Annotated in this window: 65 protein-coding genes, 1 tRNA gene and 1 pseudogene (1 of these 67 cut by a window edge); 56 read left to right on the top strand and 11 right to left on the bottom strand. The window is 57.1% G+C overall.

The genetic code is table 11. The annotated features are described in order from the left end of the window. The 5 genes from hrcA to lepA form a co-directional block, all read left to right on the top strand. A protein-coding gene (gene hrcA, locus NUH19_RS10270; RefSeq protein ID WP_262316464.1) for a heat-inducible transcriptional repressor HrcA crosses the window boundary here: on the top strand, positions 1-152 show its 3' end. It extends 892 nt beyond the left edge of the window; 152 of the gene's 1,044 nt are visible here — the last part of the coding sequence; its start codon lies beyond the left edge, outside the window; its stop codon occupies positions 150-152. 13 nt (positions 153-165) lie between these two features. Next, positions 166-747 carry a nucleotide exchange factor GrpE gene (gene grpE / locus NUH19_RS10265; RefSeq protein WP_262316463.1) on the top strand — a complete coding sequence of 194 codons (582 nt, stop codon included), beginning with the start codon at positions 166-168 and terminating at the stop codon, positions 745-747. A 36-nt stretch (positions 748-783) separates the two neighbouring features. After that, positions 784-2,643 carry a molecular chaperone DnaK gene (gene dnaK, locus NUH19_RS10260; RefSeq protein ID WP_262316462.1) on the top strand — a complete coding sequence of 620 codons (1,860 nt, stop codon included), beginning with the start codon at positions 784-786 and terminating at the stop codon, positions 2,641-2,643. A gap of 122 nt (positions 2,644-2,765) precedes the next feature. Beyond that, a complete protein-coding gene (gene dnaJ, locus NUH19_RS10255) occupies positions 2,766-3,917 on the top strand; it encodes a molecular chaperone DnaJ (RefSeq protein ID WP_262316461.1) in 1,152 nt (383 codons plus the stop codon). A gap of 250 nt (positions 3,918-4,167) precedes the next feature. Then, positions 4,168-6,006, top strand: coding sequence for a translation elongation factor 4 (gene lepA / locus NUH19_RS10250; protein WP_262316460.1), 1,839 nt, complete (start codon positions 4,168-4,170; stop codon positions 6,004-6,006). 444 nt (positions 6,007-6,450) lie between these two features. Here lepA and NUH19_RS10245 read toward each other — a convergent pair whose 3' ends face one another. Continuing rightward, a complete protein-coding gene (locus NUH19_RS10245; RefSeq protein WP_262316459.1) occupies positions 6,451-8,226 on the bottom strand; it encodes a helix-turn-helix domain-containing protein in 1,776 nt (591 codons plus the stop codon). 744 nt (positions 8,227-8,970) lie between these two features. Here NUH19_RS10245 and NUH19_RS10240 point away from each other — a divergent pair. Together NUH19_RS10240 and NUH19_RS10235 are read left to right on the top strand one after the other, a co-directional pair. Then, entirely contained in the window at positions 8,971-9,666 is a 696-nt protein-coding gene (locus tag NUH19_RS10240; protein ID WP_262316458.1) for a hypothetical protein, read from the top strand. A gap of 11 nt (positions 9,667-9,677) precedes the next feature. Next, positions 9,678-12,245, top strand: coding sequence for an AAA family ATPase (locus tag NUH19_RS10235; protein WP_262316457.1), 2,568 nt, complete (start codon positions 9,678-9,680; stop codon positions 12,243-12,245). 112 nt (positions 12,246-12,357) lie between these two features. Here NUH19_RS10235 and NUH19_RS10230 read toward each other — a convergent pair whose 3' ends face one another. Both NUH19_RS10230 and NUH19_RS10225 read right to left on the bottom strand, forming a co-directional pair. After that, on the bottom strand, positions 12,358-12,816 hold the full coding sequence (locus NUH19_RS10230) for an ASCH domain-containing protein (protein ID WP_262316456.1): 459 nt from the start codon (positions 12,814-12,816) through the stop codon (positions 12,358-12,360). 78 nt (positions 12,817-12,894) lie between these two features. Continuing rightward, complete coding sequence (locus NUH19_RS10225; protein ID WP_262316455.1) at positions 12,895-13,221, bottom strand: hypothetical protein; 327 nt, start codon at positions 13,219-13,221, stop codon at positions 12,895-12,897. A gap of 132 nt (positions 13,222-13,353) precedes the next feature. Here NUH19_RS10225 and recJ point away from each other — a divergent pair, with 132 nt between their 5' ends. The 5 genes from recJ (at position 13,354) to NUH19_RS10200 (ending at position 17,912) form a co-directional block, all read left to right on the top strand. Continuing rightward, complete coding sequence (gene recJ, locus NUH19_RS10220; RefSeq protein WP_262316454.1) at positions 13,354-15,624, top strand: single-stranded-DNA-specific exonuclease RecJ; 2,271 nt, start codon at positions 13,354-13,356, stop codon at positions 15,622-15,624. Positions 15,625-15,639: 15 nt separating this feature from the next. Beyond that, positions 15,640-16,167, top strand: a complete 528-nt coding sequence (locus tag NUH19_RS10215; protein ID WP_262316453.1) for an adenine phosphoribosyltransferase — start codon at positions 15,640-15,642, stop codon at positions 16,165-16,167. A 95-nt stretch (positions 16,168-16,262) separates the two neighbouring features. Then, on the top strand, positions 16,263-16,775 hold the full coding sequence (gene ybaK, locus NUH19_RS10210) for a Cys-tRNA(Pro) deacylase (RefSeq protein ID WP_262316452.1): 513 nt from the start codon (positions 16,263-16,265) through the stop codon (positions 16,773-16,775). Positions 16,776-16,788: 13 nt separating this feature from the next. Continuing rightward, the gene (locus NUH19_RS10205) at positions 16,789-17,103 is read left to right on the top strand and encodes a DUF960 domain-containing protein (protein ID WP_262316451.1); all 315 of its coding nucleotides are present in this window, start codon (positions 16,789-16,791) and stop codon (positions 17,101-17,103) included. A gap of 512 nt (positions 17,104-17,615) precedes the next feature. Beyond that, on the top strand, positions 17,616-17,912 hold the full coding sequence (locus tag NUH19_RS10200) for a hypothetical protein (protein ID WP_262316450.1): 297 nt from the start codon (positions 17,616-17,618) through the stop codon (positions 17,910-17,912). Positions 17,913-17,967: 55 nt separating this feature from the next. Here NUH19_RS10200 and NUH19_RS10195 read toward each other — a convergent pair whose 3' ends face one another. Next, positions 17,968-19,125, bottom strand: a complete 1,158-nt coding sequence (locus NUH19_RS10195) for a tyrosine-type recombinase/integrase (protein WP_262316449.1) — start codon at positions 19,123-19,125, stop codon at positions 17,968-17,970. A gap of 153 nt (positions 19,126-19,278) precedes the next feature. Between NUH19_RS10195 and NUH19_RS10190 the strand changes: the two genes are divergently transcribed. Then, positions 19,279-19,458, top strand: coding sequence for a hypothetical protein (locus NUH19_RS10190; protein ID WP_262316448.1), 180 nt, complete (start codon positions 19,279-19,281; stop codon positions 19,456-19,458). Here NUH19_RS10190 and NUH19_RS10185 read toward each other — a convergent pair. The 3 genes from NUH19_RS10185 to NUH19_RS10175 all read right to left on the bottom strand — a co-directional run bounded on the left by NUH19_RS10185 (position 19,441) and on the right by NUH19_RS10175 (position 21,529). Then, positions 19,441-20,280, bottom strand: a complete 840-nt coding sequence (locus tag NUH19_RS10185) for a hypothetical protein (RefSeq protein WP_262316447.1) — start codon at positions 20,278-20,280, stop codon at positions 19,441-19,443. The genes NUH19_RS10190 and NUH19_RS10185 overlap by 18 nt on opposite strands. A 115-nt stretch (positions 20,281-20,395) precedes the next feature. Then, on the bottom strand, positions 20,396-20,767 hold the full coding sequence (locus tag NUH19_RS10180) for a hypothetical protein (protein ID WP_262316446.1): 372 nt from the start codon (positions 20,765-20,767) through the stop codon (positions 20,396-20,398). A gap of 93 nt (positions 20,768-20,860) precedes the next feature. After that, a complete protein-coding gene (locus NUH19_RS10175) occupies positions 20,861-21,529 on the bottom strand; it encodes a LexA family protein (RefSeq protein ID WP_262316445.1) in 669 nt (222 codons plus the stop codon). A 147-nt stretch (positions 21,530-21,676) separates the two neighbouring features. Here NUH19_RS10175 and NUH19_RS10170 point away from each other — a divergent pair, with 147 nt between their 5' ends. After that, entirely contained in the window at positions 21,677-21,910 is a 234-nt protein-coding gene (locus tag NUH19_RS10170) for a helix-turn-helix transcriptional regulator (RefSeq protein ID WP_262316444.1), read from the top strand. Between the two features lie 192 nt (positions 21,911-22,102). On the opposite strand, the gene NUH19_RS10165 is transcribed toward NUH19_RS10170, so the two are convergent. Then, positions 22,103-22,273, bottom strand: coding sequence for a YjzC family protein (locus tag NUH19_RS10165; protein WP_262316443.1), 171 nt, complete (start codon positions 22,271-22,273; stop codon positions 22,103-22,105). Between the two features lie 136 nt (positions 22,274-22,409). Between NUH19_RS10165 and NUH19_RS13205 the strand changes: the two genes are divergently transcribed. From NUH19_RS13205 to NUH19_RS10155, 3 genes are read left to right on the top strand one after another with little or no spacing between them, the layout of a single operon-like run. After that, positions 22,410-22,610: a helix-turn-helix domain-containing protein gene (locus NUH19_RS13205; RefSeq protein WP_420844686.1), complete on the top strand. Its 201-nt coding sequence runs from the start codon at positions 22,410-22,412 to the stop codon at positions 22,608-22,610. A gap of 2 nt (positions 22,611-22,612) precedes the next feature. Next, positions 22,613-23,359: a Rha family transcriptional regulator gene (locus NUH19_RS10160; protein ID WP_262316442.1), complete on the top strand. Its 747-nt coding sequence runs from the start codon at positions 22,613-22,615 to the stop codon at positions 23,357-23,359. Positions 23,360-23,361: 2 nt separating this feature from the next. Beyond that, positions 23,362-23,505 carry a hypothetical protein gene (locus NUH19_RS10155; protein WP_225047445.1) on the top strand — a complete coding sequence of 48 codons (144 nt, stop codon included), beginning with the start codon at positions 23,362-23,364 and terminating at the stop codon, positions 23,503-23,505. A 136-nt stretch (positions 23,506-23,641) separates the two neighbouring features. Here NUH19_RS10155 and NUH19_RS10150 read toward each other — a convergent pair whose 3' ends face one another. Next, positions 23,642-24,007 carry a hypothetical protein gene (locus tag NUH19_RS10150; RefSeq protein WP_262316441.1) on the bottom strand — a complete coding sequence of 122 codons (366 nt, stop codon included), beginning with the start codon at positions 24,005-24,007 and terminating at the stop codon, positions 23,642-23,644. A gap of 65 nt (positions 24,008-24,072) precedes the next feature. Here NUH19_RS10150 and NUH19_RS10145 point away from each other — a divergent pair, with 65 nt between their 5' ends. From NUH19_RS10145 to NUH19_RS10130, 4 genes are read left to right on the top strand one after another with little or no spacing between them, the layout of a single operon-like run. Further along, positions 24,073-24,381, top strand: a complete 309-nt coding sequence (locus tag NUH19_RS10145; RefSeq protein ID WP_262316440.1) for a DUF771 domain-containing protein — start codon at positions 24,073-24,075, stop codon at positions 24,379-24,381. Beyond that, entirely contained in the window at positions 24,378-24,533 is a 156-nt protein-coding gene (locus tag NUH19_RS10140; protein ID WP_262316439.1) for a hypothetical protein, read from the top strand. Before NUH19_RS10145 ends, NUH19_RS10140 begins: the two co-directional genes overlap by 4 nt. Next, positions 24,533-24,835, top strand: coding sequence for a hypothetical protein (locus NUH19_RS10135; protein WP_262316438.1), 303 nt, complete (start codon positions 24,533-24,535; stop codon positions 24,833-24,835). The genes NUH19_RS10140 and NUH19_RS10135 overlap by 1 nt, the downstream gene beginning before the upstream one ends. 15 nt (positions 24,836-24,850) lie before the next feature. Further along, positions 24,851-25,018, top strand: coding sequence for a hypothetical protein (locus tag NUH19_RS10130; protein ID WP_262316437.1), 168 nt, complete (start codon positions 24,851-24,853; stop codon positions 25,016-25,018). Here NUH19_RS10130 and NUH19_RS10125 read toward each other — a convergent pair. After that, positions 24,998-25,567, bottom strand: a complete 570-nt coding sequence (locus NUH19_RS10125) for a hypothetical protein (protein WP_262316436.1) — start codon at positions 25,565-25,567, stop codon at positions 24,998-25,000. The genes NUH19_RS10130 and NUH19_RS10125 overlap by 21 nt on opposite strands. A 53-nt stretch (positions 25,568-25,620) precedes the next feature. Here NUH19_RS10125 and NUH19_RS10120 point away from each other — a divergent pair, with 53 nt between their 5' ends. The 16 genes from NUH19_RS10120 to NUH19_RS10045 all read left to right on the top strand — a co-directional run bounded on the left by NUH19_RS10120 (position 25,621) and on the right by NUH19_RS10045 (position 34,406). Next, the gene (locus tag NUH19_RS10120) at positions 25,621-25,851 is read left to right on the top strand and encodes a hypothetical protein (RefSeq protein WP_262316435.1); all 231 of its coding nucleotides are present in this window, start codon (positions 25,621-25,623) and stop codon (positions 25,849-25,851) included. A gap of 38 nt (positions 25,852-25,889) precedes the next feature. Next, the gene (locus NUH19_RS10115; protein WP_262316434.1) at positions 25,890-26,384 is read left to right on the top strand and encodes a siphovirus Gp157 family protein; all 495 of its coding nucleotides are present in this window, start codon (positions 25,890-25,892) and stop codon (positions 26,382-26,384) included. Beyond that, positions 26,384-27,157 (top strand): DUF1071 domain-containing protein, encoded by a 774-nt coding sequence (locus NUH19_RS10110; protein WP_262316433.1) that lies wholly within the window; start codon positions 26,384-26,386, stop codon positions 27,155-27,157. The genes NUH19_RS10115 and NUH19_RS10110 overlap by 1 nt, the downstream gene beginning before the upstream one ends. A 5-nt stretch (positions 27,158-27,162) precedes the next feature. After that, complete coding sequence (locus NUH19_RS10105; RefSeq protein ID WP_262316432.1) at positions 27,163-27,861, top strand: putative HNHc nuclease; 699 nt, start codon at positions 27,163-27,165, stop codon at positions 27,859-27,861. Then, positions 27,861-28,820 (top strand): Lin1244/Lin1753 domain-containing protein, encoded by a 960-nt coding sequence (locus NUH19_RS10100; protein ID WP_262316431.1) that lies wholly within the window; start codon positions 27,861-27,863, stop codon positions 28,818-28,820. The genes NUH19_RS10105 and NUH19_RS10100 overlap by 1 nt, the downstream gene beginning before the upstream one ends. Next, positions 28,807-29,148 carry a LexA family protein gene (locus tag NUH19_RS10095; protein ID WP_262316430.1) on the top strand — a complete coding sequence of 114 codons (342 nt, stop codon included), beginning with the start codon at positions 28,807-28,809 and terminating at the stop codon, positions 29,146-29,148. The genes NUH19_RS10100 and NUH19_RS10095 overlap by 14 nt, the downstream gene beginning before the upstream one ends. After that, positions 29,066-29,806: a hypothetical protein gene (locus NUH19_RS10090; RefSeq protein ID WP_262316429.1), complete on the top strand. Its 741-nt coding sequence runs from the start codon at positions 29,066-29,068 to the stop codon at positions 29,804-29,806. Before NUH19_RS10095 ends, NUH19_RS10090 begins: the two co-directional genes overlap by 83 nt. 29 nt (positions 29,807-29,835) lie before the next feature. Continuing rightward, on the top strand, positions 29,836-30,189 hold the full coding sequence (locus NUH19_RS10085) for a RusA family crossover junction endodeoxyribonuclease (protein ID WP_262316488.1): 354 nt from the start codon (positions 29,836-29,838) through the stop codon (positions 30,187-30,189). Next, on the top strand, positions 30,186-30,674 hold the full coding sequence (gene ssb / locus NUH19_RS10080) for a single-stranded DNA-binding protein (RefSeq protein ID WP_262316428.1): 489 nt from the start codon (positions 30,186-30,188) through the stop codon (positions 30,672-30,674). The genes NUH19_RS10085 and ssb overlap by 4 nt, the downstream gene beginning before the upstream one ends. A 12-nt stretch (positions 30,675-30,686) precedes the next feature. Next, positions 30,687-31,016 carry a hypothetical protein gene (locus NUH19_RS10075; protein WP_262316427.1) on the top strand — a complete coding sequence of 110 codons (330 nt, stop codon included), beginning with the start codon at positions 30,687-30,689 and terminating at the stop codon, positions 31,014-31,016. Beyond that, positions 31,013-31,603 carry a DUF1642 domain-containing protein gene (locus NUH19_RS10070; RefSeq protein WP_262316426.1) on the top strand — a complete coding sequence of 197 codons (591 nt, stop codon included), beginning with the start codon at positions 31,013-31,015 and terminating at the stop codon, positions 31,601-31,603. Before NUH19_RS10075 ends, NUH19_RS10070 begins: the two co-directional genes overlap by 4 nt. Beyond that, positions 31,596-31,853, top strand: a complete 258-nt coding sequence (locus NUH19_RS10065) for a penta-EF hand family protein (protein WP_262316425.1) — start codon at positions 31,596-31,598, stop codon at positions 31,851-31,853. The genes NUH19_RS10070 and NUH19_RS10065 overlap by 8 nt, the downstream gene beginning before the upstream one ends. Then, entirely contained in the window at positions 31,843-32,082 is a 240-nt protein-coding gene (locus tag NUH19_RS10060) for a hypothetical protein (protein ID WP_262316424.1), read from the top strand. The genes NUH19_RS10065 and NUH19_RS10060 overlap by 11 nt, the downstream gene beginning before the upstream one ends. An 801-nt stretch (positions 32,083-32,883) precedes the next feature. Further along, entirely contained in the window at positions 32,884-33,414 is a 531-nt protein-coding gene (locus NUH19_RS10055; RefSeq protein ID WP_262316423.1) for an ArpU family phage packaging/lysis transcriptional regulator, read from the top strand. A gap of 304 nt (positions 33,415-33,718) precedes the next feature. Next, positions 33,719-33,791 (top strand) — tRNA-Arg (locus NUH19_RS10050). 84 nt (positions 33,792-33,875) lie between these two features. Beyond that, positions 33,876-34,406, top strand: a complete 531-nt coding sequence (locus NUH19_RS10045; RefSeq protein ID WP_262316422.1) for a hypothetical protein — start codon at positions 33,876-33,878, stop codon at positions 34,404-34,406. Between the two features lie 111 nt (positions 34,407-34,517). Here the strand turns inward: NUH19_RS10045 and NUH19_RS10040 are convergent, their stop codons facing one another. Further along, a complete protein-coding gene (locus NUH19_RS10040; RefSeq protein WP_054722786.1) occupies positions 34,518-34,727 on the bottom strand; it encodes a CsbD family protein in 210 nt (69 codons plus the stop codon). A 401-nt stretch (positions 34,728-35,128) separates the two neighbouring features. On the opposite strand from NUH19_RS10040, the gene NUH19_RS10035 reads away from it, so the two are divergent. The 19 genes and pseudogenes from NUH19_RS10035 to NUH19_RS09945 all read left to right on the top strand — a co-directional run. Then, on the top strand, positions 35,129-35,632 hold the full coding sequence (locus NUH19_RS10035) for an HNH endonuclease (RefSeq protein ID WP_262316421.1): 504 nt from the start codon (positions 35,129-35,131) through the stop codon (positions 35,630-35,632). A gap of 120 nt (positions 35,633-35,752) precedes the next feature. Beyond that, positions 35,753-36,235 (top strand): phage terminase small subunit P27 family, encoded by a 483-nt coding sequence (locus tag NUH19_RS10030; RefSeq protein WP_338085560.1) that lies wholly within the window; start codon positions 35,753-35,755, stop codon positions 36,233-36,235. Beyond that, positions 36,228-38,123 carry a terminase large subunit gene (locus tag NUH19_RS10025; protein WP_262316420.1) on the top strand — a complete coding sequence of 632 codons (1,896 nt, stop codon included), beginning with the start codon at positions 36,228-36,230 and terminating at the stop codon, positions 38,121-38,123. The genes NUH19_RS10030 and NUH19_RS10025 overlap by 8 nt, the downstream gene beginning before the upstream one ends. Then, complete coding sequence (locus NUH19_RS10020) at positions 38,110-38,304, top strand: DUF1056 family protein (RefSeq protein WP_262316419.1); 195 nt, start codon at positions 38,110-38,112, stop codon at positions 38,302-38,304. The genes NUH19_RS10025 and NUH19_RS10020 overlap by 14 nt, the downstream gene beginning before the upstream one ends. Further along, positions 38,304-39,470 carry a phage portal protein gene (locus NUH19_RS10015; RefSeq protein WP_262316418.1) on the top strand — a complete coding sequence of 389 codons (1,167 nt, stop codon included), beginning with the start codon at positions 38,304-38,306 and terminating at the stop codon, positions 39,468-39,470. Before NUH19_RS10020 ends, NUH19_RS10015 begins: the two co-directional genes overlap by 1 nt. After that, the gene (locus NUH19_RS10010; RefSeq protein ID WP_262316417.1) at positions 39,467-40,189 is read left to right on the top strand and encodes a head maturation protease, ClpP-related; all 723 of its coding nucleotides are present in this window, start codon (positions 39,467-39,469) and stop codon (positions 40,187-40,189) included. The genes NUH19_RS10015 and NUH19_RS10010 overlap by 4 nt, the downstream gene beginning before the upstream one ends. 2 nt (positions 40,190-40,191) lie before the next feature. Then, positions 40,192-41,382 carry a phage major capsid protein gene (locus NUH19_RS10005; protein ID WP_420844685.1) on the top strand — a complete coding sequence of 397 codons (1,191 nt, stop codon included), beginning with the start codon at positions 40,192-40,194 and terminating at the stop codon, positions 41,380-41,382. Positions 41,383-41,474: 92 nt separating this feature from the next. Then, positions 41,475-42,368, top strand: coding sequence for a hypothetical protein (locus NUH19_RS10000; RefSeq protein ID WP_262316416.1), 894 nt, complete (start codon positions 41,475-41,477; stop codon positions 42,366-42,368). Next, a complete protein-coding gene (locus NUH19_RS09995; RefSeq protein WP_262316415.1) occupies positions 42,355-42,705 on the top strand; it encodes a head-tail connector protein in 351 nt (116 codons plus the stop codon). Before NUH19_RS10000 ends, NUH19_RS09995 begins: the two co-directional genes overlap by 14 nt. Positions 42,706-42,712: 7 nt before the next feature. Beyond that, on the top strand, positions 42,713-43,018 hold the full coding sequence (locus tag NUH19_RS09990) for a hypothetical protein (RefSeq protein ID WP_262316414.1): 306 nt from the start codon (positions 42,713-42,715) through the stop codon (positions 43,016-43,018). Then, positions 43,011-43,475 (top strand): phage tail protein, encoded by a 465-nt coding sequence (locus NUH19_RS09985; protein ID WP_262316413.1) that lies wholly within the window; start codon positions 43,011-43,013, stop codon positions 43,473-43,475. Before NUH19_RS09990 ends, NUH19_RS09985 begins: the two co-directional genes overlap by 8 nt. After that, a complete protein-coding gene (locus tag NUH19_RS09980; protein WP_262316412.1) occupies positions 43,472-43,840 on the top strand; it encodes a DUF806 family protein in 369 nt (122 codons plus the stop codon). Before NUH19_RS09985 ends, NUH19_RS09980 begins: the two co-directional genes overlap by 4 nt. A gap of 3 nt (positions 43,841-43,843) precedes the next feature. Continuing rightward, a complete protein-coding gene (locus NUH19_RS09975) occupies positions 43,844-44,503 on the top strand; it encodes a phage tail protein (protein WP_262316411.1) in 660 nt (219 codons plus the stop codon). A gap of 39 nt (positions 44,504-44,542) precedes the next feature. Beyond that, positions 44,543-44,935: a hypothetical protein gene (locus tag NUH19_RS09970; protein ID WP_262316410.1), complete on the top strand. Its 393-nt coding sequence runs from the start codon at positions 44,543-44,545 to the stop codon at positions 44,933-44,935. Beyond that, positions 44,880-45,134 carry a hypothetical protein gene (locus NUH19_RS09965; protein ID WP_262316409.1) on the top strand — a complete coding sequence of 85 codons (255 nt, stop codon included), beginning with the start codon at positions 44,880-44,882 and terminating at the stop codon, positions 45,132-45,134. Before NUH19_RS09970 ends, NUH19_RS09965 begins: the two co-directional genes overlap by 56 nt. 4 nt (positions 45,135-45,138) lie before the next feature. Next, the gene (locus NUH19_RS09960) at positions 45,139-49,716 is read left to right on the top strand and encodes a tape measure protein (RefSeq protein WP_262316408.1); all 4,578 of its coding nucleotides are present in this window, start codon (positions 45,139-45,141) and stop codon (positions 49,714-49,716) included. Continuing rightward, positions 49,716-51,206 carry a distal tail protein Dit gene (locus tag NUH19_RS09955; RefSeq protein ID WP_262316407.1) on the top strand — a complete coding sequence of 497 codons (1,491 nt, stop codon included), beginning with the start codon at positions 49,716-49,718 and terminating at the stop codon, positions 51,204-51,206. Before NUH19_RS09960 ends, NUH19_RS09955 begins: the two co-directional genes overlap by 1 nt. Further along, positions 51,203-53,758 (top strand): phage tail spike protein, encoded by a 2,556-nt coding sequence (locus NUH19_RS09950; RefSeq protein ID WP_262316406.1) that lies wholly within the window; start codon positions 51,203-51,205, stop codon positions 53,756-53,758. Before NUH19_RS09955 ends, NUH19_RS09950 begins: the two co-directional genes overlap by 4 nt. A gap of 11 nt (positions 53,759-53,769) precedes the next feature. After that, positions 53,770-54,532 (top strand): annotated as a pseudogene (locus NUH19_RS09945) (hypothetical protein); the annotation flags it as partial.

Below are 54,532 nucleotides of genomic sequence, written 5' to 3'. Positions count from 1 at the left end.
CCAAGTACAGCGTCGGCGAGCACGGCACCGGCATGATCGCCTTGATTGGGCCGACGCAGATGCCGTATTCCAAGATGATTGGTCTGCTGTCAGCCTTTCGTGAGGAGCTGGCCAAGCGGTTGACCAACTACTACACGCATTTTGATCAATGACAAGGAGGCTCCCATGACGAAAAAGGAGAAAGAGACGCAGCCTGATGAAAAGCAGGCCCAGCCCGACGCGGCGCCGAAGCAGTCCTTGAAGGACGAAATCGCCGCCGAAATGGCCGCAGATCTAGACGCCCAGGTGAAAGAAGACGCCATCGACGTGCCGGCACTTCAAAAGGAGCGCGACGAGCTCGAAGACAAGTACCTGCGAGCCGCCGCCGAGATCAGCAACATGAACAACCGCTTCAAAAAGGAGCGGGCCCAGCTGCTGAAGTACGACGGCCAAAAGCTCGCCGCCGCAGTTTTGCCGGTGCTCGACAACCTCGAACGCGCCTTGCAGACGCCGGTGGATGCGGATTCCGCACAGTCGCTGAAGAAGGGCGTCGAGATGGTGTACAGCCACCTCGAAACGGCGCTGAAGGACAACGCGGTGACCGAAATCGACGCCACGGCGAAGTTCGACCCAACGCTGCACCAGGCCGTTCAAACCGTGCCGGCTTCTGCCGATCACCCCAAAGACACCGTCGTCCAGGTCCTGCAGAAGGGCTACATGCTCAAGGACCGCGTGCTGCGGCCGGCCATGGTCGTCGTGGCCAATTAACACTGAATCTAAATCGTAAAGAGAAGGGATACTACTATGAGTAAAGTTATCGGGATTGACTTAGGGACCACCAACTCCGCCGTCGCCGTGCTTGAAGGCGGCGAGCCGAAGATCATTACCAACCCAGAAGGCAACCGCACCACGCCTTCCGTCGTCGCGTTCAAGGACGGCGAGATTCAAGTCGGTGAGGTCGCCAAGCGCCAGGCCATCACAAACCCAGACACCATCATCTCCATCAAGCGTCACATGGGCGAGGCCGGCTACAAGGTCAAGGTCGGCGACAAGGAATACACCCCGCAGGAAATTTCCGGGATGATTCTTCAGTACATCAAGAAGTTCGCCGAGGATTACCTGGGCGAAGAAGTGACGGATGCGGTCATCACCGTGCCGGCCTACTTCAACGACTCCCAGCGTCAGGCGACCAAGGACGCCGGCAAGATTGCCGGCCTGAACGTGTCGCGGATCGTCAACGAACCGACCGCCTCGAGTCTGGCTTACGGCCTGGACAAGACCGATAAGGAAGAAAAAGTCCTGGTTTACGACCTCGGCGGTGGGACCTTCGATGTCTCCATCCTGCAGTTGGGCGACGGCGTGTTCGAAGTGCTGTCGACCAACGGCGACACGCAGCTGGGCGGCGATGACTTCGATAACAAGATCATCGACTGGCTGGTCAGCGAGTTCAAGGCGGAAAACGGCATCGACCTGGCCAAGGACAAGATGGCGATGCAGCGCCTGAAGGACGCCGCCGAAAAGGCCAAAAAGGACCTGTCCGGCGTTTCCTCCACGCAGATTTCTTTGCCATTCATCTCCGCCGGCGCCAACGGCCCGCTGCACCTGGAGCGGACGCTGACGCGTGCCCAGTTCGACCAGATGACTGAAGACCTGGTTCAAAAGACCAAGGTGCCGGTTGACAACGCCCTGCGCGATGCCGGCCTGACCGCCGCCGACCTGGACAAGGTGATTTTGAACGGTGGCTCCACCCGCATTCCGGCCGTTCAAGACGCCGTCAAGTCCTGGACCGGCAAGGAACCGGACCACAGCATCAACCCAGACGAGGCCGTTGCGCTCGGCGCTGCCATCCAAGGCGGGGTCATCTCCGGTGACGTCAAGGACGTGGTGCTGCTCGATGTGACCCCACTGTCTTTGGGGATTGAAACCATGGGTGGGGTCTTCACCAAGCTGATCGACCGCAACACGACGATTCCAACCTCCAAGAGCCAGGTCTTCTCGACGGCCGCCGACAACCAGCCGGCCGTTGACATCCACGTGCTGCAGGGTGAACGCCCGATGGCCGCGGATAACAAGACCCTGGGCCGCTTCCAGCTCACCGACATCCCGGCTGCCCCACGTGGCGTTCCTCAGATCGAAGTCAAGTTCGACATCGACAAGAACGGCATCGTGCAGGTTTCCGCCAAGGACCTCGGCACCGGCAAGTCCCAAAACATTACGATCAAGAGCTCGTCAGGCCTGTCCGATGACGAAATCGATCGCATGATGAAGGAAGCCAAGGAGAACGAGGAAGCCGACTCTAAGCGCAAGGAAGAAGTCGACCTCAAAAATGACGTCGACCAGCTGCTCTTCCAGACGGATAAGACCCTGAAGGAACTCAAGGGTAAGGTCTCCGACGACGAGATTAAGAAGGCTGAAGACGCCAAGGAAGCCCTGAAGAAGGCTCAGCAAGAAAACAACATCGAAGACATGAAGGCCAAGCGCGACGACCTGAACAAGATTGTCCAAGACATGACCGTCAAGATGTACGAAGAAGCCCAAAAGGCGCAGCAGGCGGCCGGTGCCCAAGGCAACCCGACTGGCGATGCGACGCAGGCAAAAGACGACAAGAAGGGTGACTCAGACGACACCATCGACGGCGAGTACAAGGACGTCGACAAGAAGTAAGCCCAGTAGGTCCCGTTGAAAAGCCGAAGCCCAGGCGGCTTTGGCTTTTTGATTGAGATTGTGCTATCCTGAAAGGACTTTCCGCGCGTCGGCTTCGCCACGCGCCGCTCAAAGGAGACAATATGGCAGAGAAAGATTATTACGACATTCTGGGCGTCAGCCGCGATGCGGACGACGCGACCATCAAGCGGGCCTTTCGCCAGTTGTCGAAGAAGTACCACCCGGACATCAACCACGAGCCCGGTGCGGAACAGAAATTCAAGGAGATTAACGAGGCCTACCAGGTCCTGTCCGATCCCCAAAAGCGAGCGGCCTTCGATCAGTACGGCTCGGCCGACGGTCCCCAGGGCTTCGGCGGTGGCCAAGGGTTCGGTGGCCAAGGCTTCGGCGGTCAGGGCTTCTCCAGCCAGGGCTTCGGCGGCTTCGACGACATCTTCAGCCAGTTCTTCGGTGGGGCCGGCGGCGGCCAGGCGCCTAACGCGCCGCGCCAAGGCGCCGACCTGCAGTACCGCATGGACCTGACGTTCACCGAGGCGATTTTCGGCAAAACCACCAAGATTTCCTATGATCGCGATGCGGTCTGTCACACCTGTGGCGGCTCCGGCGCCAAGCCCGGCACCAGTCCCGTGACCTGCAGCAAGTGCCACGGCTCCGGCTACATCCAGGTGCAGCGCAACACGCCGCTTGGGGCCATGATGAGCCGTGAAGTCTGCGACGTCTGCCACGGCACCGGCAAGGAAATCAAGGACAAGTGCGTGGACTGCCACGGCACCGGCCACCAAAAGGAGCGGCACACCATCGATGTGACCGTCCCAGCCGGCGTCGAGGACGGCCAGCAGATGCGCCTGCGCGAGGCCGGTGAGGCCGGTCAAAACGGGGGGCCTTACGGTGATTTGTTCATCGTGTTCCGCGTGGCCGAAAGTTCGAAGTACCAGCGCGACGGCGCGACCATCTACCTGAAGCTGTCGATCAGCTTCGCCCAGGCGGCGCTTGGGGATGCCATTAAGGTCGACACGGTTCACGGTCCGGTTGAGCTCAAGATTCCGGCCGGCACCCAGACGGACAGCAAGTTCCGCCTGCGGGGCAAGGGGGCACCGCGCCTGCAAGGCGCCGGCACCGGCGACCAGATCGTCACGGTGACGGTCAAGACGCCAAAATCCCTGAACCAGAAGCAAAAAGACGCGCTGATGGCCTTCGCCGCTGCCAGCGGCGAGGATGTCACCCCGCACGAAGGGTCGCTTTTCGACAAGGTGCGAGACGCGTTCAAAAAGTAAAGTTGACCGCTTGGCGGCCCGTCCCGGTGGGGGCGGGCCGCCTTCGCGTCGGCGAGGGTGGCCTCTGGGGTCAGGTTGTGTGACCAATCAGCGCTTGCCCCCAGCCGGCTGGGAATGGCCGCGTCTCCAGGAGCCATCGCGGCAGGCGGCGAGCGGGCGATCGCGCTGGGTCAATGCGGCAACGGCAGTGGCGCATTCGGGCGCAGTTCGGGTATACTAGAGGCAGTGACTTTCAGAAAGAGGCAACCCATTGGATAAAGCAGAGTTATTGAACCGCCAGCAGCACATCCGCAACTTCTCGATTGTGGCCCACATCGATCACGGCAAGTCGACCTTGGCCGACCGCATCTTGGAGCTGACCGACACGATTGCCAAGCGCGACATGCAGGCGCAGGTGCTGGACGACATGCCGCTTGAGCGCGAGCGTGGCATCACCATCAAGCTCAACGCGGTGGAGCTTCACTACCAGGCCCAAAACGGCGAGACCTACATTTTTCACCTGATCGACACCCCGGGCCACGTCGACTTCTCCTACGAGGTCAGCCGCAGCCTCGCCGCCTGTGAAGGGGCACTGCTGCTGGTCGATGCGGCGCAGGGGGTCGAGGCCCAGACGCTGGCCAACGTCTACCTGGCGCTGGACGATGACCTGGAGATCGTGCCGATCATCAACAAGGTGGATCTGCCAAGCGCCCATCCCGACGTGGTGAAGGAAGAAATCGAGGAGATGATCGGCCTGGACGCCTCCGAGGCGATTTTGACCAGCGCCAAAACTGGCCTGGGTATCCCGGAGGTGCTGGAGCGAATCGTCTCGGACATCCCGGCGCCAAGCGGCGACTTGGATGCGCCGCTTGAGGCCCTGATTTTCGATTCCGTCTACGATTCCTACCGCGGCGTCGTACTGGCCGTGCGAATCAAGCAAGGGATGGTGCGGCCCGGCGACACCATTCAGCTGATGAGCAACGGCAAGACCTTCGACGTGACCGAGGTCGGCGTGATGTCGCCCAAGGCCGTGCCGCGGGACTTTCTGATGGTCGGCGACGTCGGCTACATCACCGCCAGCATCAAGACCATCCAAGACACCCGCGTCGGCGACACCGTGACCCTGGCCGCCCGGCCGGCGACCAAGGCGCTCGATGGGTTTCGTAAAATCACGCCGATGGTCTACTCCGGCCTGTTCCCGGTCGACAACGCCCGTTTCAACGACTTGCGCGAGGCGCTGGAGAAGCTGCAGCTCAACGATGCGGCGCTGGAATTCACCCCGGAAACCTCCCAGGCCCTCGGCTTTGGCTTCCGCTGCGGCTTCTTGGGGCTGTTGCACATGGACGTGGTGCAGGAGCGGCTCGAGCGTGAGTTCAACCTGGACCTGATCATGACCGCGCCTTCCGTGGATTACCAGGTCAAGCTGACCGATGGCAGCACCATTACCATCGACAACCCGGCCGAGCTGCCGGAGCCCAGCGAGATTCGCAGCATTGCCGAACCTTACGTCAAGGCCAGCATCATGGTGCCCAACGATTACGTGGGACCGGTGATGGAAATCGCCCAGCGCAAGCGCGGCGAGTTCGTCACCATGGATTACCTCGACAAGTACCGCGTCAACGTGATTTACAACCTGCCGCTGTCCGAGATTATCTACGACTTTTTCGATGACCTCAAAAGCTCGACCAAGGGTTACGCGAGCTTGGACTACGAGATCACCGGCTACCGCGAGTCCGACCTGGTCAAAATGGACATCCTGCTCAACGGCGACGCGGTCGATGCGCTGAGCACGATTGTTCACAAGGACTTCGCCTTCGACCGCGGCCGCGCCATCGTGGCCAAGCTGAAGGAAACCATTCCGCGCCAGCAGTTCGAGATTCCAATCCAGGCCGCCATCGGCAACAAGATCATCGCTCGCAGCACCGTCAAGGCTTACCGCAAGAACGTCTTGGCCAAGTGCTACGGCGGCGATATCACCCGCAAGCGCAAGCTGCTGGAGAAGCAAAAAGCCGGCAAGAAGCGCATGAAGGCGGTCGGCTCCGTCGAGGTGCCGCAAGAGGCGTTCATGAGTATTCTGAAGATGAATAGTGAGGATACTAAAGGCAAATAGGAATTGAACAAGCGAAACTTAAATCGGGAAGAGTTAAATATACGTCGAGCCCTTGATACCAGGGCTTTTTTGATACACTATCGCGATTTTTCGAAGAACATTGTGAAGTCTGTTTCGCCTAAATATTTATGGGCTTTATAACTTAATTGCCTATGCTTGCTCATAAAAATCAAATCTCGCTTCCTCAAAACGCCTTGTCAGAATAGTGAGGATAGCTTCCGTCTTGTCGTGATCGCGTAAGCGGTAATCTCGGTGACGTTTCGCCTCGCCGAGGCAACAAAAGAGCCGTCTGCTTGTGAGGAGGCAGGCGGCGTGTTTGGCGTGTCGGCGATTATCGGGCGGCAGCTGACCAATAGCGAAGCACAAGGGCTGCTGGACGCGATGAGGGCGGCTTCAAAATCGCGGGCGCGGTTGGATTAAAAGCCGTTTGAAGCGGCAATGCGGCTACTTGAAGTGCCCATAGTCTTTATCCAGCGCAAACAACATCCAATTTGCCGGCTCAAAGGCGTTAGCAGGCTGTGGCATAATCAGCGCCCGCGCCTTATTGAATGCGGCAACGGCAGTCCTGGTCTCTGGTGTGTTCTGCCGGAATGCTTTTGCCATAAGCTCGGTTTGCGTGACGGCAGCCTGCACATTCCAGTTATATTCCGCGAATGAGCTGGTGTTCTTGAAGTATTTGGCGACACGCGTAATGAGACTTCGGTTTTGAAAGTAGACGGGGCCGCACATGAATGTGTCTGCTTCTTCCACACATAATTCCCAGGCTTTGGATTCTGGTCGGAGATGCGTGAATATAGCTTCGGTCATTGGTGGCAGATATTCTTGGTCGAGAATCTCCAGCGCGTGAAGTGAAAGCCCCAGATCACCGATACAGATATCAGTTTGGCTTGCGTAGTAGGCGACCACGTCAGCTGATTCTTCGGCTGTTAAGCCGCGGTTAAGTGGATCGTCGTACGGAAAAAGCTCGGTCGCCATCCCAACCAGGGAGCTGATGAGGGAGCGCTCTTGAAGGTGCAGCAGGCCAGCTGGCGTGCCCTGATTTGCTTTAATGAAATCGTCAACGACTTTCAGCAACATCTTGCGGGTGTGGTGCTTGGCCTTGGCCTCGCGGGCGAGGCCGGTGACTTGATTATAGGCGCGGCGATAGGAACTCACCAAGTCGCCGCCACGATTGAGAAGCGTAAGGGGAATGTAGAGCGCCTCGAATAATTGTAACGTTTTGAGAAAGCCGGGCTGTGTCTTTCCGTTTTCAAAACGCGACTGTGCGGCTTTTGACCAGGAGATGTTGAGGCTGTCGATTGTTTGACCGTGCTGCTTTCTAATCTTACTTAAGGTTGAACCTGAAAGTAGGCTCTCATTGGGTCGAATCTGCAACGCCAGCTTGGCGTTGTCGACTAGTTGAGCGTTGTGGATCACTCCCGCTTCCTGGCGGGTAATCGTCTTGCGGAGCCATTTCGCGAGTAATTCAGCGCCTAGCACCTCCAAGGCAGCGAGGTAGGGCTCAACGTCTTGCCCATTAGCTAGCGCTAAAGTGATTTCTGAAATGGGGTACTCAGCGCGGTAGCTGGCTTCAGTTTTTGAGTCGCTGATGTGTGCTGACAGTTTGGCTTTGATTTCATCACGCAGAGGAACATCACCCCGCAATACGCCAAAGAGTGCAGTGTAACAGATGAACGGCTGAACCCAGACAATCTGTGCTAACGGCAAGGCCATCAAGCGTCGCCAAATCAGCGCGATTAGTTCAACGCTGGCGCGGGGTAGAACGTAAAGCAAGACTGTGAGTTCAAGCATATCTGCTTGAGCCGGGTATGCTAGAACATCCGCAGCAGCTTGCTCAATGGGCTTAGTGAGAAAGGCTTCGTTAGTGGTGCTGATAAGCGAGAGGATGAGCCGCATCGCCCTAGATCCATTGAAACCTGGGTGGGCCTTGGTGTAGGACTCGATTTCTCTGAGCAGGCCTTCCGAATCGTCTTTAACCACGTAATCGCGTGGGTCGGGGAAGTGATAGCCGGGGGTAATGATGAGGTCATCGAGCTCCCTCGATCCCATGCCAATGTTGTACATCAGAGTGGCTGCTGTTTCGGTTGAAATGTCACTTTCGCTACGCTCAAAGCGCGATATTGTGGCCGCAGATCCGTTAGCGCCGGCTGCCTGCTTGGTGGTGACGCCGTGATTTATGCGGAATCGTCTGAAAATGGCGCCCAGTTCCTGTCCATTCATACCCGTGCCTCCTCGCTTCGATGTAATTATGATACCGCCTGGTTCAGAGAAAAAGAAGCCCGCCATATAGGCGAGCTATGTGAAAAGTTAGTTGTGGGTGCCGGTGCTGTTACCCCAGATGCTTCCCAATACGGACATCAAGTCGAGCATGTGCTTCACCCCTTTCCTAGATCACCTGGGATTCTTACGGCGCGAAGCGCCGAGGCGGCGGAGCCGCAGGTTTTGAGGGCTTGCATTTGAAGCGGTGCTAGCTTGTCGCAAAGCGGTTAAGAGATGTGGGGTTAGCAAAATCGCCCATCCAATGGGGGATGGGCGATCGTGAGGCCAGGTGAGTGTCAGTCGGTGACCCTGTGCTGGATTTGGTCAGCTTGGTTCGCAGTCAATCCGCAAAAATGGCTGACATGGCCGGTGAGGAGATTAACGAATTGGTTGCCTCGGTTTGTCCATAGTTGCATCGACAGCCATGGCGGCAACGGCGGGGACTTTGGCCGTGGTTTCAGTCGCGCTGACATAGGCGGTAAGGTCTTGCTCGCCCCATCGAAACCCACTTGAGTTTTTCTTGCGTTTGGGGTAGCATTAACCTCGTTATAACGACTCATTTTATATTCAAAAAATGATTAGCTAATCAGTTGAACAGGTTCATCACCATCGGAGTTGCATATTTGTAACGCGATTCCGATTTTGTGAGGCCTGGTCAGGGGTTGGCTATTTTTTACGCCATTTTTCACAACGGGAGGAACGCTTATGTCGAGTAAACCAAAGTTTGGCGTGGATGCCGCGCCGCTGTCAGCCACCAAGCAAGCCGCCGCAGATCAGCCGCCAAAGCGCGGCTCACACCCCAAGTTCGGGGTCGATGCCGCCACCGCGGCCGCGGTCAAGAACCGCGAGGCGATGGCCGCGACGGTGACCGCGCAGGCGGTCGAACAGGCGGCGGAGGCCGAACGACGAGAGGCCAAGCGCAACGCCGACACGCAGGCCATCTTGAAGGCCTTCGAAGCGGCCGACGCCAGAAAAAAAGGCATTGCGCCCAAGAGCGGCGCAATCAGGCCGGCGACCAAGTCCGACAACGTCTTGGTGCGGTTGTTTACTATGCAGCCGGTCTTGTTTTGGGTCACGCGCTACGTGTATGCAATTCTGGGGGCCGTCTGGCTGTGGTACGTCCGGGTGCCGGTGTGGTTCACCGTCCTCACCGTCTTGCTGTACCCGTTTGCGACCACTGTGCTGCAGGAAATCGGTCGGGCGATGCACGCCAATCGCTTCGTCGTGACCGACGCCTTCTTCGGCCACGGCCAAGGGGAGCCGGCCGCCGACACTAGCTCGGAGCTGCTGCGGTTTGGGCTGTACTTTGTCTTTTTCTTGATCAAGTTTCCGCTCAGCATCGTGATCGGGCCGATCGGGCTCATCTACATGCTGATTGTCGCCAAGAAGCTCAATAATTAGGAGGGGACACGATGAGAAGAGCAATCACGGTCGGCCGCGGTTTTGGCAAAAAATCGCTGGAGGAGGCCTTCAACACGGCCCAGGCAGGGGATGTGGTCTGCGTGGAGCCCGGGGAGTACAACCTGGCGAACGGCTACGACATTGGCTCGCGTTCCTTGACGGTCAAAGGGCTGGGCGAGGCGCCGGGGGAGGTGATCATCCGGGCCCAGATGGTCGTGCAGCAAAACGGGCAGCTGACGCTTGAAAACTTGCAGCTCGAAAGCTTCGGTGAGGAGGCCGGCGCAATTTTTGCCGCCATGGGTGCGGTTACGCTGTCACGTTGCGTTGTGATTGGGCTTCGGTATAATTACCCAACACTGCACGGCACTGGTGCGACGTTCAGCCTGACGGCGTGTGAAATCGAACACGCTGAGGATGAGGAATTTGGTATCTATGTTGAGGAAGCTTCGCATGTCACACTGACCCAGTGCGACGTTCACGGTGTCGCGATTATACAATCACAGATTGAAATCGCCGAGACACAACTCAGCGGGTTCAGTTACCTTCAGAACCACGCCGAGCTTCAGGCCTCGAGTCTCTACTTGATTCCGGCTGCCTCAGATCGCTGGACACTGAGGTTCTTGAGCGGGAGCGCGGCCACCATCGAGGATCTAAACATCGAGGAAGGCGTCGCCAACATCGACGTCACGGACAGCGCGTTGACGGTTCAGGCCACCAACGTTGATGACGACCACCGGATCATCGTCTATCCCGACGCGACGGCTGAGGCCAGCGTCCCCGGCGCCGAGTGGGGCCAGATGCAGGCAGAAGGCGGGGAGGCGGCCCAAGCCGGCGACGAAGGCGGAGCGGACCAGACTGCCGATGCGAACGGGGATGACCGGGCCGCCGACTCAGCGCAAGGCGACCAGGACACGGCCTCCGGCCAGGCCGCGGCCACCGACGACGCCCCTCGCGCCATCGATGTGCTCAACGCGATGATTGGGCTTGAACAGGTGAAGGCCGAGGTCGCCCAATTCGTGAACCTCGCGCAGTTTTCCAAACGGCGTGAGGAACAGGGGTTTGAATCGGTGTCCCAGTCGCTGCACTCGCTTTTTCTGGGGAACCCCGGCACCGGCAAGACGACGGTGGCCCGGCTGGTCGGCCGGGCGATGTACGAGGAGGGGGTGCTGCCGACCGATCACTACGTCGAGGTCAGCCGCAAGGACCTCGTCGCCAACGTCGTCGGGGGGACGGCCCTGAACACCCAACAGAAGCTCGAGGAGGCCCGAGGGGGGGTCTTGTTCGTCGATGAGGCCTACAGCCTGTACCAAGAAGGCGGCACCAACTGGGGGCAAGAGGCGGTCGACACGATTCTCAAGTACATGGAGGATCACCGCGACGACTTAATGATCATCTTCGCCGGCTACACCAAGGAGATGAATGATTTTCTGAGCATGAACCCTGGCCTGGCCAGCCGGGCCCCCAACACCTTCAACTTCGAGGACTACGCACCGGCCGAGATCGCCCAGATTGGGACTCAGGAGCTGCAAAGCAAGGGGTTCCAGTTGAACCAAGACCTGTACGAAAAGGCGATTGTCAGGGCCTACCAGGCCGACGTCAGCCACGACAACGCGCGGTGGGTCCGCAACCAAAACGAGGAGCTGATTCGCATCGCCGCGAAGAACCACCCGGATGTGTTCGATGCGATCACCGACGCGGATATCGGCGAGCTGACCGGCGGCGACGACGGCGACAAGGCCGACAGCACCGAGCAGCTGTTGGCCCAGCTGGACGGCATGATCGGCCTGACTGAGGTCAAGGCCTTCGTTCACGATCTGGTCCAGCAGGTCAAGGTCAATGCGGCTTTGGCCGACACCCTCGGGGACGCGGCCAAGCCGACTTACCACATGGTTTTTGCCGGTAATCCCGGGACCGGGAAGACGACCGTGGCGCGGCTGATCGCCAAGCTGTTTTACAACCTTGGCATCCTGCCACGCGCCACGGTGGTGGAAGTCTCGCGTCCGGACCTGGTCGCCGGCTACATCGGTCAGTCCGAGGCCAAGACGCAAAAGGTGATTCGCGACGCCCTCGGCGGGGTCCTGTTCGTCGATGAGGCCTACCAGCTGACGCTTGAGGGCCAGTCTGGCAACGACTTCGGTAAGCAGGTGGTGGAGACGTTCATCACGGCGCTTGAGAACCAGCGCGACCAGTTCGTCGCGATCTTCGCCGGTTACACCAAGGAGATGGCGCATTTTCTCGATGCGAACCCGGGGCTGCGGTCGCGGATTCCCTTGACCATCGAATTCGCCGACTACACCCCAGATGAGATCGGCGACATCGTGGTCGCCGTCGTCGGCCAACAGTGGCAGGTCAATTGCGAGCTGCTCAAGGCCGTCGCGTCGCAGCGCTACTTGCAGCTACCGCCGGCTGAGCGGGCCAACGGGCGCTGGGCGCGAACCTTCGCCGACACCGTGGTTCATCAGCACAAGCTGGCGCTGGCCAAGCGGCTGGACCGCGGCGAGCAGATTGGCGATTCGGCCCGGGTGATTCCGGACGCGCTGGTGGTGGCGCTGCTACGGGATGAGTCAAGCCGCGCCTAGGCAAAAGCGGGTCCTACCGCCGGCCGGCACCCAGGTGGCGCAACACAAAAAGCGGTCGTCTCACGCTCTTGGCATAGGAGCGTGGGGCGACCGCTTTGGCGTTGCGGCTGGTTCAGCCGCGGTAGATGACGCGAAAGTGCTCGAGCACCACTAGTGCGGTGGCCGGATCGAAGGACAGGCCGGCCGCCTGGTACTCGGCGGTGAAAAAGGCATCGTGAACCCGGCGCCAGTAAGCCAGACTGCCGTCGCCTTCGCCTTCCGCCGCGGCGTGAGCGGCCCCGACTTGGGCGTAGGCTTGGACCGTGACGGCGGTGGTCACGGTCAGCGCGACCGGCTCACCGGCGCCGTCCAGGATGATGTCGAGCTCCCCGGTTGCCGGCAGCGGCTCGTGGTTCAGCCGATACAGCGCAAAGCCGCTGGTGGTCGCCGTTTTTTGACCGCTGAGCACCAGCGTTGCCAGCGCGGTGGCGGTTTGGGGGTCGGCGCCGAACTGGTAGGCGGAATCAAGCGTTGCGTCTGGGGTGATGGCCCCGGCCTGCTTGGCCTGGGCGAAGAATGTGTCTGGGGTCATGGGAACCTGCTTTCTGGCGGGAAGCGCCGATTGGGTAAAAAAAGACCCGGGCAGCGGCCCGGGTCCGGTTGACTGAGGTCAGAACTCGACTTTGTCGACGTCTGACAGGGTGGCGGTTGGCATCGTCAGGCCCATGTCGTCGGCCAGCTTTTGCTTGGCGGCGTCGCGGGTCTTGATGACGTCCATGTTCCACACGATGTTTTCAATGTCACCGCCGGCGAAGTCGAAGGGCTCGGCGTAGATGTAGCCTTCCTCCTGCTTCTTTTCCCGGGACTTGGTGAGCGTTGCGGCCAGATCACGCGCGTAATCGCGGTCCTTCAGGTCTGCAAGCTCCTTTTCGGTGACGAACCCTTGGTTGTTGATTGCGTCTTCGGCAATCTTTAATGCTTCAGCAGTTGCTGCCATGTCAATCTCTCCTATCTGCATCAGTCGCTGATTGGAGTAGGGCTGAAAAATCTTACAACATTATTGTAACACCTTCAGCGGATATCCGCGCCGTTTTTTGTTATACTAGTTCGGTTAGAAAGGACGATGCATGTGAGCCCACGGTACGATTGGCAACTTGAGGCACAACCAGAAAGCGACGCGATAACGGAGGTGGCGACCAACCTGAAGGTGCCGCCGTTTTTGGCGCGGCTGTTGATACAACGCAAGATCACGACCCCGGAGGCCTACGAGGCGTTCATCAACCCGGACATGGCGCGGCTGCACGATCCCTTCCTGCTTCACGACATGGACAAGGCGGTCGCGCGGATTCAGCAGGCTATCGAGAATCAGGAGAAAATCACCATTTACGGGGACTACGACGTCGACGGGCTGACCGCCTCCAGCATCATGCTGGAGACGCTGCAGAGCATGGGGGCCGAACCCACGGTGTTCATTCCGGACCGCTTCACCGACGGTTACGGCCCCAACGCCGCGGTGTACCGCTACCTGCAAAGCGCCGGCACCCAGCTGGTGATCACCGTCGACAACGGGGTTGGCGGGGCGGCGGTGATCGATGCCGCCCAGGCCGCCGGGATGGACGTGGTGGTGACCGACCACCACGAGCTGCCGGCCGTTTTACCCCAGGCGGTGGCGGTGGTGCATCCGCGCCACCCAGAGGGTCACTACCCCTTCGGCGGCCTGAGCGGGGCCGGGGTGGCCTTTAAGGTCGCCTCGGCGCTGCTCGGCGCCGCCCCGGTTGAAAGCATTGACCTGGCGGCGATGGGTACGGTGGCCGATCTAGTCGACCTGACCGACGAGAACCGCATCATCGTGCAGATGGGCCTGGCCATGATTCGCACCCAGCCGCGGGTCGGCATCGCCGCGCTGCTCGCCGCGGCCAAAATCGACCCGGCGACGGTGGACGAAACCAGCATCGGCTTTGGCATCGGGCCACGCCTGAACGCGCTGGGGCGGCTCGGTGACGCCAATCCCGGGGTCACGCTTTTGACCACCTTCGACGACGCGGAGGCCCAGGCGCTGGCCCAAAACATCAACGACCTGAACGCCAAGCGTCAGGCGCTGGTGCAAGACATCAGCAAGGTCGCCCTGGAAATGGCGCAGACGCCGGAAAACCAAGGCCGTCGCACCCTGATTCTGGCCCACGCCGGCTGGCACGAAGGGGTGCTTGGCATCGTCGCCAGCAAGGTGGTCGAGGCGACCGGCAAGCCGACCTTGGTCTTGAATATCGCGGCGGATGGTCAAAGCGCCAAGGGCTCCGGCCGCTCGGTGCCAGCCTTCCACCTGTTCAACGCGCTGAACGCCGAACGCGCCGCCATGACCGCCTTTGGTGGCCATGGCATGGCCTGCGGGTTGACGGTGCCGGTGGCCAACCTGCCCAAGCTCCAGGCCGCGATGGAACAGGCGGCGGCGACCAGCTTGAAGGATCAGCCCAAGCCGCCGCTTGCCATCGCCGCGCGGCTGACCACGGCCGACCTGACGCTTGACCACTACCGGGCCATGCGCCAGCTCGCGCCGTTTGGCAACGGCAACCCGGAGCCGACCTTCTCCTTGCGCCCGGACCTGATCGACCGGATCAAAACCATGGGTCAGACCAACGCGCATCTGCGCTTCGTGGCCGACGGCGCCGCCGTGGTGGCCTTCGGTTACGGCGATCAGGCGCAGGCCTTGAGCCAGGCGACGCAGGTGAAGCTGGCGGTGCGGCTGGACGCCAACACTTGGCAGGGCAACACCAGCCTGCAACTGCGGCTGTGCGACTGGCAGCTGCAGGCGCCGGCCGTCATCGACTGGCGGGGACCAGACATCAGCGCCGCCCAGTTTCGGCCGGCCTTGACCTACGTGTTTTTTGACGCCAAGCGGCAGGCCAAATTCACCCGCCAGTTTCAGTTCGGCGGCCCGACCGTGCTGGCCCAGGACCTGGCCGCAGGCACCGCCGACGCGGTGCTGGTGGATCTGCCCAGTGACGCGGCCCAGCTGGACGCCGCGCTGGCCAAGCTGAGCCTGCCGGTGCGGGTGATGTTTTACGCCGCACCGGCGGAGCTGGTCGCCTTGCCGACGCGCAGCGAGTGTGCCGCCGTGCTGCGCTACCTGGCCGCTCACCCGCAGTTTGACAAGCACCACCTGCCGGCCTTGGCCAAGGCGGTTCACGTCGCGGTCGGCCAGGCAATCTTGGCGGTGCAGGTGTTTTTTGAACTCGGGTTTGTTACAATAAAGGGTGCGTTTATCGACCTGGCCGAGCATCCGGCCAAAAAGCCGCTGCAAGACGCCGCGGCCTACCAGGCTCGGGCCACTTTTTTGGCGCTGGCGCATGAGTTGCAAACCGCAGACCGGCGCGAGCTTGAAGCACGATTGACGAATCATTAGGAATGGAGCAACAACATGGCAATCAATTTTAAAGACTACATCGCAAGCGTTCCGGACTTTCCGGAGCCCGGCATCGTGTTCCGCGACATCTCGCCTTTGATGGCCGATGGCGAGGCCTACGCCGCCGCCACCGACGAAATCGTCGCCTACGCCAAGGACAAGAACGTCGAGATGATCGTCGGGCCCGAGGCGCGTGGCTTCATCGTCGGCTGCCCGGTCGCCTACAAGCTGGGCGTCGGCTTCGCCCCGGCGCGGAAGAAGGGCAAGCTGCCGCGGCCGACCGTCAGCGCCAGCTACGACCTGGAGTACGGCCAGGCCACCTTGTACCTGCACCAAGACGCGATTCGCCCGGGCCAGCGCGTTTTGGTCTGCGACGACCTGCTGGCCACCGGCGGCACGATCGCCGCGACCATCGAGCTGGTTGAAAAGCTCGGCGGCGTGGTGGTCGGCACCGCGTTTTTGGTCGAGCTGTCCGACCTGCACGGCCGCGACAAGATCAAGGACTACGACATGTTCACCCTGACCACCTACCAAGGCAAATAAGTTCAACCGGCGGGGTTTGGCCCTGCCGGTTTTTGCGTCAGGGCCAAACATTGCAGTGGCCGCGGCCAAGTGCGATGATAGAAGGGGAGGCAGACATGAGCAAGAAGAAGCGAGACGATAAGACGCTGGTGGAGAAAATGCTGGACAAGGCGAAGGTCGCCTACGTGCCGTACGAGTTTCCCACCCATGAGCAAGGCGACGTGGCGCAGCTGTCGGTCGATCACATCGGCGTTCCCGAGCACCGCATCTACAAGACCCTGGTCCTGACCGGTAACAAAACCGGCCCGGTGGTGGGGGTGGTGCCGCTGGATCGCCACATCGACTACAAGAAGCTCGCGGCCGTGTCCGGCAACAAGAAGGTCGGCATGGTGCCGCTGCGCGATCTGGTTCAAACGACCGGCTACGAGCACGGTGCCAACACGCCGATCGGCATCCACGCCCGGTACCGCTACCCGATTTTCATCGGCACCGAAGCGCTTGAGGAAAGCGAAATTCTGGTGTCGGCCGGCAAAATCGGCCGCTCCGTGGGCGTCGCGCCCAAGGACCTGGCCAAGCTGGTCCAGGCCGAGTTTCAAGACATCACCGCACTGACCGAACAGGCCGAATGAAGGGGGTCCCCACATGTTTTCACCTGAACACAGTCGCTTTGCCACGTTTGGCGTGATCTCGCAGGTACCAGGCGAGATCATCGACAGCATCTGGCTGATCATCGATCAAAACCTCAGCGGCGTCGTGCCGCTGGGCCACCTGCTGCGCTTTGACCTGCTGAACACCAAGGGCAAGCTGACCGTCGCCTTCTCCCAGGAAGGCGACGACACCCAGATCGCCGTTGACCTGCCGTTCGACTACCAGACCCGGCTACCCAAAACCGTGATGGCCTACGACGACGGCCAGCGCCAAACCATTCTGCTGCCGGCCGAGGCCGGTGAGCACTAATTGCCGAAAAAAGGCCGCCGCGGCGGCCTTTTTGCGTGGCCCATCGCTGTGCCTGCTGTGTCTTCAAAGCGGCGAGTCAAATTGCTTGACGGCTAATTGGTCCGGTGTTAAGCTACACTCGAATGATCAGTCACGTGCGGGGATGGCGCTGCGGCCGCAGCGCTGGCACCTCTGCCGCATAGGGGAACGATCCGGAGCGCAAGCGCCTCTAGTACCCCACCCATGCCAAGCCGCAGTGTAGCGCCACGCGGCTTTCAAACTCAAGAGTTTTAGTGCAACTCCTTCAACTTAGGAGGAGATACCAGGGTAAAGGATTTCACCAACCCACCGCTCGCACCAAGCTGGGACCTACTCGCAACGCGAGGTAGCTGCGGCCCCGGCGAGAGCGATGGTGAGCCACTTTGGTAAGACGAAGCCAGCATCGTAACCGAATCAGGCCAAGGCCACCGGATTCACCGCGTCCGGTGGCTTCGGCGTGGCCGCCGCAACGCTTGGGTTGCGGCGGCTTTTTGATGGTCGGCCTCGATGCTGGAACCAAAAGTGACCCTAACCGTAATCGTGAATTGCTTCGTTGCCAGACTGAAACGCCGTACCCGTTGGGGCATAATGGGTACAGCGTCAAACGTTTTTGTTTTGTGGCCACGCCGCGTGGGTGGCAGGCGGCCAGATTGCCTGGCAACATTCTTGGCAACAAGAAAGCATTAAACATAGCCAACCAAGCTGCCCGGGCAAAACAAAAAGGCCGATTTCTCGACCTTTTACGCGATGCAGTTAAGCGTGACGTGCTTAGAAGGAGAGTACAGGATTAAATGGTGCCGCTGTACCGGCTTTTCTGACCTATTCTCCCACAAAATTCCCACAAACTCACAGCGCAGACAGTGCTTTTACCGCCGCTTGTGCTTGTTCCTGCTCGTGGGCCTTCAACAAATGCTGGTACACCCGAAGCGTGATCGTGATATCCGAGTGACCGAGCCGTCTGGAGATATAGGCGATGTCAACGCCCTTGGCGAGCAGGTAGCTCACGTGGGTGTGCCGGAGCCCGTGGAAGGTGACAGGCGACGGGAAGCCGAGCTTGTCCTCCACACGCTTGAGTCCGTGGTTCAGCGCGTAGTCGCTCGGCACTTGGTGGCGATTGTTGCGGAAGACCATGTCTAGCTCGTCGCGGTAGCCGGTACGCAGGTTGGCCGCTGCCTGCTCGCCGTGGAGCTTCTGGAGCATCACCGCCAGCTCACCCGGTATGTCGATGTCTCGCACGCCAGAAGGGGTCTTAGTGGGCTTGAATCCCGTGCCGTACACGTAATCCCATGACTTCGTGACGTGGATGATGCGAGCGTCTAGATCTACGTCGGCCCACTGGAGCGCAATCAGCTCGGAGGCTCGACACCCGGTGAGAATGGCAGCAGCAATGCAATACAAGTACATACTCGACAGCTTGGCGTGCTCGCGGCAGTAGGCGAGCAGAGCGGAGAACTCGTCAAGCTCAAGGAACTTCAAGTCACTTGCTTTGGCGGCGGCGCCAGGGTTGACCACCCGGGCTGCAAAGTTCGCAGTCAGAATACGGTCAGCGATAGCATCATCACACATAGCCTTGATGTAGCCGTTCAGCTTGGACACGGTATCACGCGACCGTGGCTTAGGTTGCTTGGCGTTGCGCGGCACGACGGTCCCTGCGGCATAGGTGTTGATGAAGGTCTGCCACGCCGTGCGCGTTATCTCTTTAAGCGGCTGGTCGCTGCCGAAATACTCCGCCAGTGCTTTGCGGATAGTAGCGTACCTGGCCTCGGTAATTTGTGAGTGCTTACCAGCCTTGAAGGTGGCAAGCCACCGATCATAGTAGGCAAGCAGCGTCACATCGGACAGGTCAGCACCAGAGCGCTTGTCGTGCTCGACTTCCGCCGCAGCTGCTTCTGCCAGTTTCTTCGTGCGGAACCCGCCCTTAGACTTTTCACGCCACACGCCGTCCACGGTCTTGTAGCGAATGCGGTAGCCGTACGTCTTACCACGTTTTTCGATTGATGCCATGATTTCCTCCATGTGCTATACTGGAGTACGCAAAGAGCGCACTGATAGTGTTGTTTGCTTGCCGTCCACAGTCATCTTGCCGGGTGAGTGGACGGCGTTTTTGTGTTATGATGGTGATATAATTTCAACTAATTCTAGGAAAGGTGAATCATCATGAACGAAAAAATCCGTAATGTTGGCCAGCTGCTCGATTATCTGAGCAAACTGCCACGCGAAGCGCTTATTGAGACAATTTCAACAGGTTCTGATCTCCTTCCGCTGGATGGAGGGCTTGAAGTCGGTGAAGAAATTAGTTTTGATGAACTCGAGAGGGTTCTAAGCATATGCTTGTAGGTCTGGAATCATTTTGGCAATGACAGTAGCGTCCTTATATCCAGTAGAAATGGCTTCAATCTCGGAATTACGCGCATCGACGTTGTCGAAAAAGAGCGTCTCGGGTAAGAAGAGAGTGGTCGACTGACTAAGTTGGTTGATGCTCCCCTGTACATCTTTGGAAGCCATACCGGATGTTTTCAATGATGCAATTGCTAGCTGCATTTTGTAGTCGGGAATCCATTGTTGTAGCAGCGGGTTACCCTTTTTGGGTGAATGAGTCCACCTGATCGACGCAATCGCGAGGTGCTTGTAGATTGACACTAGCAGCTTTTCAACATCATTCCTCTTCGGTAGTTTGACGGCGTGAATTATGTCGTCTCTGATGTGCGACATCTTTTCAAACTCACTCGGGGTAATAACGGTGCCAGTATTCGTCTGATAGAGATAGGCATAGGCTCCAATGATTCGCGTAGAGTTGCCCATCAGCAGTTTGTTCGAGCTAACATCCTCGTAGAGCTTCTTCACATCTTCAGGCTGATTCATTGCTACCCAAGTGCTTGCCTGAATATACACTTTCATGAAGTCTTCAAGTGCCGCATAGCCCGATGCAGCGGCTTCGTAGAACTGGTTGGACTGAAAAGCTCTAAAGGCGTGAGCTAAGATGAAGTTGTACTTACCTTCACGCGGGAAAATGTTTATCGTGTGGCCGTTTTGACACTTAGCCTCAACAAAGTCGGCATCCGTTATACTCCCCATCATTAGGGAAATCTGGATGCGCCCGCTGCTGGAGTTTCGGCTTTGAGTCAGGCACTCTGGGCAAATAGTTTCATACTCTATCATGCATTTCCTCCCGCCCTCACCGAGGGCTTTTTATTTTGCCTAACGTCAATCCGGGCTGGACATAAGCCTTCGACGTGGCTCGCACACGTCCGCCGCTAGAGAAGGCTTCTAGCAGCTACTCAGCCTTTGCTGCCTTTCGGTTTGCCAGTAGGTGCCAGACGAAGAAGCCAACACCGATGATCAAGGACAGCCAGCCCCAGATAGCGAGATCAGAGTAGTCGGCAGCGTTTGAGATGCCGAAAATCCATGCGATTGCCATCAGAACGAGACCAGCAATGTCACCGCCAAGCTTCACCATTTTGCGTGTAGCGATGTAGGTGATGCCGGCGGCCAAAAACAGAATGGCGACGAATACGCCCGCTGAGCCGCCAGCATCTGACGTCTTGTTTTCGACGGCGTGGCCAAGCCCAACTGCACAAGACTGAAGCAGAATAAACAAGGACAAGACAATCTGAAGAATACCCACAATCAGCTTTGTTACTTTCATACTATGTTCCCCTAACTCCACAGCTTTTTACGTCGATCCGGGCTGGACGTAAGCCACACGGCCCGGCTTGCACGGGCCTGCCGCTGGAGTGGGCTAGGCGAGTTCGACCACGTAGAGGACGACCTTGCCGACGATGTTTGTGAGGTCTGGATCGTCGTACCGGCGAACAATCGGTGCGAACCCAGGCTTACTTGAGTCGGGCTGGAAGATGTACGCGCGGCCCGTGCGGTCATTGAAGAACCGCTTGACGGCATACTCACCATCACAGTCGAAGACCACGATGTCACCGTCCTTGAGGTCTGCCGGGTCGTCAACGCCGCGTACGCCGATCAGCGATCCGTTCGGAATCACGCGGTTCATGCTATCGCCATTGGCTCGCATGAGCGTGACGTCGGTGTGACCGGCCCACTTGCCCATGACCGCGTCTGGAATGGCGACCTGTTCCAGCTGGTCTGGGGTGATGGCTTCAACCTCGGTTGGCGTACCAGCAGAGATGGCGGCGGGGATGTATGGGTAGGTGTGGATTGGTAGAGGAACACCGTTATCGTGGTGCTCAACCAGTGCTGACTTCTTAACGCCAAAATAATTGGCCATCATTTCAATCTTATCAATACGTGGGTAGGTCTTTCCGTTCGCCCAGTCCCACACGGTTGAGGTGCTGAAGCCAAGGGCAGAAGCCAAGTCAGTCACCGACATTTTCCTCTGATTCATCATTTCGGTTAGGTTCTTGCCGAAGATTGCTTTATTTCCTAAGTCTGACATATTGGACACCTCTTTATAGGTAACTATATACCAGTACCGGAAAAATACAAGGAAAAGCAGAAAATATTTCCGGTTAAGTCGAAAAACTTCTTGCATTTCCGGTCTAACCGGATTATGATTGTTTGTGTTGAGAAAGGAGGTGAGCCAATGAGCATCACACTGAAAGCCGCACGAGTTAATGTTGGGCTGACCCAGTCCGAGTTTGCTAAACGTATCGGCGTCACCGACACCACGGTGCGCAACTACGAACGAGGCAAGACCTATCCAGACATCAAGGTTCTGGAACGAATTAAGCAGGTTACGGGTGTCGGCTATGAAGATCTTATTTTTTTACCCGACGCTCCGGTTAAACCGGAAACTAACACCAAGCGGGAGGCCTAACAATGAACGACTTAGTCATCATGCACGAAAGGGGGGGGGCATCGAGATGCACCACTACTTAACCAAGTATGTAAACGATCGCGGCGAACTGATTGCTGAAGCGTGGATACAGTTAAACCTGTTTGGCAAATGCTTCATCTTTTCTGATCGCAAGATGGTAATCAAAAAGCCGTCCAAAGACGGCCGGTAGACTTACCTAGTTCCTTTGCTCCACCCGTTCCCCGGTTTTTGGGTTGGCGGAAGGCGGTCGCCATGGTCGATATGAACCACGCGACCACCAGAAACATTGCCACCACGGGGGCCCACTTCGTGATAGGAACCCGCAGATTGATTGTCGGTTCCTGGCTTAATTGGTTCTGACATTTAGCTCACTCCAAAAGTTAGTATTTCAGGTTTGCCACTCACGCCCCGGAAAGAACTGAAGGAAACCCGATACGCTAATTATATACCTCATGTGGGTATTGCTCAATGGTGAACCATATATGTAGGGGGAGAAAGGATGTTCGATAACGAAAAACTGCGTTCATTAATGGCAGCGAGAGGCTTCAGCTTCTACCAGCTTTGGAAGGTGACTGGCCTGGGACGTGGATCGTTGTACCGGTTAAAGGATGGGTCGAGTACTGACCCAACGTATGCCACCGTTGCACGAATTGCTGACGTGCTAGGGGTCAGCATGGACGACTTTAGAAAGGAGAATTAGCAATGAACGACTTAGTCATCATGCACGACAAGCGGGCGGTCACCACCAGCCTGCAAGTAGCCGAGACATTCGGCAAGCAGCACAAGGATGTACTGGAGGCCATTGAGACCAAGATTCAATCGGCGGAAAATTCCGCCGATTACAAGAAGATGTTCGCCGAGGGCACATACAAGGACGGCCGGAACCGTGACCAGAAGCTCTACTACATGAACCGCGACGGTTTCACTTTCATCGCGTTCGGGTTCACTGGTAAGAAGGCCGATAGCTTCAAGCTCCAGTACATCGACGCCTTCAACGCGATGGAAACCACGCTCAAGAAGGTGCCGGCCAAGAAGCTTGACCCAGTGCTCCAAGCTGAGCTGGCAATCAGCCGCGCCAAGACGGCCCAGGCTAACGCGTTGTATCGAATCGCCAACAAAACTACGTCCGAGTCAGCACGCGAACAGATGCTGTCCCGCGCCGCTGAAATCATCACCGGTGAGTGCCTGATCCCGGTCATGAAACAGGCTGAGTACACCGCCGGGGAAGTCGCCAGGAAGTTAGGCATCTCATCTGGAGCGATGGTCGGGCGCATCAGCAATGCACTGGGGCTTAAGGCAGAACAGCCGGGCCAAAACGAGTACGGCCGCTGGGCGGCTGACAAGTCGCAACACGGCCCAAAGGAAACCCCGAATTGGCTGTACTTCGACAAGGGCGTCGTGGCAATCAAAGCAGAGGCCCTCAGAATCGGGAAGCTTCAGGAGGTCTAGCCATGTCAAAAACAAAAGAGGTCGACGTCAACCAGGAAGTCGCGAACTATATCGTCGAAACACTGCGCGACCCAGAGCTAAAAAAAGAGCCCGCAATGGTGGCAGCCATCGCGGAACTCTACGCAACACTTATCCGGTACTACTAGAATGATGAGACACTTACGCAAGCTAAAAGGTCGCCTGACAGAGGCGGCGGACAACTTCAACATCAATCACGAGTGGGTACTACCAATCGCGCTGTCTGTTCTTACGGGAGTCGCGTATGGCATTGCGATTTACTTCTTATCTGGAAAGTAGATATGCCACGACGGCAGTTACGACGCCTGTAATGAATGGCGCCACAAAATGTTTTACAACGAAAGCTCGCTGTAATCGCTCGTGACGTCCGGCAAAGGTACGGCCTTTTGTAGTTGGCGATGCGGTGACCAGGTCGTCAGAAAAGCCTTTGCCATCGCTCCAATCGCCGTCAAGTTTGAGCCAACCGTCGGCATCTAGAGTTTTTAGATAGCCCCAGACCACTTCGTATGGCGTTGGCTTGACTGCCGTAAAAATTTTTTCGACCTGAGTGAAGCCCGGCTCTGACTGAGGGTGGGAATACACAGCCTTCATGATAGTGACGGCAACTTTATCGAATTCATCAATGTTCATTTTCACACCTCCTTCCCGGACACATTATCCGCCAAGCGAGGTTCAAACGAAAGGAGGCCTGATCCATGCCACCAATCACAATCTCAGTTCCGCCAGAACTGATTCAGCAAGCGGTCGACAAGGCCGTGGCTGAACGTCTCCAGCACGAGCCTGATTACCGCCGCTGGTGGTCGGCTGCCGACGTGCTCGACCGCTACGGCCTGACGCAGACGTGGCTATCCACACACGTTCTCGACAAGCCAAGGTTCCAGCGTGAACTCGACGGTTTCGCCTTCAACTACGGCGGGCGCATCGGCTGGCGGTTCGAGCCGCTGGCGTTCTCGGAGTTCATGCGGACGGAGTTCCGCAGCATCGCAAAGGAGGCACAATCATGATCTACTTGCAATTCGGCGCCATCCTAGGCGCCGTTCTGGCGGCCCTATGCGCCATCGCCGAGTTCCTGGAAGACAAGCCAATGCCGCACTGGTTGCTGGACATCACCGGCGACCTGCACGCGGTGGACAACACGGAAGAGGAGGCGGACTGATGGAAATCACATCACTGGAGCGTGCCGTCGTGGAAGCGATGCGGAAAGGCGCGCGGGTCAGCGTGACGTACTTCGATAGGTCGAACACGAAGGCCAACGAACTACTTGCGCCATTCGCAGTGGCTGTTGGAGAACCAATCCGGCACGTAAAACCGAAGCGGAAAGACCAAGTTAGCTATCGCATTGTATCTGACTATCCGTTCGATGCCAGCGTGATTCTTCGTCAAGGCCCGCCAGAACCGAAGCCGGAACCTGACCCGGTCGGGGAGAAGATTGACCACGACTACGACGCACAATTTTGAGGGGAGGTGAGCCGATTGTACGCGACACAAAATTCGATCATGGAACCAGCTGAAATCCGCGAGACGCAAAAAGAAATCGTTCGAGTCATTTTGGGACACACGAACGATCTCCAACTGGCGAAGATGCTTCTAGAAAACATTAACTTGGATGAGTTTGCCAAATTAAAGGTGGTTGATGGTTGACTCTCTGAACACTTCCGCAACTATCTTGGTTAGCTTGCTTACCTCTTTCGCAACATCGCGTCCCGTTGTATCAGGAGCAGCATACAACACTTGCATATCGAGAGCGGCTTCCAAATCTAAATGAAAAGTTGATTTACTCCACTTATTACCGCCCACAGCTCTCCACTCGAACGACAAATCAAACTCCGAAATCTTACTGTTCCTGTTCGGATTGTGAGTATTCACAGCAACGCCCGCCTTCATCGTTTGTCCCGGAGCGATGAGCATCTGATGGACGTTCTCAAAAGGATTGTTGTTGTATGGCGCTTCGTCATACGCCACCACGTTTTTTGATGCTTTGAACCCACGAATGTCTGCGCCGGTGTTGCCATAGTTTTCGATAACTAGGTAGACAAATGTGTACCCATGAATACGGATTGGCTCTAGTTTGGCAATAACATACGGACGGTTCGCATCGTGTTGAATCTTTACCGACCACCACAGAGACCCTAAGGCAATGATCACTGCAACAACGCTAGTGATGGTCTGGACCCAATCTGACGTTTCCATATCAATCACCTCCTTTCCGAGGTGAATTATCTCACACGAAAGGAGGTGAGACCATGACACTATTTGACACCACAATCGAACAGGTTCAGTCCTACACCCGCGACGCTCGCGCTAAGCAGCACGCCGACACCGTGATGGCGGCCATCCACGGCGCAGCATTAAGAGGCCAGTCCAGCGTGACTGTGAAGGACGTCAGCCCGCAGGAGATTATCGAACTGTCGTCGCTCGGTTTCACGCTAGACCCAATCAGCGGCGGCCAGTGGATCTCGTGGGACGAAAAATAGCCACCGGAGGCAACCGATGACTGGAAAGGAAAACATTCATGGACACATTATACAACATCGAGGCTAAAATTGCCGATCTAACGGCAAAATTCCAGGCCGGGGACATCGACGAGCAGGCCTACCAGGACAGCGTCGATTCACTGATTGACGGTTCGCTTCAAGACAAACTGGTAGCCTACGCACACATCGGCGAAAATGCCAAAGCGTTAGCGCTTGGCCAGCGAAACAAAATCAAGGAGTGGGCGGGCCGCGCTGCAAAGAATGAGGCCCTAGCGGACAAGATGTTCACCATCGTCAAGGAGCGAATGCGGGCCTACGACTTGAAGACCATCGAAACTGACGACACCTACCTGCACATTCAAAACGCCGGTGGCCAGCTCGGTATCAACATTGATGGAGACCACTTGCAGGCTGATATGTTCAAGACCGAGCTGCGGCCTGACAAAGACAAGATTCGCCGCGCTTTGGCGGCAGGGCACAAAGTTGTCGGGGCAGAATTCAAGCCCCGCGGAATCGTATTGAGGATGAGCTGATGAATGACAAAACCGAAAAACTTGATGTTGCTAAGAAGGTCCTTAGGTCGGCAGAGGAACGCACGAAGCCAAGCCAGTTCGAGATGCTGAGCCACCTCAACGTTTCTGACCACATCCAGAAGGTCGAGACCAAAAGCGCCAAGCTTTCCTACCTGTCGTGGGTGTGGGGCTGGTCGGAGATGAAAAAGGCTGATCCGGCTGCGACACGCGAGTACACGATGTTCGACGAGGTTGGGCCTAATGGAGAGCTTACCGGACGCAAGGTACCATATCTGATTACCCCTCAAGGAGCGCTGGTCGAATGCACGGTTACCATCAACGGAATCAGTGAAACCGAATCACTGCCCGTGATGGACTTCAAGAATGCTGCGGTGCTTCGCCCTGACATGATGCAGATTAACAAGACGCGTCAGCGCGCGTTCGTCAAAGCCCTGGCGCTTCACGGCATCGGCTTGTACATCTACGCCGGTGAAGACTTCCCGAGCCAAGAAGCGGACGAGAGTGCTACGGCTAACGCCGCAGCCGACGCGCGCAACATTGTTGATGAGACCCAGGCAAACGCCGCGCGGACGATGGTAGACGAGATTGCGAGTGGAACGGAAAGGTTCACATACGAGCAGGTACTTCTCGGGCTTGAGCGCCGCGCACAGATTGTTGGGATTCAGTCAGAAGAAGTTGTTCCGGTGGATAAACTTACGGCTGATCAATACGGTCTTCTCTTGCGGGCTATCAATCAGTCAAAGGCTAAGCTGGCAAGTAAGCAAGAGGGGTGAGCAATGTGCGGCTTGACGGCGAGATTACCGCAATCAGCGGTGCGACCATCACAGTAAGCCTAACCGGCGGCCGGGACGTCGATACGCTGCGGGTTGCCCAGCTTGCGGCAGGAAGGCGGCCGTCTGTGTCGATTGACGTTGAGGACGGCCGGAGCATCAGCCCGGAGCAGCGGCGGAAAGTGTGGGCGCTGCTCAACGACTACGCAGACTTCACCGGGTACAACCCGCTTGAGATGGAAGCGTGGGTCAAGGCCTACTACATGGCGGAAACTGGGAGCGACTACTTCTCGCTTTCAGATTGCAGCATGAGCAAGGCAACCGAGTTCCTGACCTACGTGATTAACTTCGGGTTTGAACGTGGTATTCCATGGCAGACAAAGCACCTGGATTCTATCCCAAGCGACTACCCGCTGATGATGCAATGTTTGAAACACCGAATGTGCGTTATCTGTGGAAAGCACGCGGATATTGACCATGAGCCACCTATTGGGAGCGGACGTAACCGTAACGAGATTGACAATCGCAGATACAAGTTCTTCCCGCTGTGCCGGGTTCACCACACCATCCGGCATGATCTGGGGATTGACGCGTTCATCGACCATTACCACATTAAACCGGTAAAACTCGACGAGGCCGCGCTTATCAGTCTCAAGCTAAACACGAAAGCCGACTTCAACCGGTTCGATGGATTGGGGGCGGTGTAATGGCAAGCTCGTACTTCTCACATGACAGCAACGCCAGAAACGACGACAAGATTATCAACCTCCGAATGAAGTACGGCATGGAGGGCTACGGGATTTACTTCTGCATCATTGAGCGGCTTCGAGAGGAGCCAAGTTATACGGCTAAAAAGGACTACAACGCAATCGGGTTTGATCTACATGCCGACGCTGAGAAAGTAAGAAATGTGGTTGAGTCTTTCGGGTTATTTGCCTTCACCGATGACGGTGAGTGTTTCTACTCCGAGAGTCTAAACGACCGCATGGCGCACATGGACGGAAAACGAACGAAGCGCTCCGAAGCTGGCAAAAAAGGTGCTGCAAAGAGGTGGGATAGCAAAGCTATGGCAATGCCAACCAAACCGGATAGCAATGCCATGGCAATGCCACCGAGCGAGGATAGCAAAGCTATGGCAATGCCAACCGAAACCGATGGCAATAAAACTAAACTAAATAAAACTAAAGAAAATAAAACCAAAGACAGTCTGTCTGACGGACGCGTGCACGAAAAATCGGCGTTCAACCGCTGGCAAGAGATCTGGGGGTTCCCCAACGCGGTTGCTCAGCAGGACCTTGCCAACTGGGTCGATGAGTTTGGCGATGAGCTGGTGATGTGGGTGATCGACTACGCCGCCCGCCGCGCCGTGAAAGCCAAGGCGGCTGACAAGTACCTCGACCGTGTGCTGACGCAGTACCGCGAGCAAGGAATCAAGACTGTCGAGCAGGCTGAGGCTGAGGCTAAGGACCACGAGCAGACGGCCAAGGCCAACGCCCCGCGTCCGCAACGCTACGGCAAGCAAGCACGCCAGGAGACGACACCAGACTGGGCAAAGCCTGACTACCAAGCTCCTGACGTGCAGACCACGGACGACCAGCAGGAAGAGATTCAGGCACGTCTGGCGGCGTTGAAGCAGCTGGAGGGGGCGAAGAATGGGACGGCATAGTGAGAACCGCAGCAAGCGCTACGCGGACATCATCGCCTATATGTGCTGGCAGCACGCCTCTTGGCAGGCGCCGACGATTCGCGAGATCGGCGAGTACATGGGCTGGAGTTCGACTTCAACCACGGCACAACATCTCGACCGGATGGGTGAACTCGGTCTAATCGAGAAGATCCCGAACAAGCCGCGCATGATGCGCGTCACCAGCGCCGGCGCGGAATTCGCAAAACAACACGGAGGAAAGCTACATGATTTCAGCAATGGATCTCAAACCAGGACTGGTGGTGAAGGTACCGCCGCAGCATCGGAGCTTTTTAGAGAGCTCGATTAGTCGCGAATATCGCAAAGACACGGCGGTTGATACGCAGGAGCTCAAGCTGCGGGTCGAGAAGGTATATCCGAGCGGCAACTCGTTCATCGGCACGGTACTTGGCGGTGTCACGCGGCAGCAGATGGCACAACTGCACGGCAAGATATGCGTGTCAGTTCGGGCATTGGGGCTAGATCCTGAAGACGTCGCCATGTATCAAAGCGACCCGCGGGCCGATGACCACTTCATGCCAGGACACTCGCTGGCCAGGGTGAGGAAGAGCACCAAGCCGCGCAAGAAGCGCACGGTCAGCGAGGCGAACCTTGAGACGCACCGATTGGCGGAGGAACGTATCAAGCAATTCACACCGAAGCTGCGAGACTACTACGAGCGCGGCGTGAACCGCAAGCAGGTGCGACTGCGCGAGCACGTCAGCCAGGAGTTTTTGTCGAAGGTGGAGAAGGCGACTGGCATCAACTACCCGGTGCCGTACGGCGTACGGTTCATCAAGGGTGATCACTTCCGGTACTACTACTCCGCAGTCGAGGCCATGGCAGAGCGAGACGATTGCAGTCTGTACACGATCAGCCACAACCTCGTGCCTGGCTACACGGTCGAGAAAGGCCACTGGGTCGATACGAAGACGGGATTCAAAGAGTGGGGGTCGATTGAGCCGTGACAGACAAGATTGTAATCCCGCTGCCGCTGATGACCCTGAACCAGTACATCCAGTCGGAGCGCGGCAGCCGGTTCGGCGGCGCCAAAATCAAGAAGCAGGCGACTGCGACCGTCGAGATGTTCGTGCAGCGTGCCATGCTTGATGGCATCACGTTCGAGTGGGGACACCCGCTAGCCTTCGATTGGTACTGGTACGACCACCGCACAGATCCAGATAACATCGCCTTCCAGCACAAGTTTGTGTTCGACGGCATGATGGCGGCCGGGTTCCTGGACAACGACAACTGGGATCGTGTCGGCGCGGGGTACACCGACCGGTTCTACATCGATAAGGTGAACCCACGAGTGGAAGTCTACGAGCTAAACAAGGAGGAACAAGCATGATCAACAACGTTTCACTTACGGGTCGCCTGACCCGCGACATCGAACTAAAGTACACGCAGAGCGGCACCGCGGTTGGCTCATTCACGCTTGCGGTTGACCGCAGCTTCAAGAACGCCAACGGCGAGCGCGAGGCCGACTTCATCAACTGCGTGATCTGGCGCAAGAGCGCGGAGAACTTGAGCAACTTCACGCGCAAGGGCTCACTGATCGGAATCGAGGGCCGCATCCAGACGCGCAACTACGACAACAACCAAGGCCAGAAGGTCTATGTGACCGAGGTCGTGGTCGACAACTTCGCGCTGCTTGAGAGCAAGAACCAGCAGGCAGCACCCGCATCGCAGCCATCAGCGGCGCCGTCAGCCCAACCGGTAGCGGCTACCACAGCACCAGCACAATCGACGGGGTGGGCGGCAACCGCCACGGCAGCGGCCAACCCGTTCGCAGGCGCAGCAGCGGCCATCAGTGATGATGACCTGCCGTTCTAGGGGGGACGCGATATGACAGGGAAGATGATCTATATTCCGGTTCACACGTCAGGAGAGTATTCAGACTACACCGAGTACGTTATCGGCGTGTTCGACAGCAAGGAAGCGGCGCTGGAGGCTGCGGCACAAGGCGCTGCCAAGTGGAACGCGAAGTCACACTATGCTGACGGCGATGTGATTAAGCTACGCCACTATCCGCTGAACCAGGCGATTCGCGGCACAAGTGAAGCCGAGCGCGTGGCCTACGCGATGAGCGACGACTGGGGCAAGGTGATCTACGAGCTGGACGATGGCGACGATTATCACGCGAAGCTGGTCAAGGTTGAGGAGGACGAGCGATGAGCATTTGGGCGATTGAAAATGATAATCAAGAGTTTCTATCGGTGAGAGGTATCTGGCTAGATGGTGATGGAGACGATGACGCCATTCGCGCTGTGTTCGGATCATATCAAGAAGACGAGGAACTTGCCAAGACCATCGCCAAACGGGAAGGTGGCCACGTCGTCGAGCTAGTCGAAGCGCCGGAGAAGGTTGTGGTGAGCGCAGAGGAAGCGGAGATGCTGGAGCAGGCGAAGTTTGATGATGACCCCGCCGAGTTAATTGTCGGGTTCGTCAACTCTCATGACAAGTATGACGATGACCGCAAAGCGGAAGATCGTCTCATGCGCGCCTACGTCAACGGCTGGGTGGTCGAGAAGCCGAAGCGGTGGAACGTCCAGGTTCCACATGTTGACGCACAAGAGGGACTGTGGTTCTTCGTCAATTCTGACGGCAAAGTGAATGCTACTTATGACCAAGACCTAGCACAGAAGTTCACCCTCGCCGAGATCGAGCACTACGGACTGGGAGACTGCCAGAAAGTGGTCTGTGCAGATTCTGCACGAACCACTGTCGAGGTGACTGACGATGGAGAGGTGCGAGATGAGTAAGCGATGGTACCTGGTCGATGGCCATATAGGCGGAGATTACTGGACGGAGGTCGATGATGACGACCCGAACCAGGTAGATGAGATCCAGGAAGTCTGCGAAACCTGTTTTGACAACGACTGGATTGTTGGAACCGCCGGGACGCTTAAAGAGGCTCGCAAGCTGTGTGGAGAGCACTACCACAACGACTATGGGCGTGACACGTTTAACGAGTTCAAGAAGCTGGTGGAGGTGACTGGCAATGCTGATTAAGCTGGATAACGGCGACTACGTAAACACCGACCACATCATGGTGATTACTTCTGACTGTCAGATGGCGATGGACGTTCAATCGCGATTCCGCGATGGAGACTTCACGCAAATCACCGAAGCCGACCGTGACCGCATCGTGGAAGCGATGGGTGGCGCATCTGCTACACCGCAAGATGAACCGATAAGCTATGACGAGCTCAAGAAACTGCACGAATGGAGAGGACTATGACAGAAACTAAGCAAGAAGTGTTTGACGAGGTGTTAGACCTAGCGGCATGTAGTTCGGATTGTCCCAACCCAGATGTTCTTATCTGTCGTTACGCCGCCGCCTCAGATGGTGAGACGGAGACACATAGGACGTGTCCGTACTGCCACGAACCACACAGGGTAATTCCGACAGACGATGAGTTTGGTTGGGGCGGTGAGTCTGACAACTTTCTTCGCATTGGTATGACTGGCGGCGACAGTTGGAACGGCATACCGCCAAAGCCGACACCGGGTGGGGCTATTCACACCATTATGGCAGTGGGATACGACAATGCAGAAGTCGATGAAACAATATCAATCAACTACTGCCCGATGTGTGGTCGGAGACTGAGGACGGGAAAATGATAGAGAAACGGCATGAAATTCACATTCTGGGCGCGCTGTTTGTCACTGTGCCTCTGGGGCTTCTTGATGCGGTGGTCTCGATGTATGGCTGGAACACGTTTGTGGCCAGCGCTTTCGGAGTACCAAAGCTGAAGTTAATAAGTACATGGGGTCTTCTAGTATTCTTCAACTACCTAATCACGAAGAGAAAAGACTTCTCTGACGACAGTCGAATGACTTGGGAAGACCTAATAATCGCCATGCTCACGACACTGTACGTTTGGCTAATGATGTTCGTGTTGCACTTTTTCATATAGGGGGAGAACGAAATGAGCCTGCATGATTATCTTGGAATCAAGCTCTGGTGGGAGGCCATCACTACAATTATCGGCCTCACCGCGTTTGCTATCTGGTTAATTTACAACTGGTGGCATGATCGTTGATTGCCGTCATGCTGTTCATAGCCTTGGTGGGCGTGTGGTTCTGGGCTAATTGGGAAAGGAGCAGTGCGCAAGTGAGAAAGACAACAGCTAGTGCTGTGAGCCCGTGGGATTATGAAGCGTCTGTAGCAGAAGCTGACAATGTGCTAGAAGACTATCGTAGACGAAAACAAAGGTCACGGGTCAAGGCTTCTATCCAGTCGCCATCACTTGACGGTATGCCAAGATCATCATCAATCGGCAACGTTATGGAGATAAAGATCACCAACCGTTTGGATGATGAAACGTACGTAGAAGTATGCGAAAAGACAATCGAGTGCATCGAAGATGATGCTCGGCGAAACATACTGAGAGACTATTACATTAAGCGACCCATTGCCGTAGAACTGTTGATTGCGGATTCTGGATATAGTAAAGCCGGATACTATATCGCGCTCAAAGAAGCCTTGTACGCTTTTGCCAGTATATGGCCTGTTGGTAGTCATGGATTGCTGGTTAATAAAAGTAGACAAACAGTGGACAAAAGGTAAACAAAGAGTAGACAAAGACTGGACATCTACCCTGAAATTGCATGTTATTATTGTATTGTGCCAAAGGCGAGAACCTGAGGCACGCCTTCTTTCTTGGTTTATGTCGGTCTGTGGTGATGATAAAGCCATGGACAGGTAACCCCGATATGGAAGCCACGCACGGCTGCCGGTCCGATTCCGGCACGGGGAAGAGCTTGCGATGACCCCATACTAAACTGGGCGAGCGAGCGACTCAAAAATACTGCATCACGCATATGGCCTTCGTGCCACTCATACCGTTGAGGACGTGATGACGGACAGTATAGCAATCGTAGCTCAGTATGGTAGAGCCATCGCCTAAACGACGTATGTCGCTGGTTCAAATCCAGCCGATTGCATCAAAGCATTGCATAACCTAGTCATACGTGTTAATATTTTGCACGTTGCTGTTTACTAATCAAATCATAGGAGGAACTACCGTCATGAATTTAAAAAAGAGCTTAGTAATTTCCGCCACTGCGATTGCGCTACTGGGAACTGGATTTGGCGTAAAAACTTTTGCGGATGATTATTGGGCAGGACACGTAGATGTTGAAGCTATTAACACCGACATTGACACACTTGCCAGTCGTGTCCAAAGTAAGAACAGTCAGATTACACAGTTGACGACTGACCTTGGTAATGCCAAGTCTTCCGTTAGTGGTTACCAAGATCAGATTAAGGCCCTACAGGACCAACTCACTCAGGCTAATGCCGACAAGCAGACTGAGATTCAAGAAAAAATTAACGAAATCAATCAGAAAATTGATGAAGGCAACCAGAAAGTTGCTGCTAAGCAAGCTGAGGTTGATGCAGCCAACAAGAAAGTCTCCGATCTTCAACAACAGCTAGCAGACGCACAGCAAAAGCTTTCCGATGCGCAAAACAAAAACAATGCCGATATGAACCAAGCATTGAGTGATGTTCAGGCGACACACGCTAAAGCTGATCAGGCCGTTCAAAATAACCAATAAGTTTTATTTCTCAAGGACGCTTAGGCGTCTTTTTATTTACGCAAGCACTCCGCCAAACGGTGAGGAGCTATTTTTTTGCAAACAAATAGCCGGCAAATGCCGGCCGTAAGACTAATCTTTATCAAGTTTTTCTTTCACATCATCAACAGTATCTTTAACGGCATCTTTGGCATCGTCTAACTTTTCTTTTACTTTGCCAAGTACGCCTTCAGCCTTTCCTTGTGCTTCGCGGGCTTTATCACCAGTAACTTTACCTTCAACTTCTTTTGCTTTACCGGAGATCTTGTCCTTAGTGCTATCAATTTTACCATCTAAGCTCATAGATATTACCTCCCTTTACTTAGCATTATCTCACAGACTTATTAAATAATGCAAGCAAATAGCCCTCGGTTGGGGGCCAAGGGCATACGTCGTGTGAATAAACTGGACGTCAGGGGTGAACAACACCTAATCGTGTTGGACGGGTTAATTATATTTCAGCAGGTGAACAGATGCAATAGGCAGAATAAACGAATTGTCTATTTAAAGCACGTTGTCTCAATATTGGAGGAAGAACGCATGTACTATTTTTTGTTGTTTCTGACGCTCATATTCGTGCTGGCCAAGCTATTCGGCTTAATTGCATGGGGTTGGTTGCTAGTATTCATGCCGCTGCTTGCATGGATGATTTGGATAGTATTCTGGATAGTGCTGGCAATCGTCTTACATGAGGAGTGACACACATGCCAAGAGTTAGACGATGCCGAGCCACTGGCTGTCATGCAATGTGTGAGATACCGCACTGGTATTGTGTTAAGCATATCGACCAAGAGGCTGACTATCTAGCTACTCGTGAGCGCTGGGCACGCGGTCATGATACCAACTATCAACGCAAGTACAACCAACACACACGCAATCGCAACGCTACCAAGTCCAAGCAGTATCAGTTCTATCGGTCACGCCAATGGCAGTCGCTACGGCGTGAGGTGATGGACAGGGACATGCACATGGATCATTATGCCAAGCTTGCAGGTCGGATAGTGCAAGGCAATACGGTTGATCATATCGTTCCCGCAGAGATTGCACCGGAGTTGATGGATGACCCAAGCAACTTAGTCACATGCTCACCAGCAACACACAGAGCCAAAACTAAGTGGGAGCAAGAGTATTACGGCACAGGCCAAGGAAATCAGCCGACCGGCGCGCCTTGGATTCGTGATATTTACAAGCTACCCATCAAATTCTAGCAATTATTTTTCATCCCCCCGCCCCCTTGCGGGAGTAGGAGGAGCGCACACACAGTCACAGGGACGCGCAAACGGCGTGTCTGAAACAATTCGACCCACCGGGGCCGAAAGGAGGCGAAGATGATGGGAAAATCAGCCTTTAACGCTCAAAACGGCGGCCAATTGTCGAAAGACCCGCCGAAATATTTTGGGAGGATTGCTGCTGCCACCTGGCGCCGCATCGTCCCTTTTTTGATGGTCCAGGGTCACGACGTCCGCCGTATTGACCAAAGCCTGGTCGAGATGTACTGCACACAGTACGAAATCTACCGCAAGGCTTACGAAAGCATCAAAAAGAATGGCGCCCAGACCGAAGCCTACCGTTCAGTGCAAAACAACCGCGGTGAGGTGATTGGCAAGGACTTCCTCGGCTACAAGCGCAACCCTGCCACATCCATTTACAACGACGCTCTCAAGCAGCTGGCCTCGGTTGGCGCTCAGCTCGGGCTATCACCGAAGTCTCGGGCTGAGCTGGCCGAACTGGTCGGCAGCACTTCGCCATCCGGTGACGTGGACGTGGGCAAGGCCCTCAAGAATCTGTTAGGTGGTGGTGCTGATGATTGATGATGAGCCACTGGACCTCACGCAGAGCCACGACGTCATCGGCGCCTATCGCAAGCACGACTACCGCGCCATTCGCGACAAGTACAAGGACCCGGGCACTGTCTACGCCTTTCGTGTCCTGGACGGCGAGATTCTGGCCGGCTACACGATGCGCCTGGCGTGTTTTCGGCACGTGCAGGACCTGCGCCGCGCCGAGGCTGAGCAAGAGAACTTCCCATTTCGCTACGACCTAGGGAAGACGGGAGCCATCCTCAAGTTTGCTGCCATCTGCCCGGACGTCGACTCAGGCGAACCGTCAAAGCTCATGTTGTGGCAGAAGTTCGCACTGAGTCAGCTTTTTGGCTGGGTGACGCTAGACGGCCAGAAGCGGTACACCCGTGCAGACCTGAGCGTCGGCCGCGGCCAGGGCAAGACCTACCTGATGGGCATCTACATGTCTTACAGCTTTCTGATTGAGCCGCTCGGCCGGTCGAACCAGGACTTCCTGGTCAGCTCCATCAATTTCAAACAGACGAATAAGCTGTTTGGCTACATCAAAACGATGCTGCGTGCAATCATTCAGATTCCACCGTTTGACGCCTTAGCCAAGCAGTCCGGTCTTGTGCTGCTCAATGACCAATTCGTCCAACGCACGGTTAACAACGTGCTGCGCGAGATTCCACACGAGTCGGGCCAGTACGACAGCTACCATTTCACCGTTGCTGTGTTTGACGAGGTGGGCGAGGTCAAGACTCGCGACCGTATTAGCAAGATTACGTCCGGCCAGGTCAAGGTGCCGAACCATCAGTACATCCAGATCTCTACCAGCTACCCTGACCCGTCAGTACCGTTCCACGTCGACCAAAAGATGATGCAGGAAGTCATGGAGCGCGATAGCGACCGCTCCAACGACCGGCGCCTCTGCCTAGTGTGGGCGCAGGACGAACTGTCCGAGACCTACAAACCCGAGACATGGTCGAAGTCTAACCCGTTGCTTGGTCTCAAGGATCAGTACAACACACTCATCAGCGGACTGACCGACGCTCGCGACCAGGCCCTGGCGAACGGAACCGTAGCCGAGTTTCAAAACAAAAATCTGAACATGTGGCTCCAAGAGAAGGCCAGCAGCTTCCTGAAGCTTCACGACATCGAGCGGTCTGTGATTCCGGACTTCTCAATCCGCGGCCGTCGCGTCTACGTGGGCTTCGACTACTCGATGTTCAGCGATAACACTGCCATCTGGTTCACCTACCCGTACCTTCGGGATGACGGCTCGCAGCACTGGCACGTCGAACAGCACAGCTTCATCCCGTGGGAGCGCGCCGGGTCCATCGCGGCCAAGGAAAAACAGGACGGCATCGCTTACCGCGAGTTTCCGGAGTTTTGCACCATCACCAGCCACCCGAAGGGCCTCATCAATGACGACCAGGTCTACCAGTGGCTGATGGACTTTGTCGACGACAATGGCCTGGACGTGGTCTTCTTCGGCTACGACGCCTGGGGCGCGACCAAGGCCATCAAGCAGCTGGAGCTCAACACGTCTTGGCCGCTCGAAGCCATCCGGCAGCGCACTAGTGAACTCAAGGATCCGACTAAGTTTTTGCAGAAATGCTTTGTCGAAGGCACCATCGACCGTCCAGACGACCCAATCATGGCCAAGGCGCTCATCAACGCCCAGCTGTACGAGGACAAGATTGGCATCCAGGTCGACAAGGCCGCGGCCACCTACAAAATCGACGTTGTCGACGCCGGCATCGATTCGATGTACCAGGCGATGTACGACTTCGAGGGCTACTCGATGGTCAACGACAAGTCCAAGCAGGTCGACCGCATGACGCAGGAGCAAGTCGCCGAGTGGTTCCGCAGCCAACACAACCTTGAGGGAGGTGACACGGATGATCTTCAGTAGATTAGGTTCCGCCATCTGGCACGTCGCCGACGTGCTGTGCTTTATCCTGGCGCTGGTGGCGTTCTGCGCTGGGGCCTACCAGTTTGGCCTCGGGTGGTTCTACCTCGCCTTGGCGCTGTCTTTGGCCTTCCTCGGCTGGCTGTGCGAGGTGATCGCAGGCCAGAAGGGAGGTGATGACTAATGCCGATTTTTACCATCAAGAACAAGGCTGATCCCTTCGCGCCCGCCAGCGACAACTACGAGGACGTGCTGAACTTTGCCATCGCGAACAGCGGCAGCTCCGGCCAGTACGTGAGCGCTGACCGCGCGCTGCACAACTCGGACATCTACTCCGTGGTGATGCAGCTGGCAAGCGACCTGGCGACGATCAACTACCGCGCCACGAGCAAGCGCATGGACGCCTTCGTGGCGAACCCAAGTGCCACCAGCAACGGGCATTCGTTCTGGACATCAGTGTTCGCCCAGCTGCTGCTGTCTGGTGAGTCCTTCGTGTACCGCTGGCGCAACGTCAACGGCGTGGACGTGCGCTGGGAGTACCTGCGTCCCTCGCAGGTCAATGCCTTCCAGCTATCCGACGGCTCCGGGCTGATCTACAATCTGGCCTTCGATGAGCCGGACATCGGCCTGCTTCAGGCCGTGCCGCAAAACGATGTGCTGCACTTCCGCCTGCTATCAAAGAACGGCGGGATGACCGCAATCAGCCCGCTGTCCGCTCTGGCAGACGAGCTCAACATCAAGAAGGCCAACAACAAGCTGACCCTGGACGCATTGAGCCAGGCCGTGACTGCGCCTGGCGTCTTGAAGGTGACCAAGGGCGGCCTGCTCAACGCCAAGGAAAAGGCCACACGCTCGCGTGAGTTTATGGCACAACAGCAGCAGAGTAACGGCGGCCCAATCGTGCTGGACGACCTCGAAGACTACTCGAAGCTTGAAGTTCAGAGTAACGTGGCCCAGCTGCTCAGCCAAACCGACTGGACGGCTAAGCAAATTGCCAAGGTGTACGGGATTCCGGATACCTACGTCAACGGGCAGGGCGACCAACAGTCTTCTGTCGACCAGATCACGGGGATGTACGTCAAGGCGCTAAACCGGTACGCACAAAGCGCGGTGAGTGAGCTCAACGTCAAGTGCGCAGCCGACTTCGAGGCGGACCTGTGGCCGGTGATTGACCCAATGGGTAGCAACTTCGCCGCCGCGGCCGTCAACATGCGCAAGGGCGGCATCATTGACAGCGCCCAAGCGGTCTGGCTGCTGAAGAACACCGGCTACTTACGCGACGACATGCCCGATGCCACCACGGTGCCAGCGCCGATCACTGAACCACCGAAGGGAGGTGAAAACGAATGATTACGATTGAAGCACACGGCGACGTGCTGGCCGAAAACGACGAGTACGCGCCAATGTACGACTTCTTCGGTATCCCGCGCATCAGCGAGGGATCCTTCCGCCGCCAGCTGGCTGCAGACGAAACAGACGACGTCACGGTCAACATCTCAAGCGACGGCGGCGACGTCTTCTCGGCGTCTGCCATCTACTCGATGCTGCGGGCACGGCCAGGCAACGTGACCGTCAACATCGTAGGGCTTGCCGCTTCGGCGGGCTCCGTGATTGCAATGGCAGGCAAGACCGTCAACATCTCGCCGACCGGCGCACTGATGATTCACCGCGCTTCCACCGTGGCACAAGGCAACACTGACGACATGAATCAAGCCAAGACAATGCTTGACCAGGTCGACCAGACCATCGTGCCAGCGTACGTCGCCAAGACTGGGAAGACTGAAGGTGAGATTCTCGACCTGATGGTCAAGGAGTCCTGGATTACTGCCAAGCAGGCGGTGGATTGGGGCTTCGCCGATAGCATCATGTTCGACGATGCCAAGCCTCAGGTCGCCGCCAGTGCCAGTCACCGCGCCGTGCCTAATTCGGCGCTCGACCGGATGCGGTCGCTGTTCGACAAGCTCAACCCGACGGCCGCACCAGCACCACAACCAACCGCTAAGACGAAGCCAACTCTGCGAGACGCAAAGCTGGCTATTTTGATGGGCCGAGAGCCCGAGGAGGAATAACAATGCACCCAGATATTAACAAGCTCAACGACGCCTGGATCGGCGCCGGTCAGAAGGTCGAAGACCTTAACGCCAAGCTCAACGCTGCAGCTCTTGATGACAAGTTCAGCAAGGAAGACTTCGAGTCCCTGAAGGCCCAGCGCGACAATGCACGCGCCCAGCGCGATGCACTCGGCGGCCAGGTTGCTGAGGCCCGCGCTGCTGAAGTCGCTAAGATGGACAACAACGCCAAGAAGCCGCTGTCCGAACCAGAGAAGAGCGTCGAGGACAAGTTCGTCGCCGACTTCAAGGCGATGGTTCGCGGGGACGCGAAGATTGTCAACCTGATCACTTCTGACACCGACGAAGCCGGCAACGCGATTGGCCTGACCATTCCGCAGGACATCGAGACCGCCATCAACCTGCTCAAGCGCAAGTACGACCAGCTGGAACAATTCGTCACAGTCGAGAAGGTTGGCACGCTCAGCGGCTCCCGTGTGTACGAGAAGTTCTCCGAGATTACGCCACTGGCTGACCTGGACGACGAGACGGCTACCATCGCCGACAACGACGACCCGAAGCTGCACCTCATCAAGTACCTGATTCACCGGTACGCTGGCATCAACACCATCACTAACTCTCTGCTCAAGGACACTGCCGACAACCTACTGGCATGGCTCTCCAGCTGGATTGCCAAGAAGGTCGTTGTGACCCGCAACCAGAAGATTGTCGCCGCATTCGCAGGCCTGAAGAACAAGAAGACGGTTGCCACCTTCGACGACGTCAAGGACCTGATTCTGCTTGGCGTGGACACCGCGCTGCAGGCATCTTCGCTCATCATCACCAACAAGTCCGGCTTCGCCGTGCTCGCCAAGGTGAAGGATGCCGAGGGCCGCTACATGGTCCAGCCAGACGTCACCCAGCCGGAACGCAAGCAGATTGAAGGCGTCACTGTGCATGTCATTGAAGACCGTGACCTGCCGAGCGCCGAAGATGGCAGCTTCCCGCTGATCTACGGCGACACGGCAGAAGCTGTTACGCTGTTCGACCGCGAGAACATGTCTTTGCTCACCACCAACGTTGGCGGCGGTGCCTTCGAGAAGGATCAGACCAAGATTCGTGTCATTGACCGCTTCGACGTTCAGCTGACCGACGACGAGGCTGCTGTATACGGTTCCTTCAGCGCCATTGCTGACCAGACCCCAAAAGCGTAGCGTCGTCTGAGACTACGACGACGAGCACCACAACCACGACCACCACCAAGCCAACCACCACGACTACGACTACCAAGGAGGGGGGCTAGCCGATGAAGCTAATCCTATGCCAGCCGGCCATCACGCGCTTTGAGTGGGAGCTGGAGGTATTTCTGACTAACGCCAAGGCCGTTGGTTTCAGGTTGGCTGACATCGTGCTGCTTTTTGCCCAGTCCGACCAATCCGTACCGCAACGCCTGGCGAAAAAGTATGGAGTCGAGGTCCATGTGTATCAAGACCAGCGCGAAAACAAAATCTATCAGCCATCGGTCAAACCGTATCTGTGGTGGAGGTATCTGGCAGAGGACAGCAGTCGCGAACACGAGAAGTATTTCTACATCGATAGTGACGTGATTTTCCGCGCACGACCGGACTTCCGCACCGTCAACGCGACGCCGGATCGGTGGTACTGCTCGGACACGGTCGGTTACTTGAGCCTGGACTATATTCGCCAGTGCCGCGACGGGCCAACCGTGCTGTCGCGAATGGCCGAGATCGTTGGCGTGACGACCGAGTCTCTCGAAACCATCAACCACAACAGTGGCGGCGCGCAGTGGGTGATCAAAGACCCGAGCGCCGAATATTGGGGCAAGGTCTATCGCGATAGTGTTCGGTTGTACGAGTACCTACTGGCCAGCGGGTCCGATATTCAGGTCTGGACGGCCGAGATGTGGGCGCAGCTTTGGAACATGATGTACTTCAACATCGGTCCAATGGTGAGCCCGGAGCTGGCTTTTTGCTGGCCGACGGACCCGGTAGACCGCTGGGGGCAGGTCAAACTCCTGCACAACGCCGGCGTGACTCCGGACGACGACCAGCTCTTTTTCAAAGGCCAATACACCGACCGCACACCATTTGGGGATGATTTGAATTTCGTCGACCCAGCGCGTTGCTCGGTCAAGTATGTGGATGCGATAAAGGCGGTGATGATAGATGGCAACACTTGATGACCTGCGCACATCGCTGCGCAAGCCCAGGTTCGATGACGACGAGCTAGATGCGGCCGAGGACAAGTTGCTCCAGGGATACCTTAACGCCGCCGAGACCTACGTCAAGGACTCGGTAGGCTGCGACGATGACTTCGCCGTGGCAGATGGCAACGCAGCCCTGATGGACGTGGCAGTGCTGGCAATTGCTGGCGCGTACTACCAGAACCCCGTCGCCGTGCAGTCCGGATCCGCACCCGTGGTCGTGGACATTGTGTCCAACAACCTTATTGGCAAGCTTCGAGCACGATGGGAGGTGAGCCAAGATGGTACAACTGGCGACACCGGTACGGCTTGACCGGCTCATGGTGCTTGGCCATATGGGGACCACCTACAGCTCTGAAGGCGTCCCTATCGACGTCTTCGTCGCTACTCGCAAGGCGCTGGCCGGCGCCTGGTCTCGCACAATGCTCCAGCAGTACGCTCTTGCCGGCACCGACCGGGAGCACACGGTGATGTACGTAGCGCGGCACGCCGCGAGCTACGACGGCATCACCCGAGTGCAGATGCTCGGTCACACCTACGAGCTCACAGACGTCCAGTCCGAGCCGGCACCGGGGCCGCGCGCCTACGACCTGCTGACACTGCGGGAGGTGGTTCGACGTGGCTAGTGATGACTTTGGAGACGCCATCAAGGAGTGGTACAAGCAGCTAGAGTCCGCCGTGACGCTGACCGCCGCCGAGCGCGGCGAGATTACTGCGGCTGGCGCCGCAGCGTACGTCAAGGTGCTCAAGCGCATGACGCCGCGCTCGCATGTCGACTATTCAAAAGGCGGTAAGCGGGCGGGACACGCAACTCGGAAGAAGCGCGCGCACTTGGCCGACCAGTACCGCTACAAGGACGGCTACACTGCCGATGGCCTGAATACGGGCGACACAGATGTTGGTCAGTCCGACCACTACTTCGACTTCTTGGCCCGCCTGCTCAACGACGGCCAGAAGAAGATGAGTACCAAGGAGCTAGCCAACCTGCACTTCACAGATCGCGCCCAAGAGGCGGCGAAGGGTGATGTATTCGCGGCCATGCTTGCCAAGTATCAACAGCTGACTGGAGGTGGTGAGTCATGAGCACTGTCATGGAAGCCAAAGCAATCATCGACCAGGTACCACACCTGGACGGTGTTTACCCAAACCGATTGCCAGACGCCGCAGCCGACGACACCACGTCAACAGTGGTGCTGCTGACAGAGGCACAAGGCGACACGCCGGATGAGTACGGCGGCGACAAGGCCACGCGCTTCACTCGGACAGTCGCCATCAACATCTTCTACGGCTTGTCCAAGACCGACGATGCGTCGGCCGTGGAACGGGCCGTTTTTGATGCGTTTGAGGGCGCCGGGTGGGGTGAGACCTACTCAGCGCCGCACACGTACGACCCGACGACGGGCCAGTACACGAAGGTTTTTCAGTTCACCAATCAAAAGGAGAGATAAAACATGGAATTACGCGGTTTAGCAGACTTTGTTCTCGCGCACTACGATAACGAGACACACCAAATCATCACCACTTCCGGTTCCACCAGCACCAACCCGTTCACGGTCAACCTGTCCACGTCTCTGGGTTCTACTCAGGGCAACATCACCGGGCTGTCTACGGCGCCAGAGAAGGTCTACGGTTCTGATGCCGTGGCCGAGCAGACCATCGGCGTGCTTCAGCCGTCTGTCGCCCTGGCAGCTAACGACATCCCGCACGAGATCATGGACGAGTACTCCGGCCTTGTCGCGGACAAGGTCAACGGCGGCTACGCAGGCAAGTCCGGCGTGCTGGTTGAAGGTGGTCTCATCTTGCACAGCAAGAACCGTACCGGCGACGTGGACGCGTACATCGCCTTCCCGTCCGGCCTGTACACGCCAGGCGACTTGACGCTTGGTACCAACCAGCAGTCCCCGACGGTCGCGCACGATGCGCTGACCTTCAGTGTCCAGGCGCGCGCATCCGACCATCTCGTGTACCAGAAGTTCTACTCTGACGACGAGGACTTCGACTACGAGAAGATGCTGGCCTTCATTTTTGCCGGCTACGAGGCCAAGAACACCAGCACTACAACGACGACCAATCCGACGACCACGACCACTACTACCCAAGCTCAAGGCTAGTCACTACTAGCGGGTGGGTGGGAGGAATAGGAGACAATCATGACTGAATCAACAATGACCTACGTAGAGATTGACGCGACACCAATCGGCATCAAGAAGACCTTCAAGGTGGCTGAGTCCATGGGCAATCAGCGCCGCGCGATGGAAATCATGCGCACCAGCGCTCAGGCCGACCTTGACCAGGACAAGGCAGAAGGCCAAGTGGCCAGCACGCAGGGCATCCTCGATGCAATGAGCGCGCAGCTCGCGTTGATGGACACCTACGTGGACTACATCGTCAAGACGCTTGGGCTTACCAAGCTCCAGCTGGGCTGGACTGAGAAGGCAAGCGGCGCGGACGTGTCGTTCTTCGCACTGGATATCGCTGGTAAGGTGCTTGGCATCACCCAGGAGGGCGCTACCGAAGACGACCAAAAAAGCGACGCCGAGTGACTACCTCGACCAGCTAGACGATATGATCGAGGACTTCGACTATAACGAACAGCAGGCAATGGTCAACTTCGGCATCATGCCGGACGTCTACGAAGAAGCTGGCGCCCAGCGAATGAACCAAATTATGCAGGCCAGGGCCAAGAAGGACCGTCCAGTGGACGCCTTCACCTGGATGCAATCACTCAAGAGCAGGAGGTGAGCTAATGGCAGGGAAAATCCCAGCAGGCACTTTCAATACGCGCATCAGCTTGGACGGCGACCAGTCCGTCAAGACGCTGCGTCAACTCAAAACAGAAGTCAGCGCGCTGACTGGCGAGTGGAAGGCCCAGTCGACCGAACTCGCCTCAGCCGGTGATAAGCTGGGCGCGGCCAAGGCCAAGTACGAGGGCCTCTCTGCTTCCGTCAAGCACCAGAAGGAATACATCGCTCAGCTGCGCGCTGAGCAGAGCAAGCTTGATACTAGCACGACCAAAGGCGGCGAGGACTTCGCCAAGATGGAGAAACAGATTGTCGGCGCTACGACGAAGCTGCAGTCCATGACCGCTCAACAGGGCCGAGCCAAGGACTCGCTGGACTACTACAAGTCCGGCGTGGCTGAGGCCCAAAAGGAACTGGAGCGTATCGGCAACACATCCAAGGCCTACGTCGAGCGGCTCAAGGCGGAGGGCAAGCAGACGCAAGCCAACCGCGCTGAGGCCGAGAACTTGGGCAAGCAGTACGACAAGATGTCGACCATCTACCGCGCGCAGGCGACGGAGCTCAAGAAGATTGAGGCTGCCAGCGGCAAGACCTCCGAGGCGTACGCCAAGCAGTCTATCCGTGTCAACGAAACCGCGACCAAGATGGCCGAGGCCAAGAACCGAATGAACCAGCTCGACGACGCCATGAAGAAGGCCAACCCCGGCATCTTCACACGGCTCAAGACGGCCATCGGCGGCGTCAACGAAAAGGCTGAAAAAACCCAGAGCATCTTCAAGAACGTGTTCTCCGCCAACATCCTGTCTAGCGCCGTTCAGAACGTTTGGGGCCACCTGAGCAGCTGGATTGGCTCCGCGGTCGACTCGGCCAAAGAGTACAGTCTCGCTCAGCAGACCATGAATGCAACCTGGACGACGCTGACGGGCAACGCCAAGTCAGGCCAGGACATGGCCGACATGACCAACAGCATGGCCATTGCGGCCAACAATGCGACGGACATGGTCGATGGCATGAACCAGAAGTTCTACGCCATCTCCAAGAACGCTGACACTACCAAGGCGCTGACCAAGTCCGTCCTCACGCTGCAAGACGCCTTCGGCGCCAGCGACGCGGCAGTCGAGAACTTCGGCACTCAGTTCGCGCAGATGATGGCCAATGGTAAGGTCGGCGCGCAGGACATGATGTCCTTCGTCAACACCTTCCCGGTCCTGCGCACGAACCTGCTCAAGACCGAACGGCAAATTACTGGTAACCACAAGCTGTCGATGCAGCAAATGAACGACCTAATGTCTCAGGGCAAGATCTCATCCGACACGATGGAGAAGGTCCTCAAAGACACCGCTAAGCAGTACGGATCAGCGACCGAGAACTTCGGGCACACCATTCCTGGTATGATCCGCACGGTCAAGTCGCAGATGCCTGTGCTCCTGTCCGCCATCAGCACTCCGCTGACCACCGCGGCGAACCCACTCATCGGCACCATGTCAGACTGGGTGGCTTCGTCCAAGACCAAGGCCAAGTTCACCAGCATCGGCAAGACCTTCTCCGCTGGCCTTACCAAGGCCATCAACGCATTCGGCGGCGGCAAGGATAGCAGCGCAAGCCTGGTGTCCTATCTCAACCGCGGTCTGGAGGGTCTGCAGAAGACCATCTCCGGCACCTTCGACTACCTGGCCAAGCACGCCAAGGACATCAAGGGCATCGCCGGCGACACTTGGCAAATCGTAAAGCTCATCACGGGCGGCGCTTGGGATGTCTTCAAGAGCACGCTCAAGACCGTTGGCGACCTGCTCGGCGTCACGGGCAAGAACGGCAAGAAGGCCAAGGACCCGCTCCAAGAGATCCACGCCATCCTCGACTGGATGGTGAAGCACCGCGACGGCGTCAAGGCCTTCGGCGGTGTGCTCGCCGGTCTCTGGATGACCAGCAAGGTGCTCACCTTCGGCAAGGCGCTGAAAGGCGTGTACTCGACCCTCAAGGCCATCGCTGGTAGTAAACTCGCCACTGGCGTCGGTAGCACCATCAAGAACGTCACTAGCAATGCACTGTCTGGCAATTCCTTTGGTGGCGCCCTCAGCACTGTCAAGGGCGCTGGTGGCTGGTCGCAGATGACTAAGCTCGGGAAGGTTGCCACGGGCGCCGCTGGCGTAGGTGTCGGCATTGACGCGGGTTTGGACATCTATAAGGCCTTCACGGACACGGACAGCAAGGCCAAGTACCAGGATGCCGGATCCGGCATCGGCAAGGCACTGGGCGGCGGCATTGGTCTGGCCTTCGGCGGCCCGATGGGCGCGGCGCTCGGCGCAGCAATTGGCGGTGTAGCCGGCAAGCGGGGCGGCACCGCCGCTAAGGGCTTCATGAGTGGCTGGGATAAAGTCAAGGGCAAGAAGCCCGATGACTGGCTCGGCAAGCTCGGCTATGACGCGCACAAGGGTGTCAGCGGCATCAAAAAATGGTGGGATAAGATCCAGAAGGAAAACCAGAAGGCACAAGCCAAAATGGAGAAGAAGCAGAAGGCCGCCAACAAGAAGCAGCAAAAGGCTTGGGACGACTTTTGGAGCGGCGTGCGCAAAGGAACCAAGTCATGGCTAGACAAGACCAGTAAAGATGCCAAAGCCGGCGTTAACAAGGTCAAGACCAACATCACCGATAAATTCGACGATGTGAAGACCGGGCTCGATAAGACCTTTAAGTCGACCAAGAAGTCCTTCGGCAAGTGGCTTGGCGGATTCGAGAAGGACGCCCGCACCATGGGCCTCAACGAGGCCATCGGCAAACAGTTGGATGGCGTGAAGTCCAAAATCTCGAAGTGGGGTAAGGCCCAGGACAAATCCTGGTCAAAGAAGTGGAAGTCCTTCAAAAAGACCGCATCTGACAACTTCGATGGAGTCAAAGAGTCCGCATCCGACTGGGGTGACAGCACCGCCAAGTGGTGGAGCAAGTGGAAGAAGGGCTTCGGCAAGAACTGGAAAAACGGTTGGAAGAGCTTCGCCGACGGCACCAAGGATAACCTGAAGAAGGCCAAGACAAGCGTCAGTGACTGGGGCGAGAACGTCTCGACCTGGTGGAGCAAGTGGAAGACCAACTTCGGGAAAAACTGGAAGTCGGGTTGGAAGTACTTCAAGGGCAGCATGTCCGACTACCTCGACTCTGCTAAGAGCAAGGCGTCCGACTGGGGCGACAAGGTCGAGTCCTGGCGCAGTCGCTGGAGCACTAAGTTCTCCAAGGGCTGGAAGTCCACCTGGAATGGCATCAGCACCTTCTTCAGCTCCATCTTCTCCGGTATCGCAATTGACGCCAAGAAGGGCATGAACTCCCTGATCGGCATCGTCAACGGCGCTATCGGCGGCATCAACTGGCTGTGGCGCAAGTTCACTGGAAAGAACGCCTTAGGCAAGATTCAAAAGCTCGCCCAAGGCGGCATCGTCGGCAAGATGCACATGGTCATGGTCAACGACGGCCCAGGCCCGGACTGGAAGGAACTCTTTCAGCTTCCAAACGGAGCAATGGGGATGCTGCATGGCCGCAACGCGGTCACTGCGCTCCCTGAAGGCACGCGCGTCTACAACGGCCGCGAGACCAAGAGCCTCATGTCCGCGGCAGGCATTGAGCACTACGCCAAGGGCGGTTGGGTCGGCGCTATTGGTAGCTTCTTCAACGGTGTGGGCGACAAGCTCGAAGCTGTGACCGACTGGCTGGCGCATCCAATCAAGAATGTCGAGAATCTGCTCGCCAAGTACACCAGTGGCCTGACTGCAATAACCAGCACCTACACAGAACTGGGCAAGGGTGTCGTCAGCAAGATGGCAAGTGGCGTCAGCTCCTGGATGAAGTCAAAGCTTAAGGCGGTCGAGGACATGCTATCCCCGGCAAACCCGACAGGCTCTGGTGTCACACGGTGGAAGCCAAGTGTCATCAAGGCCTTGAAGGCCAACGGCTTCGACGCTACAGCAAGCCAAGTCAGCGCCTGGCTGCGTGTCATCCAGCGTGAGTCCGGCGGCAATCCACACGCCATCAACTTGTGGGATAGCAACGCCAAGGCGGGCGTGCCTTCGATGGGGCTTGTCCAGACCATCATGCCGACCTTCAACGCGTACAAGTTCCCGGGCCACGGTAACATCCAGAACGGCTACGACGACCTGCTGGCCGGAATCCACTACGCCAAGTCGCGGTACGGCTCCGGCCCGTCAATGTTCGCCCGCGTCAGTGGCCCACTGGGCTACGCCAACGGCGGCTTTGCCAGCACACCGAGCATCTTCGGCGAGGCTGGCGTAGAAGCTGCTGTGCCGCTGTCTGCGGTTAAACGGTCTCGAGGTTATGAGATGCTCGGCAAGACGGCCGCTGCTATGGCGGCACGTGACGGCATTGGCGAGAGCGGCGGGAGTGGCGTGAGCGCACAGCTCGACCAACTCATCGAGCTGATGACCACGTTGGTCAGCAATGGTATTACCGAGACCATCGAGGCCCATTTCAACGCATATCTGGATAAACGCCAGATGGCCAAAGAGATGGCGCCAGTGCTCAAGGTAGAGATGGCAAGACAGCAGCATATCGAAAACGGCAGAAAGGGGATACGTGACTGATGGTGCTTAAAACAGGATACAAGCTGACCTTTGGCGGCGTTGACCTGATGCAGTGGATCGACGGCGTTAAGTCGGTTGTCCGGAATATCGGTCAAAATAGGACCACTCAGCTAATCAAGATGGGTCAAGCAGATGGGGAAAGACTCCAGTACACAACGGCCGCGGCAGGTACCATTACTGTCGCGGCTTTGATTTTATTCGCCCCGGCGCGGCGTGAGCTAGCTGATGCGCTCGCCAGCGATGGCACGGAGCAGCTCGTGTTCGGTGATGAGCCAAACGTGTACTACGACGCGATTGTCGACGGACAAACCGGATTGACGGAGGACGTGCAAAACAACGTCGTCACGATCACCTTCCTGGTCCCGGACGCTGTCGCACACTCAGTCACGCCTCGTAGCTTTCCGATCGGAGCAGAAGGGTCAGTGACAGTCACCAACGATGGCACCACAGCAACACCGCTGGACATTGACATCACATTCGAGTCCGACGCCAATGCAATCGGCTTTGCGAGCGAGGACAACATTCTGCAGTTTGGGACGCCTGAGGCAGACTCGGACGATAGCGACTTCGTGGCATCTAAGGTACTCATCAGCGACTATATGGAGCCCTCCTCCAAAGCGCTGTGGGCGGTCAACGCAGGCAAGATACGCTGGCGCGCCGACGATGGCGATCACACGTCGAAGGCCGATGGCACCCTGTCGTGGCAGAGCAAGCTGGTCAATGTGGCTAGCTATGGCACCTTTGCGCATGACACGGAGGCTGGATATTGGCATGGGCCAACACTCAATAGGGAGCTGACCGAGGCCGCCGATAACGTGGAGGTCGTGTTCTTCATAACCTTCAAGCCGTCGAAAACTGGAGCAAAGTGCCAAGGCCTGCTCGAGGGCAACCTGGTCGATGCTGATGGTAATTTTGTCGCGGGGTTTGAGCTCAAGGACAACGTGCAGACCGCCAACGCGGTCACGTACAGCTTCTTTGTTGGTGACGAGCGGGTCAACACGACCGCACTGCCGGCCAAGGTGCTCAAGGATGGCGGCGGCTTTTACGGCACTGCCATTATCAAAAAGGTTGGCAATAACTTCACCTTCCGCCTGGCACGGCTCAATGGCAAGACTGGACGCGAGACCTGGGGGAGTCCGACGCTCAGCCGAGTAAACAACACGGTGGCGATGCTTCCAACGGCGCAGATTGCGTTATACGGCGCGCAGTGGCGGGACTTCCCGTCAATGCAAATCGAGTTTGCCCACGTCAAAGTAACAAAAATCAACACGGAAGACGACACGCTTATCCCGCTGACCTTTAGCAGCGGTGACGAGCTGCACGTCGATGGCGAGACCAACCAGGTCTACATCAACGGGGTCAGAAATGATTCTTATCGCGTGCTGGGCTCCAGCCAGATGTTCAAGGTCGGCAAGGGTGACACCACCATCTACGCGATGTCTGATGGCACCTTCACCGGCACATTAACAGAAAGGGAGAAATTCTTGTGATCATTCATGTCATCGACAGAAATTACAACGCACTCACCACCATCGACACGACCGCAAGCGCCGGTGTGATCCTGCAGGACCTCAAGATTACTCCTGGCCTGGACAGCGGCACGCTGCTGACTATTTTAGAGGCCACAGTCTCCAAGGACACACCAGAGAGCGCGCTCGTCGTGCCAGGCGTATTCCTCGTGTGGCAAGACGGCGCCGGCCAGGACGTATGTGTGTCTGTGGTGTCAACTGACGGCGAGGATGAGACCGGGCGGCCTATCACGGCCAAAGACCTGGGCATGGAGCTAAACAACGGCTCCGCGTCGGTCTTTGCCTCGAACGCGCCGCAGTACTTGGAGTACTACGTGCAGCGTGAGTTGTACGACAGCGGGTGGGCCATCGGGGTCAACGAGTTGGGCCACGACATCAAGGCACTGGTCGACACGTCCAGCGATGAGACGCCACTGGCTCGCCTGCAGCGCATCTGCACGGCCTTCGACTGCGAGATGAGCTTTTCGCTCGACTTCCAAAACCTACGCATCAAACGCAAGCTGGTCAACATCTTCCACCGCATCGGTGCCGACAAGACCGACCGCATCTTTTACAGCGGCCGCGACGTGACGACCATGCGCACGTCGGTCAGCACCGACAACATCATCACGGCCATCGAGGACAGCAACAGCGGCTTCGACGACCTGAGCACTGGCGACGGCCGATACTTCACCCGTATGGGCGAGTCCATCATCTACGACCGCGTGGCCAATGCGCAGTACGGGCGTGGCAACACGAGCGAGGAACGCTTCTCTGGCTTCATCACGAAGTCGGCGACTTCCACAGCGTCGAACCCGATGGACTGCTACACGGAGCTGCTCAAGGTGCTGCAATCAAGCAACGAGCCGAGCTTTAGCGCCGAGGTCGAGCTTGTCTTTCAAGACGGCGACTTCGCGGTCGGCGACTCGCTGACCTTTGTCGACGAGGACTACAATCCCGCACTGCGGCTCAAAGCGCGCGTTGCCAGCATGGAGCTGCATCCAGACGATCAGACACAAAATACCATCACCATCACCAACGCCACCCAACTTGCCAGTCGTATCAGCAGCGATCTGCTAGCCAAGCAACAGCAGGTCGAGGATACAGCCGTCTACGTGCTCAAGCTGAGCACGGACAACGGCTCCGGCTTTGTGGACGGCATCGCCAGGACCACCACGGTCACGGCGACGCTGTTTCGCGACGGCGAGGACATCACGAGCACGCTCACGCCTGGCGACCTGATCTGGTACAAGGTGGATAAAAGCGGGGCGCACGACGCGGCGTGGGAGGCTGCTAACGCTGATAAGCTGGCCGTCACCGTGGCCGACACGGACGTTGTCGAGTCCGGCCAAGTCCGGTGTGCGGTGATGCTCATCAAAAAGCCGCTGGTACAGGCCATCTACTTTATCGACGGGCTCAAAGCCGTGGCGCGCAAAGCGCTACGCTTGCAGACTGCTGATACAGTGACATCCGTCCACATCAGCGACACGCACTACGCGACCGACACCATTGCGCGCGACGACCTCGAAAATTACAGCCGCTCGGCCGGTCATGTCAAAAACGTGGCCGAGTTGAGCCAGCTCATCGACCTAGACTACATCGTCCACAACGGTGACACGCACGACGGCGGCACGGCGTCGAAGGACATCGCGCTGTCAAACTTTCGCGAAATCGTGTCTAACCTCGGCCTTGCCAAGTGCCCGTACTTTGTGAGCTGGGGCAACCACGATAACAACTGCTGGGGTGACACGCGCACGAACAGCATCAGCAAGGTTATCCGCAACTACAAGCCGGCGACACCAGGCACCAAAGGTCTACACGGCAAGGGTGCGCAGATGCTGACCAACCGCGAGATGTACGAGGTAGCCACGCGGCCGAGCACTATTTTTGGCATCGTGACTGACCCGGCGAACTCGACGGGCGGCTACTACTACTATGACGTTCCAGGCAAGCCAATGCGCGTGCTGGTGCTCAACCCGCAAGACATACCGGACGGCTTGGATACGGACGGCTACATCAAGTACCAAGGCCTCAACTGCGCCGGCTATCGGCAGGCGCAGATTGCCTGGTTGGCGCAGACGCTTATGGATACGCCGGCCGGCACCACGGTGGCAATCTATCAGCATTTCGGCTTTGGCTACCGCTACAGCAATACGATGGCCTACGTGCCATACAACTACGAGATGATCGATGGCATCATCGATGCCTTTGTGTCTGGCGGCACGTACAGTGGCAGCTATACGGCCAACGCCGACTTCAAGGCTTCGGTGGACTGCGACTTCGGCGGCGCCAAGGGCCTGCTGGCGTTTCTCGCTCACGGGCACTTCCACAACGACAAAATGGTCGTCGGCACCGATGGCATCCACAGCTACTCCATCGGCTGCTCTGTGAGCCGTCCAAAGAAAGACCAAGGTGACCGGCCGCTGGGCAAACTGGAGGAAGATCTGTGGGACGTCGTACTGGTCGATACGGACAAGCATCATGTTGACCTGTTGCGATTTGGGGCTGGCACTGACCAGTCCTTCGACTATTAGGAGGTGATAGGATGGTTTTAATTTCGGATGAAATTCCGATTGTCAAAGTGCGAAACGGTCACGATATCACGTCATACGCGAGCGGAACCAGCTTGCCGACCAAGGTCGCGCCTGCCAATAGCCAATTCTGGTTACTCGATGGTGATGGCATCGCGACAAAATTCTACAAGTCAGACGGCACAAAGTGGGTTGAACAGCCTATCAGCGCTTCCGCCATTTCGGCAGCCACTTTCAACGGGTTGACCTTCAACGGCGTTCGGTTTAACGGCTCAAAATTCGTCAGCAGCTTCTCAAGGCAGTCAGTGGATGCCGCCGGAGTGCAGTCAGAGCTGACGACGACGGGTTCGGGCACGGCCACCCTAGGCGACGGCTACTTGGTCATTGATGGCAAGATTGACGATGCTAGTTTTGGCGAAGCCTTTCACACTGAGGTTGGCCCTTCGGGCGCGTTCAACCGCGTTACGTCGGATCTCGGCGTGGAGAGAAGTGCATCGCTGACGATGGGCGAGCTCTCCTTGTACTCAAAAGAAAGCGATGCGAGTCCGGCATATGTCGGGGTGCTCACTTCGGAGAAGCTTCAGCAGATCAACAACACCGGGAATTTGTTGTGGTCTGGGGCGTGGAAGATGGCTGCGGCCACAACGCTGACGATGGAGAAGAACATCAACGAATGTCTCAATGGATGGGCGCTGCTCTGGTCTGGTGGCGATACAAACGCTCCGCAGAACTATAACTACACAACAACCTACATCAGCAAGGGATTCGCAGCCCGTC

It is taken from the genome of Lacticaseibacillus parakribbianus (assembly GCF_025490915.1).
GTDB classification, from domain to species: Bacteria; Bacillota; Bacilli; order Lactobacillales; family Lactobacillaceae; genus Lacticaseibacillus; species Lacticaseibacillus parakribbianus.
Note: the sequence above shows the minus strand (reverse complement) of the source record. Positions and strands in the feature narration are given on the sequence as shown.

What these genes read in the sequence shown, in the direction of transcription:
- NUH19_RS10235 (WP_262316457.1), top strand. Translation starts at nt 9,678, where the DNA reads ATGAGAAGAGCAATCACGGTCGGCCGCGGTTTTGGCAAAAAATCGCTG.
- NUH19_RS10215 (WP_262316453.1), top strand. Translation starts at nt 15,640, where the DNA reads ATGGCAATCAATTTTAAAGACTACATCGCAAGCGTTCCGGACTTTCCG.
- NUH19_RS10185 (WP_262316447.1), bottom strand. Translation starts at nt 20,280, where the DNA reads ATGATAGAGTATGAAACTATTTGCCCAGAGTGCCTGACTCAAAGCCGA.
- NUH19_RS10015 (WP_262316418.1), top strand. Translation starts at nt 38,304, where the DNA reads ATGCCGATTTTTACCATCAAGAACAAGGCTGATCCCTTCGCGCCCGCC.
- NUH19_RS10045 (WP_262316422.1), top strand. Translation starts at nt 33,876, where the DNA reads ATGAATTTAAAAAAGAGCTTAGTAATTTCCGCCACTGCGATTGCGCTA.
- NUH19_RS10090 (WP_262316429.1), top strand. Translation starts at nt 29,066, where the DNA reads ATGATTTCAGCAATGGATCTCAAACCAGGACTGGTGGTGAAGGTACCG.
- NUH19_RS10010 (WP_262316417.1), top strand. Translation starts at nt 39,467, where the DNA reads ATGATTACGATTGAAGCACACGGCGACGTGCTGGCCGAAAACGACGAG.
- NUH19_RS10230 (WP_262316456.1), bottom strand. Translation starts at nt 12,816, where the DNA reads ATGACCCCAGACACATTCTTCGCCCAGGCCAAGCAGGCCGGGGCCATC.
- NUH19_RS10030 (WP_338085560.1), top strand. Translation starts at nt 35,753, where the DNA reads ATGATGGGAAAATCAGCCTTTAACGCTCAAAACGGCGGCCAATTGTCG.
- NUH19_RS10225 (WP_262316455.1), bottom strand. Translation starts at nt 13,221, where the DNA reads ATGGCAGCAACTGCTGAAGCATTAAAGATTGCCGAAGACGCAATCAAC.
- ssb (WP_262316428.1), top strand. Translation starts at nt 30,186, where the DNA reads ATGATCAACAACGTTTCACTTACGGGTCGCCTGACCCGCGACATCGAA.
- NUH19_RS10190 (WP_262316448.1), top strand. Translation starts at nt 19,279, where the DNA reads ATGAACGAAAAAATCCGTAATGTTGGCCAGCTGCTCGATTATCTGAGC.
- NUH19_RS10095 (WP_262316430.1), top strand. Translation starts at nt 28,807, where the DNA reads ATGGGACGGCATAGTGAGAACCGCAGCAAGCGCTACGCGGACATCATC.
- NUH19_RS09960 (WP_262316408.1), top strand. Translation starts at nt 45,139, where the DNA reads ATGGCAGGGAAAATCCCAGCAGGCACTTTCAATACGCGCATCAGCTTG.
- ybaK (WP_262316452.1), top strand. Translation starts at nt 16,263, where the DNA reads ATGAGCAAGAAGAAGCGAGACGATAAGACGCTGGTGGAGAAAATGCTG.
- NUH19_RS10125 (WP_262316436.1), bottom strand. Translation starts at nt 25,567, where the DNA reads ATGGAAACGTCAGATTGGGTCCAGACCATCACTAGCGTTGTTGCAGTG.
- NUH19_RS10075 (WP_262316427.1), top strand. Translation starts at nt 30,687, where the DNA reads ATGACAGGGAAGATGATCTATATTCCGGTTCACACGTCAGGAGAGTAT.
- NUH19_RS10070 (WP_262316426.1), top strand. Translation starts at nt 31,013, where the DNA reads ATGAGCATTTGGGCGATTGAAAATGATAATCAAGAGTTTCTATCGGTG.
- NUH19_RS10020 (WP_262316419.1), top strand. Translation starts at nt 38,110, where the DNA reads ATGATCTTCAGTAGATTAGGTTCCGCCATCTGGCACGTCGCCGACGTG.
- NUH19_RS10135 (WP_262316438.1), top strand. Translation starts at nt 24,533, where the DNA reads ATGGAAATCACATCACTGGAGCGTGCCGTCGTGGAAGCGATGCGGAAA.
- NUH19_RS10165 (WP_262316443.1), bottom strand. Translation starts at nt 22,273, where the DNA reads ATGTCAGAACCAATTAAGCCAGGAACCGACAATCAATCTGCGGGTTCC.
- NUH19_RS10005 (WP_420844685.1), top strand. Translation starts at nt 40,192, where the DNA reads ATGCACCCAGATATTAACAAGCTCAACGACGCCTGGATCGGCGCCGGT.
- NUH19_RS10000 (WP_262316416.1), top strand. Translation starts at nt 41,475, where the DNA reads ATGAAGCTAATCCTATGCCAGCCGGCCATCACGCGCTTTGAGTGGGAG.
- NUH19_RS09995 (WP_262316415.1), top strand. Translation starts at nt 42,355, where the DNA reads ATGGCAACACTTGATGACCTGCGCACATCGCTGCGCAAGCCCAGGTTC.
- NUH19_RS10100 (WP_262316431.1), top strand. Translation starts at nt 27,861, where the DNA reads ATGGCAAGCTCGTACTTCTCACATGACAGCAACGCCAGAAACGACGAC.
- NUH19_RS13205 (WP_420844686.1), top strand. Translation starts at nt 22,410, where the DNA reads ATGTTCGATAACGAAAAACTGCGTTCATTAATGGCAGCGAGAGGCTTC.
- NUH19_RS10150 (WP_262316441.1), bottom strand. Translation starts at nt 24,007, where the DNA reads ATGAACATTGATGAATTCGATAAAGTTGCCGTCACTATCATGAAGGCT.
- dnaJ (WP_262316461.1), top strand. Translation starts at nt 2,766, where the DNA reads ATGGCAGAGAAAGATTATTACGACATTCTGGGCGTCAGCCGCGATGCG.
- NUH19_RS10120 (WP_262316435.1), top strand. Translation starts at nt 25,621, where the DNA reads ATGACACTATTTGACACCACAATCGAACAGGTTCAGTCCTACACCCGC.
- NUH19_RS10060 (WP_262316424.1), top strand. Translation starts at nt 31,843, where the DNA reads ATGCTGATTAAGCTGGATAACGGCGACTACGTAAACACCGACCACATC.
- NUH19_RS10175 (WP_262316445.1), bottom strand. Translation starts at nt 21,529, where the DNA reads ATGTCAGACTTAGGAAATAAAGCAATCTTCGGCAAGAACCTAACCGAA.
- NUH19_RS10065 (WP_262316425.1), top strand. Translation starts at nt 31,596, where the DNA reads ATGAGTAAGCGATGGTACCTGGTCGATGGCCATATAGGCGGAGATTAC.
- NUH19_RS10160 (WP_262316442.1), top strand. Translation starts at nt 22,613, where the DNA reads ATGAACGACTTAGTCATCATGCACGACAAGCGGGCGGTCACCACCAGC.
- NUH19_RS10085 (WP_262316488.1), top strand. Translation starts at nt 29,836, where the DNA reads ATGACCCTGAACCAGTACATCCAGTCGGAGCGCGGCAGCCGGTTCGGC.
- NUH19_RS09980 (WP_262316412.1), top strand. Translation starts at nt 43,472, where the DNA reads ATGAGCACTGTCATGGAAGCCAAAGCAATCATCGACCAGGTACCACAC.
- NUH19_RS10180 (WP_262316446.1), bottom strand. Translation starts at nt 20,767, where the DNA reads ATGAAAGTAACAAAGCTGATTGTGGGTATTCTTCAGATTGTCTTGTCC.
- NUH19_RS10115 (WP_262316434.1), top strand. Translation starts at nt 25,890, where the DNA reads ATGGACACATTATACAACATCGAGGCTAAAATTGCCGATCTAACGGCA.
- NUH19_RS10240 (WP_262316458.1), top strand. Translation starts at nt 8,971, where the DNA reads ATGTCGAGTAAACCAAAGTTTGGCGTGGATGCCGCGCCGCTGTCAGCC.
- NUH19_RS10245 (WP_262316459.1), bottom strand. Translation starts at nt 8,226, where the DNA reads ATGAATGGACAGGAACTGGGCGCCATTTTCAGACGATTCCGCATAAAT.
- NUH19_RS10110 (WP_262316433.1), top strand. Translation starts at nt 26,384, where the DNA reads ATGAATGACAAAACCGAAAAACTTGATGTTGCTAAGAAGGTCCTTAGG.
- NUH19_RS10035 (WP_262316421.1), top strand. Translation starts at nt 35,129, where the DNA reads ATGCCAAGAGTTAGACGATGCCGAGCCACTGGCTGTCATGCAATGTGT.
- NUH19_RS09975 (WP_262316411.1), top strand. Translation starts at nt 43,844, where the DNA reads ATGGAATTACGCGGTTTAGCAGACTTTGTTCTCGCGCACTACGATAAC.
- NUH19_RS10195 (WP_262316449.1), bottom strand. Translation starts at nt 19,125, where the DNA reads ATGGCATCAATCGAAAAACGTGGTAAGACGTACGGCTACCGCATTCGC.
- NUH19_RS10145 (WP_262316440.1), top strand. Translation starts at nt 24,073, where the DNA reads ATGCCACCAATCACAATCTCAGTTCCGCCAGAACTGATTCAGCAAGCG.
- NUH19_RS09990 (WP_262316414.1), top strand. Translation starts at nt 42,713, where the DNA reads ATGGTGCTTGGCCATATGGGGACCACCTACAGCTCTGAAGGCGTCCCT.
- NUH19_RS10200 (WP_262316450.1), top strand. Translation starts at nt 17,616, where the DNA reads ATGGTCGGCCTCGATGCTGGAACCAAAAGTGACCCTAACCGTAATCGT.
- NUH19_RS10205 (WP_262316451.1), top strand. Translation starts at nt 16,789, where the DNA reads ATGTTTTCACCTGAACACAGTCGCTTTGCCACGTTTGGCGTGATCTCG.
- NUH19_RS10170 (WP_262316444.1), top strand. Translation starts at nt 21,677, where the DNA reads ATGAGCATCACACTGAAAGCCGCACGAGTTAATGTTGGGCTGACCCAG.
- grpE (WP_262316463.1), top strand. Translation starts at nt 166, where the DNA reads ATGACGAAAAAGGAGAAAGAGACGCAGCCTGATGAAAAGCAGGCCCAG.
- NUH19_RS09970 (WP_262316410.1), top strand. Translation starts at nt 44,543, where the DNA reads ATGACTGAATCAACAATGACCTACGTAGAGATTGACGCGACACCAATC.
- NUH19_RS10155 (WP_225047445.1), top strand. Translation starts at nt 23,362, where the DNA reads ATGTCAAAAACAAAAGAGGTCGACGTCAACCAGGAAGTCGCGAACTAT.
- NUH19_RS10140 (WP_262316439.1), top strand. Translation starts at nt 24,378, where the DNA reads ATGATCTACTTGCAATTCGGCGCCATCCTAGGCGCCGTTCTGGCGGCC.
- dnaK (WP_262316462.1), top strand. Translation starts at nt 784, where the DNA reads ATGAGTAAAGTTATCGGGATTGACTTAGGGACCACCAACTCCGCCGTC.
- NUH19_RS10025 (WP_262316420.1), top strand. Translation starts at nt 36,228, where the DNA reads ATGATTGATGATGAGCCACTGGACCTCACGCAGAGCCACGACGTCATC.
- NUH19_RS10040 (WP_054722786.1), bottom strand. Translation starts at nt 34,727, where the DNA reads ATGAGCTTAGATGGTAAAATTGATAGCACTAAGGACAAGATCTCCGGT.
- NUH19_RS09955 (WP_262316407.1), top strand. Translation starts at nt 49,716, where the DNA reads ATGGTGCTTAAAACAGGATACAAGCTGACCTTTGGCGGCGTTGACCTG.